Annotated in this window: 56 protein-coding genes (2 of these 56 cut by a window edge); 22 read left to right on the top strand and 34 right to left on the bottom strand. The window is 68.3% G+C overall.

The features are described from left to right. The 7 genes from BLU38_RS20435 to BLU38_RS20405 all read left to right on the top strand — a co-directional run. Positions 1-26, top strand: partial view of a hypothetical protein gene (locus BLU38_RS20435; RefSeq protein ID WP_091527269.1) — the 3' portion only. 1960 nt of this gene lie to the left of the window's left edge; only the last 26 of its 1986 coding nucleotides appear in the window; the start codon falls outside the window, past its left edge; the stop codon is at positions 24-26. A 55-nt stretch (positions 27-81) separates the two neighbouring features. Next, positions 82-1335 carry an exo-beta-N-acetylmuramidase NamZ family protein gene (locus BLU38_RS20430; protein WP_197679795.1) on the top strand — a complete coding sequence of 418 codons (1254 nt, stop codon included), beginning with the start codon at positions 82-84 and terminating at the stop codon, positions 1333-1335. Positions 1336-1473: 138 nt separating this feature from the next. Then, positions 1474-2430: a GNAT family N-acetyltransferase gene (locus tag BLU38_RS20425; RefSeq protein ID WP_091527268.1), complete on the top strand. Its 957-nt coding sequence runs from the start codon at positions 1474-1476 to the stop codon at positions 2428-2430. A 41-nt stretch (positions 2431-2471) separates the two neighbouring features. Next, on the top strand, positions 2472-3716 hold the full coding sequence (locus tag BLU38_RS20420) for an ABC transporter substrate-binding protein (RefSeq protein WP_231919955.1): 1245 nt from the start codon (positions 2472-2474) through the stop codon (positions 3714-3716). Between the two features lie 10 nt (positions 3717-3726). Continuing rightward, the gene (locus BLU38_RS20415) at positions 3727-4674 is read left to right on the top strand and encodes a carbohydrate ABC transporter permease (RefSeq protein WP_091527267.1); all 948 of its coding nucleotides are present in this window, start codon (positions 3727-3729) and stop codon (positions 4672-4674) included. Then, a complete protein-coding gene (locus BLU38_RS20410; protein WP_231919954.1) occupies positions 4671-5561 on the top strand; it encodes a carbohydrate ABC transporter permease in 891 nt (296 codons plus the stop codon). Before BLU38_RS20415 ends, BLU38_RS20410 begins: the two co-directional genes overlap by 4 nt. A 63-nt stretch (positions 5562-5624) precedes the next feature. After that, positions 5625-6329 carry a PIG-L deacetylase family protein gene (locus BLU38_RS20405; protein ID WP_091527266.1) on the top strand — a complete coding sequence of 235 codons (705 nt, stop codon included), beginning with the start codon at positions 5625-5627 and terminating at the stop codon, positions 6327-6329. A gap of 81 nt (positions 6330-6410) precedes the next feature. On the opposite strand, the gene BLU38_RS20400 is transcribed toward BLU38_RS20405, so the two are convergent. The 4 genes from BLU38_RS20400 to BLU38_RS20385 are packed head-to-tail and all read right to left on the bottom strand — an operon-like array spanning position 6411 to position 10214. Beyond that, positions 6411-7400, bottom strand: coding sequence for a small ribosomal subunit Rsm22 family protein (locus BLU38_RS20400; protein WP_091527265.1), 990 nt, complete (start codon positions 7398-7400; stop codon positions 6411-6413). Continuing rightward, positions 7397-8239 (bottom strand): phosphotransferase, encoded by an 843-nt coding sequence (locus BLU38_RS20395; protein ID WP_197679794.1) that lies wholly within the window; start codon positions 8237-8239, stop codon positions 7397-7399. Before BLU38_RS20395 ends, BLU38_RS20400 begins: the two co-directional genes overlap by 4 nt. 10 nt (positions 8240-8249) lie before the next feature. Beyond that, positions 8250-9689 carry an adenosylhomocysteinase gene (gene ahcY / locus BLU38_RS20390; protein ID WP_091527263.1) on the bottom strand — a complete coding sequence of 480 codons (1440 nt, stop codon included), beginning with the start codon at positions 9687-9689 and terminating at the stop codon, positions 8250-8252. A 51-nt stretch (positions 9690-9740) separates the two neighbouring features. Continuing rightward, on the bottom strand, positions 9741-10214 hold the full coding sequence (locus BLU38_RS20385) for a hypothetical protein (RefSeq protein WP_091527262.1): 474 nt from the start codon (positions 10212-10214) through the stop codon (positions 9741-9743). A gap of 118 nt (positions 10215-10332) precedes the next feature. Here BLU38_RS20385 and BLU38_RS20380 point away from each other — a divergent pair, with 118 nt between their 5' ends. Together BLU38_RS20380 and BLU38_RS20375 are read left to right on the top strand one after the other, a co-directional pair. Then, positions 10333-11325, top strand: a complete 993-nt coding sequence (locus BLU38_RS20380) for an aldo/keto reductase (RefSeq protein WP_091527261.1) — start codon at positions 10333-10335, stop codon at positions 11323-11325. Between the two features lie 233 nt (positions 11326-11558). Then, positions 11559-12392, top strand: a complete 834-nt coding sequence (locus BLU38_RS20375) for a methyltransferase domain-containing protein (protein ID WP_172836191.1) — start codon at positions 11559-11561, stop codon at positions 12390-12392. A 12-nt stretch (positions 12393-12404) separates the two neighbouring features. Here the strand turns inward: BLU38_RS20375 and BLU38_RS20370 are convergent, their stop codons facing one another. Both BLU38_RS20370 and BLU38_RS20365 read right to left on the bottom strand, forming a co-directional pair. Beyond that, entirely contained in the window at positions 12405-13277 is an 873-nt protein-coding gene (locus BLU38_RS20370) for a LysR family transcriptional regulator (protein WP_091527259.1), read from the bottom strand. Positions 13278-13286: 9 nt separating this feature from the next. Next, positions 13287-14237, bottom strand: a complete 951-nt coding sequence (locus BLU38_RS20365; protein WP_197679793.1) for a fructosamine kinase family protein — start codon at positions 14235-14237, stop codon at positions 13287-13289. Between the two features lie 106 nt (positions 14238-14343). Between BLU38_RS20365 and BLU38_RS20360 the strand changes: the two genes are divergently transcribed. Further along, positions 14344-14631 carry a putative quinol monooxygenase gene (locus tag BLU38_RS20360; RefSeq protein WP_091532842.1) on the top strand — a complete coding sequence of 96 codons (288 nt, stop codon included), beginning with the start codon at positions 14344-14346 and terminating at the stop codon, positions 14629-14631. 181 nt (positions 14632-14812) lie between these two features. Next, complete coding sequence (locus tag BLU38_RS20355; protein ID WP_091527258.1) at positions 14813-16147, top strand: DUF2786 domain-containing protein; 1335 nt, start codon at positions 14813-14815, stop codon at positions 16145-16147. 119 nt (positions 16148-16266) lie between these two features. Here BLU38_RS20355 and aroQ read toward each other — a convergent pair whose 3' ends face one another. From aroQ to BLU38_RS31430, 6 genes are all read right to left on the bottom strand, one after another. After that, on the bottom strand, positions 16267-16716 hold the full coding sequence (gene aroQ, locus BLU38_RS20350) for a type II 3-dehydroquinate dehydratase (RefSeq protein ID WP_091527257.1): 450 nt from the start codon (positions 16714-16716) through the stop codon (positions 16267-16269). 103 nt (positions 16717-16819) lie between these two features. Further along, the gene (locus BLU38_RS20345; protein WP_091532840.1) at positions 16820-17842 is read right to left on the bottom strand and encodes a cation diffusion facilitator family transporter; all 1023 of its coding nucleotides are present in this window, start codon (positions 17840-17842) and stop codon (positions 16820-16822) included. A 27-nt stretch (positions 17843-17869) separates the two neighbouring features. Next, positions 17870-18892, bottom strand: coding sequence for an SIS domain-containing protein (locus tag BLU38_RS20340; RefSeq protein WP_231919953.1), 1023 nt, complete (start codon positions 18890-18892; stop codon positions 17870-17872). A 2-nt stretch (positions 18893-18894) separates the two neighbouring features. Next, positions 18895-19089 carry a Trm112 family protein gene (locus tag BLU38_RS20335; protein WP_091527256.1) on the bottom strand — a complete coding sequence of 65 codons (195 nt, stop codon included), beginning with the start codon at positions 19087-19089 and terminating at the stop codon, positions 18895-18897. A gap of 53 nt (positions 19090-19142) precedes the next feature. Continuing rightward, positions 19143-20516, bottom strand: coding sequence for a phosphohexomutase domain-containing protein (gene manB, locus BLU38_RS20330; RefSeq protein ID WP_091527255.1), 1374 nt, complete (start codon positions 20514-20516; stop codon positions 19143-19145). Between the two features lie 221 nt (positions 20517-20737). Beyond that, positions 20738-21106: a DUF3499 domain-containing protein gene (locus tag BLU38_RS31430; RefSeq protein ID WP_197679792.1), complete on the bottom strand. Its 369-nt coding sequence runs from the start codon at positions 21104-21106 to the stop codon at positions 20738-20740. Between the two features lie 78 nt (positions 21107-21184). Here BLU38_RS31430 and BLU38_RS31425 point away from each other — a divergent pair, with 78 nt between their 5' ends. Further along, positions 21185-21625, top strand: a complete 441-nt coding sequence (locus tag BLU38_RS31425) for a metallopeptidase family protein (protein ID WP_091527253.1) — start codon at positions 21185-21187, stop codon at positions 21623-21625. Between the two features lie 259 nt (positions 21626-21884). On the opposite strand, the gene BLU38_RS20315 is transcribed toward BLU38_RS31425, so the two are convergent. From BLU38_RS20315 to BLU38_RS20300, 4 genes are all read right to left on the bottom strand, one after another. Further along, positions 21885-23354, bottom strand: coding sequence for a DUF5719 family protein (locus tag BLU38_RS20315; protein ID WP_091527252.1), 1470 nt, complete (start codon positions 23352-23354; stop codon positions 21885-21887). Then, the gene (locus tag BLU38_RS20310; protein WP_091527251.1) at positions 23351-27031 is read right to left on the bottom strand and encodes a glycosyltransferase; all 3681 of its coding nucleotides are present in this window, start codon (positions 27029-27031) and stop codon (positions 23351-23353) included. The genes BLU38_RS20315 and BLU38_RS20310 overlap by 4 nt, the downstream gene beginning before the upstream one ends. A 407-nt stretch (positions 27032-27438) precedes the next feature. Next, positions 27439-27699: a WhiB family transcriptional regulator gene (locus BLU38_RS20305; RefSeq protein ID WP_456238086.1), complete on the bottom strand. Its 261-nt coding sequence runs from the start codon at positions 27697-27699 to the stop codon at positions 27439-27441. A gap of 212 nt (positions 27700-27911) precedes the next feature. Beyond that, positions 27912-28682, bottom strand: coding sequence for a hypothetical protein (locus tag BLU38_RS20300; protein ID WP_091527249.1), 771 nt, complete (start codon positions 28680-28682; stop codon positions 27912-27914). A gap of 148 nt (positions 28683-28830) precedes the next feature. Between BLU38_RS20300 and cofD the strand changes: the two genes are divergently transcribed. Next, positions 28831-29844 carry a 2-phospho-L-lactate transferase gene (gene cofD, locus BLU38_RS20295; RefSeq protein ID WP_091527248.1) on the top strand — a complete coding sequence of 338 codons (1014 nt, stop codon included), beginning with the start codon at positions 28831-28833 and terminating at the stop codon, positions 29842-29844. After that, positions 29841-30755, top strand: a complete 915-nt coding sequence (gene cofE / locus BLU38_RS20290) for a coenzyme F420-0:L-glutamate ligase (protein WP_091527247.1) — start codon at positions 29841-29843, stop codon at positions 30753-30755. The genes cofD and cofE overlap by 4 nt, the downstream gene beginning before the upstream one ends. Positions 30756-30770: 15 nt before the next feature. Here the strand turns inward: cofE and BLU38_RS20285 are convergent, their stop codons facing one another. Beyond that, a complete protein-coding gene (locus BLU38_RS20285; protein ID WP_091527246.1) occupies positions 30771-31850 on the bottom strand; it encodes a mannose-1-phosphate guanylyltransferase in 1080 nt (359 codons plus the stop codon). Between the two features lie 56 nt (positions 31851-31906). Between BLU38_RS20285 and BLU38_RS20280 the strand changes: the two genes are divergently transcribed. Further along, positions 31907-32620 carry a TIGR03089 family protein gene (locus tag BLU38_RS20280; RefSeq protein ID WP_157683587.1) on the top strand — a complete coding sequence of 238 codons (714 nt, stop codon included), beginning with the start codon at positions 31907-31909 and terminating at the stop codon, positions 32618-32620. 16 nt (positions 32621-32636) lie between these two features. Here BLU38_RS20280 and BLU38_RS20275 read toward each other — a convergent pair whose 3' ends face one another. Continuing rightward, the gene (locus tag BLU38_RS20275; RefSeq protein ID WP_091532836.1) at positions 32637-32996 is read right to left on the bottom strand and encodes an MmcQ/YjbR family DNA-binding protein; all 360 of its coding nucleotides are present in this window, start codon (positions 32994-32996) and stop codon (positions 32637-32639) included. Between the two features lie 7 nt (positions 32997-33003). On the opposite strand from BLU38_RS20275, the gene BLU38_RS20270 reads away from it, so the two are divergent. Next, positions 33004-33618 carry a nitroreductase/quinone reductase family protein gene (locus tag BLU38_RS20270; RefSeq protein WP_197679791.1) on the top strand — a complete coding sequence of 205 codons (615 nt, stop codon included), beginning with the start codon at positions 33004-33006 and terminating at the stop codon, positions 33616-33618. A gap of 3 nt (positions 33619-33621) precedes the next feature. Here BLU38_RS20270 and BLU38_RS20265 read toward each other — a convergent pair whose 3' ends face one another. The 7 genes from BLU38_RS20265 to iolC are packed head-to-tail and all read right to left on the bottom strand — an operon-like array spanning position 33622 to position 41781. Then, positions 33622-35118 (bottom strand): CoA-acylating methylmalonate-semialdehyde dehydrogenase, encoded by a 1497-nt coding sequence (locus tag BLU38_RS20265; RefSeq protein ID WP_091527244.1) that lies wholly within the window; start codon positions 35116-35118, stop codon positions 33622-33624. 5 nt (positions 35119-35123) lie between these two features. After that, the gene (locus BLU38_RS20260) at positions 35124-36164 is read right to left on the bottom strand and encodes a Gfo/Idh/MocA family protein (protein ID WP_231919951.1); all 1041 of its coding nucleotides are present in this window, start codon (positions 36162-36164) and stop codon (positions 35124-35126) included. Continuing rightward, a complete protein-coding gene (locus BLU38_RS20255) occupies positions 36161-37072 on the bottom strand; it encodes a sugar phosphate isomerase/epimerase family protein (protein ID WP_091527243.1) in 912 nt (303 codons plus the stop codon). Before BLU38_RS20255 ends, BLU38_RS20260 begins: the two co-directional genes overlap by 4 nt. Further along, positions 37072-39006: a 3D-(3,5/4)-trihydroxycyclohexane-1,2-dione acylhydrolase (decyclizing) gene (iolD, locus tag BLU38_RS20250; protein ID WP_197679790.1), complete on the bottom strand. Its 1935-nt coding sequence runs from the start codon at positions 39004-39006 to the stop codon at positions 37072-37074. The genes BLU38_RS20255 and iolD overlap by 1 nt, the downstream gene beginning before the upstream one ends. A gap of 23 nt (positions 39007-39029) precedes the next feature. After that, on the bottom strand, positions 39030-39878 hold the full coding sequence (gene iolB / locus BLU38_RS20245; RefSeq protein WP_091527241.1) for a 5-deoxy-glucuronate isomerase: 849 nt from the start codon (positions 39876-39878) through the stop codon (positions 39030-39032). Then, entirely contained in the window at positions 39875-40777 is a 903-nt protein-coding gene (locus BLU38_RS20240; RefSeq protein WP_091527240.1) for a class I fructose-bisphosphate aldolase, read from the bottom strand. Before BLU38_RS20240 ends, iolB begins: the two co-directional genes overlap by 4 nt. Continuing rightward, a complete protein-coding gene (gene iolC / locus BLU38_RS20235; protein WP_091527239.1) occupies positions 40774-41781 on the bottom strand; it encodes a 5-dehydro-2-deoxygluconokinase in 1008 nt (335 codons plus the stop codon). Before iolC ends, BLU38_RS20240 begins: the two co-directional genes overlap by 4 nt. 88 nt (positions 41782-41869) lie before the next feature. Here iolC and BLU38_RS20230 point away from each other — a divergent pair, with 88 nt between their 5' ends. Next, on the top strand, positions 41870-42640 hold the full coding sequence (locus BLU38_RS20230) for a GntR family transcriptional regulator (RefSeq protein WP_091527238.1): 771 nt from the start codon (positions 41870-41872) through the stop codon (positions 42638-42640). 3 nt (positions 42641-42643) lie between these two features. Here the strand turns inward: BLU38_RS20230 and BLU38_RS20225 are convergent, their stop codons facing one another. The 4 genes from BLU38_RS20225 to BLU38_RS20210 all read right to left on the bottom strand — a co-directional run bounded on the left by BLU38_RS20225 (position 42644) and on the right by BLU38_RS20210 (position 46672). Further along, on the bottom strand, positions 42644-43087 hold the full coding sequence (locus BLU38_RS20225; RefSeq protein ID WP_091527237.1) for a hypothetical protein: 444 nt from the start codon (positions 43085-43087) through the stop codon (positions 42644-42646). Then, entirely contained in the window at positions 43084-44034 is a 951-nt protein-coding gene (locus BLU38_RS20220) for an intradiol ring-cleavage dioxygenase (RefSeq protein ID WP_231919950.1), read from the bottom strand. Before BLU38_RS20220 ends, BLU38_RS20225 begins: the two co-directional genes overlap by 4 nt. A 76-nt stretch (positions 44035-44110) precedes the next feature. Then, positions 44111-45103, bottom strand: coding sequence for a glycosyltransferase family 2 protein (locus BLU38_RS20215; RefSeq protein ID WP_231920421.1), 993 nt, complete (start codon positions 45101-45103; stop codon positions 44111-44113). 69 nt (positions 45104-45172) lie between these two features. Continuing rightward, positions 45173-46672: an LCP family protein gene (locus tag BLU38_RS20210; protein WP_091527234.1), complete on the bottom strand. Its 1500-nt coding sequence runs from the start codon at positions 46670-46672 to the stop codon at positions 45173-45175. Between the two features lie 416 nt (positions 46673-47088). On the opposite strand from BLU38_RS20210, the gene BLU38_RS20205 reads away from it, so the two are divergent. Further along, positions 47089-48342 (top strand): LCP family protein, encoded by a 1254-nt coding sequence (locus tag BLU38_RS20205; protein WP_091527233.1) that lies wholly within the window; start codon positions 47089-47091, stop codon positions 48340-48342. Here the strand turns inward: BLU38_RS20205 and BLU38_RS20200 are convergent. Together BLU38_RS20200 and BLU38_RS20195 are read right to left on the bottom strand one after the other, a co-directional pair. Beyond that, entirely contained in the window at positions 48323-49276 is a 954-nt protein-coding gene (locus tag BLU38_RS20200; RefSeq protein WP_091527232.1) for a diacylglycerol/lipid kinase family protein, read from the bottom strand. The two genes, BLU38_RS20205 and BLU38_RS20200, sit on opposite strands and share 20 nt — an antisense overlap. Before the next feature lie 87 nt (positions 49277-49363). After that, entirely contained in the window at positions 49364-49756 is a 393-nt protein-coding gene (locus BLU38_RS20195) for an MmcQ/YjbR family DNA-binding protein (protein ID WP_091527231.1), read from the bottom strand. 54 nt (positions 49757-49810) lie between these two features. On the opposite strand from BLU38_RS20195, the gene BLU38_RS20190 reads away from it, so the two are divergent. The 3 genes from BLU38_RS20190 to BLU38_RS20180 all read left to right on the top strand — a co-directional run bounded on the left by BLU38_RS20190 (position 49811) and on the right by BLU38_RS20180 (position 53888). After that, on the top strand, positions 49811-51223 hold the full coding sequence (locus BLU38_RS20190) for a dihydrolipoyl dehydrogenase family protein (RefSeq protein ID WP_231919949.1): 1413 nt from the start codon (positions 49811-49813) through the stop codon (positions 51221-51223). Positions 51224-51280: 57 nt separating this feature from the next. Further along, positions 51281-52924: a 13E12 repeat family protein gene (locus BLU38_RS20185; RefSeq protein WP_157683585.1), complete on the top strand. Its 1644-nt coding sequence runs from the start codon at positions 51281-51283 to the stop codon at positions 52922-52924. Positions 52925-53273: 349 nt separating this feature from the next. Further along, entirely contained in the window at positions 53274-53888 is a 615-nt protein-coding gene (locus BLU38_RS20180; protein ID WP_091527229.1) for a hypothetical protein, read from the top strand. A gap of 6 nt (positions 53889-53894) precedes the next feature. Here BLU38_RS20180 and BLU38_RS20175 read toward each other — a convergent pair whose 3' ends face one another. The 3 genes from BLU38_RS20175 to BLU38_RS20165 form a co-directional block, all read right to left on the bottom strand. Continuing rightward, positions 53895-54743: a sugar phosphate isomerase/epimerase family protein gene (locus tag BLU38_RS20175; protein ID WP_091527228.1), complete on the bottom strand. Its 849-nt coding sequence runs from the start codon at positions 54741-54743 to the stop codon at positions 53895-53897. A gap of 184 nt (positions 54744-54927) precedes the next feature. Next, complete coding sequence (folE, locus tag BLU38_RS20170; RefSeq protein ID WP_091527227.1) at positions 54928-55545, bottom strand: GTP cyclohydrolase I; 618 nt, start codon at positions 55543-55545, stop codon at positions 54928-54930. Continuing rightward, a complete protein-coding gene (locus BLU38_RS20165; RefSeq protein ID WP_091527226.1) occupies positions 55542-56024 on the bottom strand; it encodes a DoxX family membrane protein in 483 nt (160 codons plus the stop codon). The genes folE and BLU38_RS20165 overlap by 4 nt, the downstream gene beginning before the upstream one ends. A 94-nt stretch (positions 56025-56118) precedes the next feature. On the opposite strand from BLU38_RS20165, the gene BLU38_RS20160 reads away from it, so the two are divergent. After that, positions 56119-56766 carry the 5' portion of a helix-turn-helix domain-containing protein gene (locus BLU38_RS20160; RefSeq protein WP_231919948.1) on the top strand. Its footprint extends 18 nt past the window's final position, so 648 of the gene's 666 nt are visible here — the first part of the coding sequence; its start codon is at positions 56119-56121; its stop codon lies beyond the right edge, outside the window.

The raw sequence follows: 56766 nt of genomic DNA, 5'->3' as shown, positions 1-56766 counted from the left end.
GCGACAAGATCCTGTGGAGGCAGTGACGGCGGGCCAACCCTCCGGGCGGCCGACTTCGAACTGCCGGTAGGTTGTCCGGTCATGATCGAGCCGACCATGATCAACAACTCCGTCGAGGCCGATGCCCGGGTACGTACCGGAGCGGACCGGGTGGCGAGCGATCCGGCCCTGCTCGGCGATCCGGGACGCCGCTATGGGCTGCTCACCAACTACACCGGCGTGCTGTCCGATCTGACACCGACCGGGGTCGGCCTGCTCCGCGCCGGGGTCCGGCTGACCGCGCTGTTCGGTCCCGAGCACGGCCTCCGCGGCTCCGCGCAGGCCGGCTTCAGCGAAGATCAGGACCTCGATCCCGACACCGGACTTCCGGTCTTCGACAGCTATCTGCGCACCGGGCCGCAACTCACCGAACTGCTCGACGCCTCCGAGGTCGAGGCCGTGATCATCGACCTGCAGGACATCGGCGCCCGGTTCTACACCTACCTGTGGAGCCTGTACGACCTGATGATCGCTGCCGCGACGACCGAGCGTCCGGTGATCATCCTGGACCGGCCGAATCCGATCGGCGGGGTCCGCGCCGGCGGTGCCAGCCTGGACCGCGGCTACGCCAGCTTCGTCGGCCGGGTGCCGATCCCGATCCGGCACGGACTCACGCTGGCCGAACTCGCCCGGCACCTCAATGATCAGGAGATCGCTGCAGTGGCCGGCCGACCGGCCCGGCTCTCGACCGTGCCGATGACCGGCTGGCGACGCTCCGATCATTTCGATCGGACCGGGCTGGTGTGGGTGCCGCCGTCGCCGAACATCCCGACCCTGCAGACCGCGATCAGCTACGTCGGAAGCTGCCTGTTCGAAGGAACCAACCTCAGCGAGGGCCGCGGGACCACGACCCCGTTCGAGACATTCGGCGCGCCGTGGATCGACGGTCGGCTCACCGCGGCGCTCCGGGAACGGCGGCTGCCCGGCGTGCTCTGGCGGGACGTGTCGTTCGTCCCCACCTTCTCCAAGTATGCCGGCACCGGCTGCCGCGGGGTCGGACTGCATGTCATCGACCGGGACAGCTACCGGCCGATCGAGACGACCTTGATCATGATGGAGATCCTCGGCTCGCTGTACCCCGAGTTCGGGCTGCGCGAGCCCGGCGCCGGCGTCGACAACCCCGGCGAGTCGCACGCCCTGGACCGGCTGTGGGGCAGCGCCGAGCTTCGACAGCGGATCGCCGACCGGCGTCCTCTCCTCGGGTTGCTCGACGGCCAGCCGGCTTCGCCCCTCGACTGGGCCGACCGTGGCGTCCTGCTGTACGACGAGGACCCTGGCCCCGTCGAAGGCTCCTGAGCCCGTGGAAGGCTCCTGAGCCTGTCGAAGGCCCCTGAGCTCTCAGGGCACTGCCGACCCGAGGTAAATATTCACCACTTGTCTCGGACGGCGGGATACTTCTTGCCCGAGCGGAGTGGCATCAATACAGTCCCCGGAATGATCATCCGTTCGTTCCGCGCCGGAGACGGTCCAGACCTCGCCTCCTGCTGGACCAGGTCGGCGCCGCAGGACCCGATCGGGTATCGCCGCTTCCGCGACATGTTCCTGCTCGACCGCAGCTTCGACCCCGCCGGTCTCAAGATCGCCGAGGTCGACGGCACCGTGGTCGGCGCTGCGTACGCGGTCCGTCGGCTGATCCCGGAGAGCGGTGACGATCTGCAGCCGGACGCGGGCTGGATCCCCTTCTTCTTCGTGCATCCCGATCATCGGGGCCACGGCGTCGGCCGGCAGTTGCTGCAGTCGGCACTGGACTGGCTGGCCGATCTCGGCCGCAGCACGACCTACTTCAGCTCCTACACGCCGAACTACTTCCTGCCCGGCCTGGACGCCGACCGCTACCCAGCAGCCGACCGGCTGCTGCGTGCCCTCGGCTTCGAGACCCAGTACCGCTGCGTTGCGATGGATGCCTCGCTGCAGGACTATCGGATCCCCGACGACGTCGTCGCCCTGATCGATCGGCAGCGTGGGTCCGGATACCGGTTCGGCCCGCCGACCGATGACGAACTGGTCGGCCTGATCGACATCGCCGGTGCGGAGTTCAACGCCGACTGGGCCCGCGGCATCCGGGAGGCCGTGCTGGACGGGATGCCGCTGGACCGGATCATGATGGCCTGGGATCCGGACGGCAACCCGCTCGGCTGGGCGATGTTCGGCACCTACGAGCACGTCATCGAACGCTTCGGGCCGTTCGGTGTCCTGCCGGCCAGCCGCGGACTCGGGCTGGGCAAGGTGCTGCTGCACCTGACCCTGGAGCAAATGCGGGCCGCCGGAGCGCACAGTGCCTGGTTCCTGTGGACCGAACCGACCTCGGCCGCCGGCCGGCTCTACCTGAAGTCCGGCTTCGACATCACTCGGACCTTCACCGTGATGCGGCGGACCGCACCGAGCTCATGATCACGTCTGGCCGCCGTGGTCGGGGTGTGATGATCATCGCGATGATCATGATCGTCGCGATGACCGGCTGCACCGTCGGACGGACCGACGACGGCGACGGACCGGTGACGCTGACGATCCTCAGTCACTACGGCAGCGATCCGTCCAAGACCGAGCTGCAGAAGATGGTCGATCGGTGGAACGCCGCCCACGACGACATCAAGGTCCGCAACGAGTACGTCAACTTCACCGATCTGCTGACAACGCTCAACGTCCGTCAGACCGGTGGCCGCGGAGCAGACATCCTCAGTGCGTACGGGCTGTGGGGCGGCAACCTTGCCGCATCCGGTGTGCTGGCCCGGCCGCCGGCAGCTGTCGCCGACGACATCCAGCAGAACTACAACACCGCAGCCCGTGGCGCCGTGACCGGCACCGATGGACGGATCTACGGTTATCCGACCGAGCTGAACACCTATGTGTTGTTCTACAACAAGAAGATCTTCGCCGAGAACGGGATCAGCCGGCCACCGCGGACCTGGGACGAGCTGAAACAGGTCGCCAAGAAGGTCAGCCGGAAGGACCGCGCCGGCAACGTCACGACCGAGGGCATCTCGCTGATCCAGGACGGCGACAACGAGAGCGTGCATCCCTATCTGTCGCTGCTGGATTCGGCCGGAGGCCAGTTCCTGGACGACAACGGCCGGGCCGCATTCGACAACGAGACCGGTCGGTCGGCGCTGCAGCTGGAAAATGATCTTGTCGCAGCCGGCGTCAGTCACCCGGAGATCTCGCCGGGCCAGCAGTTCCCCACCGGCCGGGTCGCGATGGCCATCCAGGCCGGCTGGTGGCTAGGCAGCCTGAAGGCCCAGATGGGCGAGGACTACGCCGACGTCGGCACCGCGCCGATCCCGGGACCACGTGCCGGGCAGCACGGATCGCTGGCCTACGGCTTCTTCCTCGGCGTCAACGCACGGAGCAAGCACCAAGCCGCCAGCTGGGAGTTCCTGCAGTGGTTGAACTCCCATCGGACGGCGAAGGGCATCACCGGGATGGACGCGATGATGACCGGGATGGGCGAGCTGCCGACCCGCACCGACGACGCGCAGCAGCTCGCCGGTTCGCTGGACGATCCCAACCTGAAGCCCGTCTACGAGGCGATCGACTACGCGATGGCCGAGCCCAGCGTCACCGGCGCCTACCAGTCCAAGACCGACCTGCACACCCAGCTGATGACGACGCTGGTGCAGCAGACCCCACCGGCGCAGACGTTGGGCACGGCGGCCGACCAGATCGATGTCCGGGAGTGAGCAGCAGACCATGGTTGCCCTGACCGGTGCCCGAGCCGGCACCGAGACCACCCAGCGGTCGCGCGGCCTGCCGATCGCGCTGCGCCGGGAACGCCGGGCCGCCTGGGCGTTCCTGACGCCGGCACTGGCCTTCTTCGCCGTGTTCCTGGTGCTGCCGTTCGGCTTCGCCGCCGTACTGGCGTTCTCCACTTGGACCGGCTTCGACCTGTCCCGGATCGACTTCACCGGGCTGCACAACTTCGCCGAGATCCTCAGCCCGCGGAGCACCTTCGTCGCGCCGATCCTGGTCAACACGCTGCTGTTCGCGATCGGCGCGGTGGCGATGGCGACCGTCGGTGCGATCATCGTCGCCGGCTGTATCGACCGGCTGCGGTTCCAGGGATTCTGGCGGGCCGTCTACTTCCTGCCGGTGGTCGCCACCGTGGTCGCGATCGGCAACGTCTGGAAGATGATGTATCAGCCGGCCGGGTTGATCAACGGACTGTTGAACCGCCTCGGCGTCAATTCGATCGGCTTTCTCAGCGATCCCGACATCGCCCTGCCGTCGGTGGCCGTGGTCCAAGCCTGGGCTTCGATCGGCACCGCGGTCCTGATCCTGACCGCCGGCCTGAAGGGCATCGACCAGACCTACTACGAGGCCGCGGCACTGGACGGCGCCGGGACCTTCAGCACCTTCCTGCAGATCACCCTGCCGCTGCTACGGCCGTCGCTGCTGTTCGTGCTGATCACCCAGTTCATCGGCGGTCTGCAGTCCTTCGCGCTGATCATCGTGATGACCACCGACGGCGGACCGATCAACTCCACCAACGTCGCCGCCTTCGAGATGTATCAGCAGGCGTTCAAATTCGGCGCCTGGGGAACGGCCAGCGCGATGGCGATGGTGCTGTTCGTGATCATCTTCGTGATCACCCTGATCCAGCTCTGGATCGCCCGGCTCGGCGGGGAGGAGACGTCGTGAGCAGGTTTGCGGGCAGTCGCCGGTTGCGGCTGGGCTGGCTGGCCTATCTGGTGGTGATCGCCGGCGGTGTCACCATGGTGCTGCCCTTCCTGGACATGGTGATGAGTTCGTTCAAGGGACCCGACGAGTACGGGCTGTTGCCCTATCACCTGCTGCCGAAGAATTTCGATCTGGAGAACTATCGACTCGCCTTCTCCCAACTCGATCTTGGCCGGCTGTTCGCCAACAGTGTGATCGTCACCGTCTCGGTCACCCTGTTGGTGTTGATCACCTCCAGCATGGCCGGCTACGCACTGGCCAAGCTCCGCTTCCGCGGTCGTTCGGTGCTGTTCCGGTTCATCCTGGCCACCATGATGCTGCCGCCGTTCCTGCTGCTGATCCCGGACTTCATGATCATGCTGAACTGGCCGCTGGTCGGCGGCAACAACCTCCTCGGCCGGGGCGGCGACGGTGGCATGACCACCAGCATCGTGTCGCTGATCCTGCCGTTCGCGGTGAACGGGTTCGGCATCTTCCTGGTCCGGCAGTTCATGATCGGCATCCCCGACGAGCTGCTCGAGGCGGCCCGGATCGACGGCGCCGGCGAGTTCCAACTCTGGCTGCGGATCATCCTGCCGCAGATCCGGCCGGTGGCCACCACGCTCGCGCTGATCACCTTCGTCGGGCAGTGGAACGAATACATCTGGACCCTGCTGATCTCCTCGGCCAACCCTGACCTGATGACCCTGCCGGTCGGCGTCCAACTCCTGCAAGGATTCCTGGACCCCAACCGCACGATGCCGATCGTGATGGCCGGCCTGGTGATCAGCACCATCCCGGTGCTGGTGGTGTTCCTGGCCTTCCAGCGCTATTACGTCCGCGGCATCGTGATGTCGGGCATGAAATGATCTTGAGCCCGAAAATGATCTTGACCCGAGATACCACCAACACCCAACAGAAGGACGACTTCGATGAGTAGCACGGTGCTCGCCGTCGGCGGACACATCGGCGACATGGATCTGACCGCCGGACCGACCCTGGCCAAGACCGTCCTGGACGGCGGCCGGGCGATCATCGTCGCCCTCACCTACGGCGAACGCGGGCATCCCAGGATGACTCCGGACGACTACCGGGTGCAGAAGGTCGACGAAGGCAAGGCGTTCGCCGACGCGATCGGTGCCGAGTTCCACGTCTTCGACATCAGTGACGGTTTCCTGGAGGTCACCGACGAGGTCGCCGGTCGGCTGGCCGCGCTGATCCGCGAGACCACTCCGGACGTGTTGATCGCCCATTGGAACCGGAGCATTCATCGTGATCATGAACACGCCGCCCAGCTCGCCGAACGGGCCCGCTTCCTGGCCTCGCTGCCGACCGACGACGGGACGCTGCCGACGGATGCTCCGCGCCACGGGATCGGCCGCTTCCTGCATGCGGAGAACTGGGAGGATGCCGACGGATTCGTCCCCGACACGTACGTGCCGATCCCCGACGAGCCGTTCGAGGTGTGGCGGGCAGCGATCCAGGGCCAGGCCTTCGCCCGGGGTGAGACCTACGGTTTCCGCTACATCGACTACTACACGGCGTTGCTGACGATGCGCGGCTGCCTGGCCGGCCACAGCCGGGCGGCAGCGTTCAAGCAGGCCGGCTCGGCGTCCCAGACGCTGGCCGGCCCCTGACCCGCCCCCTTGCCGCGCACTTTTGATGGCCTCGCGGAGAGTAGGACGTGCGCGGGGACAGCAAAAGTGCGCGGGAACGGGTCAGGTGGGGGGCCAGGGATCGCCCCAGTCGGTACGTCGGGCGGCCTTGTAGTCACCAGCGTCGCGTTTGGCGACGGTGAGGTCGGAGATGTCGCCGGCGGATCGGCAGACCTCCAGCAGCACTCGCCCCTTCGGCTGCCGCGGGTGCCGCAGCACCCGGCCGGCGGCAGGGCGGAGCGGTGACGCGGCCGGCACCGCCACCAGATAGCTGAACTTCTCGTCCTCGTAGCCGAGCTCGGCACCCTTGGCGCGTCGATGGGTTGCGCTGCGATTCACCCGGGCAGCGAAGTGACACCAGTCCCGATCCTGACCGCTCCACGGACAGCGGTGATCATGCGGGCAGGGGGCGATGATCCGCATCCCGGCGGCGATCAGCTGATCCCGGGCGGCGATGATCCGTCGATAGCCGTTCTTGGTGCCGGGCTCGACGATGATCAACAGCTGTCCGGCTGCGGCGGCAGCGGCGGCCACCACCTGCTGCTGCAGGACCGGCTCGATCTCGCTGAGCAGGTAGCCGACGGTGATCACGTCCGCCGTCGGCAGGGTCGTCGCGCCGGTCAGCACCGTCGGCTGCCAGCGCGCTCCCCGGACCGAACGCTGGTCGGCGGCCGCCGCCAACCGCTGCCCCAGCGCGATCGCAGCCGGTGCCTGCTCCAGCACGGTCTGGGTGTGCAGCCGTGGCCACCGGTCGGCAACCGCCCACAACGCCGCCCCGGTGCCGCCCGCGACATCCAGATGGCTGCCGATCTCGCCGGCGTCCGGAAGTTGATCAAGGACGGCGGCGATGGCCGCGTAGGTCGCCGGCATCCGGTAGGCGGCGTAGGCGCGGGCCTCGAGGTCGCCGGCCATGATCGGTTCCCCCGGCCGGGCCGGCCGGTCGGCCTGATAGCGGTCGATCAACCGTCCGGTGGTGCTGCCGAGTTGATCATGGTTACTGCGCCGGGTCTCGCGGACCAGCGCCTGCGCGAGATCGCCGGGCAGCTCTGTCATCGACCCTCGACCAACGCGGCGGTCAGCCGCTCACCGTGCTCCTCGAGCCAGCTGCCGCGACGCCGGATCTGGTCTCCGATGCCGTCGTCCCACATCCGCGCCCAGCCACCGCCGAGCCGCTCGGCCCGATCGCGCATCAGATGCCAGGACCGTTCGGTGCCGTAGCGCAGGTCCTCGACCAGATCGGCGCGATCATGATCATCAAGCCCGTACGCGTCGACGAAGGTGCGCGCCCGGGCGAACACGTCCACGTCCTGCAGCAGCCGATCACGATCGGCCGGGTCGGCGATCGGCGCCCAGTAGACCAGCGCCCCCTGGACCTCCTGCATCCGGGTCGACGGCCGGGCCAGGTCGAAATCGATCAGACCGACGGCGCGGCCGTCGCGGAAGACGACGTTCTCCGGTGTCACGTCGCGATGCCCGATGAACGTCGCGGGATAGCTGCGGGGCGGTGGGATCCCGGGCGGGTCGGGATTGATCTCGCCGGTGATGTCGGGCAATCCGAAGTCGATCATGGCGTCGTCGAAGGATCGCAGCAGCCGGGCGACCGACTGCAGGCGATCCTGATCGGCGATCCAGTCCGGCCGGGGACGGCCCGCGACCTCACCGTCGAGGTAGCTCAGCACGAGTCGATCGGCGTCGTCGACGCCGAGGAAGCGCGGCGCACCGGCGAAGCCGACCGCTTCCAGATGATCAAGCACGGCGATCACCAGTGGCGAGTTGTCGACCGGTGGACGGCGGACGGTGTCACCGACCCGGACCAGCCCCTCGGTGACGTCACCGCCGAGCAACGGAATCTCAGCACCGTTGCCCGGCGGTTCGACGTACTTCTTCACCACAGTTGGGAGATCAGTAGCGGTACAGCTCCGGCTTGTACGGGCCCTCGACCGGAACGCCGAGGTAGTCGGCCTGGGTCTTGGTCAGCTCGGTGAGCTTGACGCCGAGCGCATCCAGGTGCAGTCGGGCGACCTTCTCGTCCAGCGCCTTGGGCAACGTGTAGACCTCGGTCGGGTATTCGTCGGGCTTGGTGAACAGCTCGATCTGGGCCAGCACCTGGTTGGTGAAGGAGTTGCTCATCACGAAGCTCGGGTGACCGGTGGCGTTGCCCAGGTTGAGCAGCCGGCCCTCGCTCAGCACGATGATCGAGTGCGCCTTGTCGGTGCCGGCCTCGAAGGTCCACTCGTGCACCTGCGGCTTGATCTCGACCCGCTCGACGCCCGCGATCTTGGCCAGCCCGGCCATGTCGATCTCGTTGTCGAAGTGGCCGATGTTGCCGACGATGGCCTGATGCTTCATCCGGCTCATCTGGTCGGCGGTGATCACACCGAGGCAACCGGTGGTGGTGATGAAGATGTCGCCGTACGGCAGCGCCTCCTCCAGGGTGGTCACCTGGTAGCCGTCCATCGCCGCCTGCAGCGCGCAGATCGGGTCGATCTCGGTGACGATCACCCGGGCGCCCTGGCCGCGCAGCGACTCCGCGCTGCCCTTGCCGACGTCGCCGTACCCACAGACCACCGCGACCTTGCCGCCGATCAGCACGTCGGTGGCCCGGTTGATGCCGTCGACCAGCGAGTGCCGGCAGCCGTACTTGTTGTCGAACTTGGACTTGGTGACCGAGTCGTTGACGCTGATCGCCGGGAACAGCAGCGACCCCTCGCGGGCCATCTCATACAGCCGGTGGACGCCGGTGGTGGTCTCCTCGGTGACGCCCTGGATGGCCGAGCCGATCTCCACCCAGCGGGACTTGCCGGAGCCGATCGACTTCTTCAGCAGCGCCAGGATGACGCCGAGCTCCTCCGGGTCGTCGGCGCCGGGCTCGGGAACCGTGCCGGACTTCTCGTACTCGACACCCTTGTGCACCAGCAGCGTTGCGTCGCCGCCGTCGTCCAGGATCATGTTGGGGACGGCGTCACCCCAGTTGAAGATCTGCTCGGTGCACTCCCAGTACTCCTCCAGCGACTCGCCCTTCCAGGCGAACACCGGAACGCCCTTCGGATCCTGGGGCGTGCCGTCCTTGCCGACGACGACGGCGGCGGCCGCGTGGTCCTGGGTGGAGAAGATGTTGCAGCTGGCCCAGCGCACCTCGGCACCGAGCGCGGTCAGGGTCTCGATCAGCACCGCGGTCTGCACCGTCATGTGGATCGATCCGGCGATCCGAGCGCCGGTCAGCGGCTTGCTGTCCCCGAACTCGGCCCGCATGGCCATCAGGCCGGGCATCTCGTGCTCGGCGAGGGTGATCTCCTTGCGGCCGTAGTCGGCCAGGCTCAGATCTGCGACGCGATAATCCATGGGTGTCACCCTAAGCCGCGCGCGCGTATATCGGAACTCGGAACATCCGGTTCAGCCGGGTTCGCCGTTCCGCAGCCGGTCGGCAGGTGTCGTCCGCAATTCTTCCCGCGGCACCAGCCAGACGTCGATGGTGAACGGCGACCAGCCGCAGTTGACGCCTTCGAGCTTGCGCGGCACATAGACCTCGAACCAGACCGCGGTCCGATCGGTGTCCATCCAGACCCGGCTGCGCTGCATGCATTTGCCGTAGCCGCCGAGCACCAGGAAGCCGCTGTCCAGGTCGGCCGCCTCGACCGCGGACCGGTCCAACTCGTCGGGCAACCGGTCCAGAAATCGCTGCCGGTCCGCATCGTCGGCCAGCACCACCGTGCCGTCGATCGACACCGTGGTGATCCGCTGGTCGTCGGCCTGTGACCACGAGGTGAGCAGCCGACCGACCTCGGACCTGCCGTCGACCAGCGCACAGCCTGCCGTCATCGCCAGCAGCAGCAGGACCGCGGTCAGACGCGGCAACGGAGGTCGCATCCCTCCAGGGTGCCCGGTCCGCGGTCCAGGTGCGGCCGTCCGGTGATCGATACGGGTTCTGAATTCCAGCACTTTTCACTGTTGGACTAATCGATCGGGCTGCGGAAGGCTGCTCGTCATGGAGTACACGCATCTGGGCCGTACCGGCCTCTCCGTCTCGCGACTCTGCCTGGGCACGATGAATTTCGGTCCGCAGACGTCGGAGTCCGACTCGCACAAGATCATGGACACCGCGCACGGTGTCGGCATCAACTTCTTCGATACCGCCAACGTCTACGGCCGGCAGGTCAGCGTCGGCAAGACCGAGGAGATCCTCGGCAGCTGGTTCGCCCAGGGTGGCGGCCGGCGGGAGCGCACCGTGCTGGCCACCAAGCTCTACGGCGACATGCCGTACGAGGGTGCCCCGGAAGCCGGCTGGCCGAACTCGGGCAGGCTGTCCGCGCTGAACATCCGCCGGGCCATCGACGAGAGCCTGAAGCGGCTGCAGACCGACCACATCGACCTGATCCAGTTCCACCACGTCGATCGGGAAACCCCGTGGGAGGAGATCTGGCAGGCCTGCGAGGTCGCCGTCGGTCAGGGCAAGATCCTCTACGTCGGCTCGTCGAACTTCTCCGGTTGGCACATCGCCCAGGCCCAGGCCGCCGCCGAGAAGCGCAACTTCGTCGGCCTGGTCAGCGAGCAGTCCTTCTACAACCTGATCGTCCGCGACATCGAACGCGAGGTGATCCCGGCGGCGCAGCACTACGGCCTCGGCGTGATCCCGTGGTCGCCGCTGAACGGTGGCCTGCTCGGTGGCGTGCTGAAGAAGGAACGCGACGGCGTACGGCGCTACGAGGGTCGCGCCAAGGATGCGCTGGAGAGCCATCGTGACGCACTGACCGAATACGAGAACCTGGCCGCCGACCTCGGTGTCGAGCCGGGCGACCTCGGCCTGGCCTGGCTGCTGCACCGGCCGGGCATCACCGGCCCGATCATCGGACCGCGGACCGCCGATCAGCTGGACAGCGCCGTACGAGCGGTCGATCTCAAGCTGGAGCAGTCCACGCTGGACCGACTGGATCAGATCTTCCCGGGCCACAAGACCGCCCCGGAGGACTACGCCTGGTGAGCTGACTCACCACCACGGTCATCCCGCCCCCGGATCTCGACGCACCACCGGGCTCACCATCGCGTCGAGGCCCGAGGGCGGGATTTTGCCTTTCCGTGTCCGGCTCTCGCCGTTGCGTGCCACAAACCTGCGTTGTCGGTGCTCCCGCGGCAGATTCGGTACTAGTACGGATGCGACAGCCGGATCGCGGCGGCAGGGTGAACACCGAGCCGTCGGACCGTGGGGAGGACGCGATGACCGATACCGAGCCGGTCCTGCACCAGGTGTCGTTCGAGCGCGCCGAACCCGAGGTCGCGTCCGATACCGACCTGCTGGAGCACATCCTCGGCACCCAGGATCGGATGCCGGGCGTCCGACGGATCCGGGACTGGGCCCGCGCCGAGCTGTCGATACGGCCCGGTCAGACGGTGGTCGATGTCGGCTGCGGATTGGGCACCGAGCTGCTGGAGCTGGCCGATCTGGTCGGCGCACACGGGATGGCGTACGGAATCGAGCCGCATCCCGGGCTGCGCGGCCACGCACTGCGCCGGGCTGCCGGACGGGAGCAGGTCCGGATCATCGACGGCGACGCCGGCGCGTTGCCGCTCGCCGCGGGATCGGTGGACGCGGTGACCTGCGAACGGGTCTTCCAACACCTGCACGATCCGCAGGCTGCGGCCGACGAGTTCGCTCGCATCCTCACACCGGGTGGCCGCGTCGTGCTGATCGACACCGACTGGGAGACCTTCGTGGTGTCGGTCGGCCGCCCCGGCGTGGTGGCCCGCGCGATCGCCGCCTTCCGCCGCCGGCTGCCCAATCCCCGGGCCGGTCGGCTGCTGCGCTGTCAACTGGCCCGGGCCGGTCTGCTGGTCGATCCGGACGTCGTCGGCACCCTGATCGTCTGGTCCGACGAGGCGCTGCGCGCCATGGAACTGCTGCGCGTCCAGTTGGAGATGGCGATCGCCGACGGCACCCTGACCCGCGACGAGGCCGACGACTTCGAGAGCGAACTGATCCGCGCCGTCGACGCCGGGGAGGCCTTCTGCTCGGTGACGATGTACGGCGTCCTGGCTCGCAAGCCCGGTTGACGGGCTGGTCGGTCAGACCGCCTGCAGGATCTGGTCCAGCAGGACCCGACCGGCCGGGCCCGGCTGCTCGGGGACCGCGATGGCGACGTTCCACTCCAGCTCGTCGCCCTTGATCGGCACCGTCCGCAGGGTCTGCGGCCGCTTGTGCCGGAAATGTTCGGGGACGACGGCAACGCCGAGCCCGTGCCCGACCAGGTCGAGCAGGGTGTGCACGTCGTTGACCTCCATCGTCACCCGGCTCGGCAGACCGGCTGCGGCGAAGGCACGTTCGGCGAGCACCCGGGCACCCCAGCCGGGCAGGAAGCCGACCTGTGGCTCGGCGGCGATCTCGTCCAGCGTGACGCCCTTCAGCTCGGCGAACCGATGCTCGGGATGGCACAGGATGGCGAACGACTCGGTGGACAGCCGGACGGTGCGGACGCCGGCAGGAGCCTCACCGCACTCGGCGACCATCGCCAGGTCCATCTGTCCGGCGGCGACCCGGTCGACCAACTCGGCCGACCCCTCGAAACCGAGCCGGACCTCGACGCCGGGATGATCCTTGCGGAAGCGGGCCAGCTCGCGGCCGAGGTCGACCACGCCGAGACACTGCTCGGTGCCGATGCTCAGCGTGCCACCCAGCACACCCCGTACGGCGTCCACCGCGCTCCGCGCTGCGGCGGCGCTGGCGACCGTCCGGCGGGCCTCCTCCAGGAAGGCCTGGCCGGCCTGGGTGAGCACGACCCGGCGGGTGCTGCGGGTGAACAACGGGGTGCCGAGCTCGTGTTCGAGGGCACGGACCGAGGCCGACAGGCCGGACTGGGAGATCACCAACGCCTCGGCGGCCCGGGTGAAGTGTTGTTCCGAGGCCACCGCGATGAAGTGCTCCAGCTGTCGCAGTTCCACGGCTCGATCCTAGACGGATCGGACGGTAGCGGCCAGGTTGCTCAGCGCCCGCCGCGCGTAGTCGCCGGCATCGACGGCAATGCAGGCCAGGTCGACGAAGATCCGCCAGATCCCGCGGCGGCGTACGAAGTCGGGGTCGATCGGCGCGAACTCCCGGTAGCCGTCGAAGACGTCGGCCGGCACCGGCTGGAAGTAGTCCAGCAGCGCCAGGTCGATCTCCGGGTGCCCGAAGTACGGTGCGGCATCCACCAGCACCGCGCCGGCATCGGAGCTGACGAAATTGTGCTGCTGGGCGTCGCCGTGCAGCAACGTCGGGGCCGGCTCGGGGCCGCACAGCGACGGCAGCCGATCGAGCAGCCGACCCAGCTCAGCGGCCGGCTCGCGCGGCAGGCGGCCGGTGTCGACCACCGTCCTGAGCAGCGGCAGCACCCGACGTTCGCGGTAGAAGTCGATCCAGCTGCCGGACGCGACCGGTGTGTTGTCCTGCGGCAGCGCACCGAAGAACCCGTTGAAGTCGGTGAGCCCGAACTGCTCGCCGTGCACCTGATGCACGGTGGCCAGGGCGTGGCCGATCGCCCGCCAGTCGTCGGGCGTCCGTTCCTGGGGTGGACGCTCGGCCAATGCCTCGGTGAGCAGCACGATGCCGTCGTCCACGGCGAGCAGGCCGCTGCCGATCGGCGTCGGGACGGCGATCCCGGCCCGGTCCTGCAGCAGGGTCAGGCCGTCGCGTTCGGCGCGGACCTTCTGCTCGGCCGTGATCCTGTCCTCGGCGCCGCGCGCTCGGTCCAGCTTGGCGAACACCGAGAGCTGCTCGCCGTGCAGCACACCGCAGTCGTGGGACGCGCGATCGTTCAGGTCGGTGAACCGCACGGTGACCCACCGGCGTCCGAGATGGTGCGAGACCGCGTCCTCGATGGCGCTCCTGACCGTCGACGTCAGCAGCGGGTGTGCGGCGGCCACCCGCGCAGCCTACTGACCGCATACAGACTACGGACGACCCCGATGAGTTTCGTCGATCGGAATGGTCTGCACCTGCAAGAGCCGATTCAACAGACGGGACTGCAGGATGTGGATCATCGCCGGACACGCGAGGGTGGCGGCCGAACGCCGAGACGACTACGTCGCAGCCCATGTCGACCTGGTTCGACGGGCACGAGAGGCACCCGGCTGCCTGGACGTGGCGATCACGGCCGACCCGGCCGATCAAGGCCGGGTGAACGTCTTCGAGCGTTGGGACTCCTGGGACTCGCTCGAGGCCTGGCGCACCGTGGCCCATGCTCCCGAGACCGGCATCGCGCTCGACGAAGTCGCCGTCAAGGCGTACGAGGTCAGCAACGAGCGTGAGCCGTTCTAGAGTCGCGCGGTCGGTGGGTCTGAAGGGAGCCGCGAACGCTTTGTCGTAAGAGCGGCACCGTCACGGCCGAGAGGCCGGTGTGCGGCCCACTGGTACGACATCCTGATCGCGGTCGGGTGCAAATGGCCGGACGGTCGTCGGATCGACAGTGTCGGCGGTCCGGTCTAGCGTCTGGCCCATCATGAATGCTCAACGGGGACACCGAAGCAGCAATGGCGCCGACGCGTTCGTCCGACCGGATCTGACGGACGCCTGGCGGCGTACGGCGGAGCTGAAGGCGATGCAGCTCCGGGATGCGATCGACGACGGGATCCGCTCTGTGATGTCGACGCTGCCCACGGCCTACGCCGAGCCGTCGCTACTGCACCTCCAACAGCTGAGTGATGCCGCCGCCGAGGATTGGCTGGATCCGCGGTATGTGGTCGGCGAGGAGGTGCTGACCATGATCAGCAACCGCTGGGAGGCCGGGTGGCAACCAGCCGACCTGCTGCACTACCTGCGCCGTGCGACGCCACGGGTGGACCAGCTGGGCGCAACGGCGATCCACCGGCAGCTGCAGCGGTCCGGCCTGTTGGACAAGGCTCCGCCCGAATGGCGACAACAGCTGGCCGCCGTCGGTGACCTCACCCGCAGCGGGGCCGGGCGCGGACGCGGCTGGCTGTTTCCCGCCGATCTCGATCCGCCGCGAGCCTGGCGGCAGGCGCTGATCCTGATGGCGCGGCTGCGGCAGATGCATCGGCTGGCACCGCTCGGACCACCGCCATCGCAGTGGCGCGCCACGACCTCGTCGCCCCGCGACGGCATCCGTGGAGCAGCCGAAGCCGGTCCACGTCCGGCTCCGTCGGTCCTCGACAAGGTCCGCGGACTGCTGGCCAAGGCCGAGTCGACGACGTTCACCGCCGAGGCCGAGGCGTTGACGGCGAAGGCCCAGGAGTTGATGACCCGGCACGCGATCGACGAGGCCCTGCTGCAGACCGACCGAGCCGCCGACGACATCGACGTCAGCGCCCGTCGACTGCACATCGACAACCCGTACGCCTCCACCAAGGCGACCCTGGTGCACTGCGTCGCCGAGGCCAACCGGGTCCGCGCGGTCTGGGACGACCGGCTGGGCGCCTGCACGATCATCGGGCAACCGACCGATCTGGAGACCGTCGACCTGCTCTTCACCTCGTTGTTGGTGCAGGCCGCCCGGGCGATGAACGATCACGGCCGGGACAGCCGGTCGGGAAGTGCGGATCGATCGCGGAGCTTTCGCCGCTCGTTCCTGCTGGCCTACGCCAACCGGATCGGTGAACGGCTGGCCGAGACCTCCCACGACGTGGCCACCGAGTACGGCGCCGAACTCGTCCCGGTGCTGGCGCGCCGCCAGGAAGCCGTCGACGAGGAGTTCCGGCGGATGTTCCCCTCGGTCAGCCACGGCCGGACCCGATCGGTCGACCGTCGCGGCTGGGCTGCCGGGACCGCGGCCGCCGACCAGGCGGTGTTACCGAGAGGACGGCTCGGACGGCGCTGACGGCCGTCATCCGCGTCGTGCACTGGCCTGCGGAGCGTTCGAGGTCGACCATCGCGATCCGTTCGATCGGACCAGGGATCAGGCGTTCGGGCCGTTCGAGGTCGAGACGATCTGGTAGGTCACGCTCGGCCGGCGGCGGCGATCTTGCGCAGCGCCAGTTCGTAGCCGTCGATCCCCAGACCGGCGATCACACCGGTGGCGTAGGCCGAGATCACCGAATGATGCCGGAACTCCTCGCGGGTGTGGATGTTGGAGATGTGCACCTCGATCAGATCGGCGGTGCGTTGGGCGACGGCATCGGCGACCGCGATCGAGTAGTGGCTCCAGCCGGCCGGATTGAGCACCACCGGGATCGACGAATCGGCCGCCTCGTGCAGCCAGCCGATCATCTCGGCCTCGGCATCGGTCTGCCGGACCTCGACCTCCAGGTCGAGCTCGGCGCCGACCGCAACACACCGGTCGGCGAGGTCGGCGAAGGTGGCCGACCCGTACGTGTCCGGCTCCCGCTTGCCCAACCGGCCGAGATTCGGTCCGTTCAACACCAGCACCCTGGTCCGGCTCTGCCCCATCGCCCTGCCTCCTCCGTTCCCGCGCACTTTTGGTGTGGCCGCGCGGGTTAGAACCTCCGCGGCAACATCGAACCTGCGCGGGAAGCGTAGCGGAGTGGCGGAGTCAGTGGGCGGGGGCGGCCGGTGGTTCCGGACGCTCCTGGGGTTGGTAGTTCTCGAGGTAGATGTCGGGCTCGAGGTAGAGCGAGGTGACCATCGGCTCGGCCTCCCGGATCGCCGCCTCGGCGTTGTTGATCAACTCCGCGACGTCCGCGGCGCTGTCCCGTGGGCTGACCGCGATCTTGGCCGCGACCAGGATCTCCTCCGGGCCCAGGTGCAGGGTCTTCATGTGGATCACCCGATCCACCCCGTCGGTGGCATCCAGGGCCGCCCGTACCTTGGCGATCGCCTGCGGGGACGCGGCCTCACCGAGCAACAGGCTCTTGGTCTCGACCGCCATCACGATCGCGACCGCAATCAGCAGCAGCCCGATCAGCGCGGTGCCGATCACGTCGAAGAGGCCGTTGCCTGTCACCTTGGTCAGCACCACACCGAACAGGGCGAAGATCAGCCCCAGTACGGCCGCCGAATCCTCCAACAGCACCACCGGCAGCTCAGGAGCTTTGGCCGACCGGATGAAACGGGAGAGCCGCTGCTTCCCACGAGCCTTGTCGGACTCCCGCAGGGCGGTCCGCAACGACAGCGATTCGGCGATGATCGCGCCGACCAGGATCACCATCGGCACCCACCACCAACGGCCCATGTCCTCGTGGTGACCCTCGAGGACCGACTCCAGCTTGTGGTAGGCCTCGTAGAGCGCGAACACCCCGCCGATGCTGAACATCACGATCGCGACCATGAACGCGAAGACGTAGCGTTCCCGGCCGTAGCCGAACGGATGCTCCGCCGTCGCTTCCTTCTTGGCCCGCTTGCCGCCGATCAACAGCAGGAACTGGTTACCCGTGTCGGCGACGGAGTGGATCGCCTCGGCCAGCATCGACGAGACCCCGGTCAGCGCCCAACCGGCGAATTTCAGGATGGCGATGAAGGTATTGGCGGCCAGCGCGGCGATGATCGCCTTGTTGCTGCCGTGGCCACCCCCGGAGTGGGCGTCGTCGGTGGTCGCGACGGCGGATTCTGAGGTCACGTCGGCCAATCCTGCCAGACGACGCGCTCAGATCACGCGCCCGAGCCCGATCGACAGATAGATCGCGCCGTACAGGCCGGTCTGCAGCAGTGCCGCGTAACGATCAAGATCAGCACCGACGGTCTGCTGCACCAGGCAGACCCGGATGTCGGCGGCGTCGGCGACCTCGCGCAGTCGATTCTGCTCGGCCGAGGTGAGCTGATCGGCGGTGCCGTCGTCCAGCACCACCAGGGCCGGCCGACGCTCGTCCGGCGGCGGATCCTCGAACGGGTCGTCGAAGAGATCCTTGCGGGTCACCGACGCCAGCACCGGGGCCAGTTCTCCGGCGTCGGCGGACAGCGCAGCCCGGCCGCTGGCCGCCCGCAACGCCTCGGCCACCCGGCGGCTCGCGCGGCTGGCCAGCACCGAGCCACCCCAGACCAGCGGCTGCGCCTCGGCCAGGCCGAGCGCCAGGTCCTTGGCCGGGTTCTCCGAGACGTCGACGTACGGTGAACAGTCCTCGGCGACCCGGTCGAAGCTGTCGGCGACTGCGTCCGGATTGACCTCGGGGCCGAGCTGCATCCGATGCAACGCGGCCAGTACGACGACCGCCGCGGCCAGCCGGTCGCCGGTCCGGGTCGGCAACATGACGGTGTCCCGGCCGACGGCGTGTTCGGCGATCGCCGACGGCTGCGGGCAGGCGATGATCAACTGACTCCCCCGCCGGACCGCCTCCCGTGCGGTCGCGATCAGGTTGGCGTCGGCGCCGTCGGTGGCCAGCACGACGACCAGGTCCAGCGCACCGACCCAGCCGGGCAGCCCGTGCCGCGGCCAGGCCAGGAACGGGACCGGGCAGGTCGGCTCCAGCATCGCCCGGATCAGCCGGGCCTCCGAACCGGCGGCGATCACCGCCCGCGGTCGCGGCAGGTCGGCGACACTGGACAGCCCGTCGACGGCCTGATCGGACTCGGTACGGATCCGGGCACCGGCCTGCGCCAGCCGGCGCAGCATCTCATCGGCCCGGCCCAGCGCCGCCCGGTCCTCGAGCAGCGAGTCGTCGAAGAACGGCACCGCTACTCGCTCTTCTGCTTCGGCGGACGAGCCTCGTCGATCAACAGCACCGGAATGCCGCCCTGCACCGGGTAGGCCAGCTGGCAGTCCGGCGAGGTGCAGACCAACTCGTCGCGATCATGATCAACAGCCAACCCGCCGTGGCAGTTGGGGCACGCCAGGATCTCCAGCAACTCACTCGCCAGCTCAACCGCCACAGCAGCCCCACTCCCCCTCGAAGTTGTCGATGCGTCGTCGGGCTACAGCCGCACTAGCTTCTGACAACTTTGAGTACGTCGTCTCGGATCTTGTCGGTTAGTGATTGTGTCACCGACTCGGCGTTGAAGCGCAACAGCGGTTCGGTATTGCTGGCGCGGAGGTTGAACCACCAGTCCTTCGTGCTCACCGTCAGCCCGTCGGAGCGGTCGATCTCACCGCCGTCGGCGAGCACCTGGTCGGCGTACAGCTTTTCGATCCGGTCCAGCATCGCCGACGCATCCGCGACGGTGGAGTTGATCTCGCCGGAGGCGGCGTACCGGGAGAATTCCTTGGCCAGTTGGGAAAGCGGCTGGTCTGACCGGCCGACCAGGGCCAGCACGTGCAGCCCGGCGAGCATCCCGGTGTCGGCACCCCAGAAGTCGCGGAAGTAATAGTGCGCGGAGTGTTCGCCGCCGAAGATCGCGCCGGTCTCGGCCATCGCTGCCTTGACGAAGGTGTGCCCGACCCGGGTGGTGACACAGGTCCCGCCCTGTTCGGCGACCACCTCCGGCACCGTACGGGAGGTGATGATGTTACGGACGATCGTCGCGCCCGGTTCGCGGCCGAGTTCCTGCACCGCGATCATCGCGGTCACCGTCGACGGGCTGACCACCTCGCCCTGCTCGTCGATGATGAAGCAGCGGTCGGCGTCGCCGTCGAAGACCAGCGCCAGGTCGGCATCGTGCTCACGGACCGCGGCCTGGGCGTCCAGCAGATTCTCCGGCTCCAGCGGATTCGGGGCGTGGTTGGGGAAGCTGCCGTCCGGATCGGTGTACAACCCGATCACCTCGAACGCGTCGCCGCCGAGCACCGCCGGCAGCGTGTGCCCGGCCATCCCGTTGCCCGCGTCGGCGACGACCCGCAGCCGGCGCAGCCCGCTGGTGTCGACCAGCGCATGCAGATGCTCGGCGTAGTCGGCCAACAGATCGCGGCTCTCCAACGTGCCCGGCGTGGACACCGGGTCGGCCGGCCCGGCGGCGTCGGCGGCCAGCGCACGGTCCTTGATCGCGGCCAGGATGGTCGAGTCGACCGGCAACGCACCCGGCCGGCAGAACTTGACCCCGTTGTACTGGCCGGGATTGTGACTGGCGGTGAACATCACGCCGTGCAGGTCCAGCCGCCCGGAGCAGAACCACAGCTGATCGGTGCTGCTCAGGCCGACGTCGATCACGTTCACCCCGCGGTCGCGGACGCCGCGGGCGAACGCCGCGCTGTATTCGGGTGAGCTGGTCCGCATGTCTCGGCCGAGCACGATCGTCCGGCCGGCCAGCGAGAGCACCTCGGCGGTCGCGGCACCGATCGCGTACGCACCGTCGGCGTCCCATTGGCCACCCGGGCCGGTGATGCCGCGGATGTCGTTGGCCTTGAAGATTTCCGGATCGATCATCGGCTCATCACGGCGCGAGTCTAGTAGCTTGTCGTCGTTCAAGGTGGTGTTCGGCGGCGGCCGGGTGCGTGCATCGCAAAGCCGGCGAAGGAAGGGCTACCCGGGCGTAACGCGACTGAGCCGGGTGCCGCGAGGTGTGTGTGGCCGGGCGTCGCGAAACGCCGCGTTTCAGCGTGGATCCAGGTTTAGTGGCGACACGCTACGAGAGGGGATGGGGTGGGTCAGGCGTCCGGATCGGCGAGAACGGTGAGATGGCCGCGGCGGGCGACCTCCACCATCGAGGAACCCTGACCCGGTCGGTCGGGCTCCTCGCCGCCGTAGTTCAGCCCGACCTCCCGGACGGCGTCGGCCAACGCCAGCAGGTCGTCGTCGGTCGGTTCGGGATCGGTGAACTCGTCGGCCAGCCGGATCACTTCCCAGCCACGTGGGGCGGAGAGGTTGGTCGAATGCCGGCGGCACAGGTCGTAGCCGTGCGGCTCGACATGGCTGGCCAGCGGTCCGATCACCGCGGTGGACTCGTTGTAGACGTAGGTCAGCGTCGCCACCGCGCGCTCATCGCATGCGCTGCGGGAGCAACTTCTCGACGTCACCTGACCGACGGTATCGCTGCGCACCGACCGAGCCCGGTAGGGACACGACCGAGCGGCCGTCCTTGTACGCTGAATCTCATGTCCACCAGGCGTCGGGACCGGCACGGCCGCGGGCTCCGCGGCCCGCTGGCGGTCCGCAATCCGTTGACCGGGACGACCCTGGATCCGGTCCGTCCGCCGGCTCGCGCATCGTTCTTCGACGAGGCGGTCCAGAACTCGATCGAGCGGGTGCACGCGCATGCTCCCGATGTGCTGACCGGCATCACCGTCGGCATCGAGGAGGTCCCCTTCCTGCAGACCGCCTGGTCCGGCGAACGGGTCCCGCTGGCGGCGGCGGTCGCCGCCACCCCGGAGGCGTTCGGCCGGGTGGTGCTCTATCGCCGGCCACTGGAACATCGGGCGGCCAGTCGGCAGGGGCTGCAGATCCTGGTGCACCGCACCCTGGTCGAGCAGCTGGCGGCGCTCACCGGGCGCAGTGTCGATGACATCGACCCCGACGCCCTCGACGACGAGGACTGACCGAGCCGATTCCTCGGCCCGTTCAGCGCGCGGTGCAGCCGCCCTCGATCGGCAACGAACCACCGCTACCCCAAGGCGATATCGCACCACGTACTGCCATCTGCCCCCGGCCAGCCCAACCCCCAGGCGATATCGCACCACGTACTGCCATCTGCCCCCGGCCAGCCCAACCCCCAGGGCGATATCGCACCACGTACTGCCATCCGGCCAGGTGCCCACGGCTCCCCTTCGACAGGCTCAGGGCCCGACGGTGAGTGCCCTACTGGGCAACGCGGGGGTCGGCGTCCGAGGTACGGGCGGTGCCGGCCAGGCCGGGGGTGATCAGGGAGGCCGAGGTCAGCCCGTAGACGTCGCCGGACTGCTGCCGGAGCGTGACGCCGCCGTACACCTGGGCACCGTCTGCGGCCTTGACGACGAGGTAGGCCGGTCCGGCCTGGGTGACCCGTCGTTCGATGGAACCGCCGCCGACGACCGGGATCTTCTCGTCGTACAGGCTGACGCCCTGCAGGTTGTACAGCGCCACCTCGACGGTGGTCGGATCCTTGCTGCCGTTGCTGACCGCCACCTCGGTCTCGGCTCCGTCGACGACGGCTGCCGGTGCGACACCGGTGGCGTTGATGGCCGGCTGCGAGGTCTCGATCGCGAAGTCGTTCGGCTTGGTCTGCCCGGACCGTTCCGACCGCATCGCGGTGAGCACCGGCTGATCGCTGGTGACCCGTACGGTGCCGATCTGTTCGGCCAGCCCCTTGGCCACATCGACGGTGGTCGAGGAGTGCGCCTCGACCGAGGCCTGATTGGTGCCGACCGGGGTGAACGGACCCTGCGGACCGAGGATCTCGATCTTGGCGGTTGCCCGACGATCACCCGGATTGCTGATCACCAGTTGCCGCTTGCCCGGACCACCCGGAACCGCCGGGATCACCTGACCGGTGGCCGGTGCCACCGAGGCCGGATGCCAGTCCACGCCGGCCGGTTTGTCCCCGTCACTGCGCAGGTCGCGGGCGATCGCCGACACCCGACCGATACTGGCGTGCACGTGCACGGTGATGTCCCCGTCGGTGTTGCCGAGCAGATCGGGCAGCGACAGCGTCCGGCTGCGACCGGCCGGGATCAGCAGACCCGAACCGCCGGGAACGGTCAGCGGGCCGTCCGGGGAGGAGAAGTTCAGGTCGATCTCGGCCTGCTTGTCGTCGGGATTGCTGATCACCAACTGGCTGCGCAACGCATCGGTCGCGCCGAGCCCGGTGAACCACTGATCGACCGCGGGGTTGGTGCACGGCGCAAGGGACAGGCCACGGTCCTCGCCGTTCTCGGCGGCACCGTAGACCATGCCGGCCGATGAACCGGCCATGATGCCGTCGGCGGTCAGCTCGATCGGCTTCTTCGGTGCGGAGACGATCTTTCCCTGGCCCTGGGTGTTCACCGACAGCGGCGGCGTACCGGCACCGCTGTCGCCCAGTTCGCGGCCGATCAGCGAGCCGGAACCCGCAGCCGCCGAGGTTTTGGCCGCCACCCCGTACACCTGTGATTCGGTGCTGTCGGTGGTGTCGGCGGAGTTCAGGGTGCCGGTGGTGCAGACCGAGGTGGTCCGGCCGACCAGCGGCTGACCTGCCTTGGCGGCGGGCTGCTGTTGGACCGGCAGGAACTGGCCGCCGAGTCCGATCACGGCCGCAACGAGGGCGGCGACGGCGACCGCGACCCAGCCACGGATGGCGTTCAACGCGTTCACTTCTCGCCCTCCACGATCACATGGGTCTGCTCGGCGGTGTCATCGTCGTCGAAGTCATCGCTCCCGTTGTCGACCTGCCCGGCACCGGCCTGCTGCTGGGCCGCAGCCCCGACCCGAGTCTGATCCGAGACCCGGGACGTGTCGAAGGTTCGTCCGACAACGGGCAGGTCACCCGAACCGGTGTCCTTGCCGACCGAGGTGGTCATCCCGTCGGAGACGGTGAACAGCCCGGTCGCGCTGGTCAGTTCGGACAGGTCCTCCGCACTCGGCCCGCGTTGCAGCGGGATCCGACCGCCGGCTCCGGCGGTCGCGACGCGGCGGGCGTCCCGCATCGGGTCGCGCACCTCGGGACGGCGTACGGCGGGGGCGGCCAGCACCATCGTCACCAGCAGCGCGATGCCCTGCCCGATCGGCAGCCACGGGATCGGGCTGGCCAGTTCGACCTTCAGCGTGCCGCCGGTCTCGGGCATCACGAAGCTCTGTTGCCAGTTGTCGTCCTGGGCGGGCGTCAGCCGCTGGCCGTTCAGGGTGGCGATCCACCGCGCGTCGTCGGGGACACCGAGCCGCAGCGTCCGTTTCAGGCTGCTGGCCGGCACCTGCACCCCGTCGGCGCTGGATTGCGGATCGTTCAGCCGGGTCACCTGTTCGCCGGACACCAGCCGGGCGCGGGAGGTCGGCTGGGTCAGCTGCCAGACCGAGCCGCCCTTGCTGCCACTGGCCGCGGCCAGCCCCGGTGTGTTGGTGATCCGGGTACGGACGTCGTCGTCGGCGCCGGCGACCCAGACGTAGTTGACGCCGAGGTCGGCCAGGTCGGTTGCCAGGTCGGCGTCGCCGGAGCCGGACACCAGCCGGCTGACGACCCCGGCCACTTCATCCTTGGCAGCTCGTGAACCGCCGAAGGCGAAGCCGCGTTCGGCGTCACCGAGCCGGTTCTGGTCGTCCTCGACCACCGAATAGTCGGCACGCCCACCGGCCAGGTCGATGGCCAGCGTCCGGACCTTGTACGGCCCGTTCTGCGCGTCGGTGATGTACGGCGGGATGGCGTCCAGTGCGGTGCGATGCACCGGGCCGGTGGCGCCGGCGGCGACCCACCAGCCGGCACCGAGCAGACAGATCAGTCCGGCCACCACGCCGGCCAGCACCGAGGCCGGTTGAGCGAAGGAGAAGCTCTGTCGACCCAACTCGGAGGTGTAGCCGTCCAGACCGATGCCGGCGGCCAGCACCAGCGCGCCGAACGCGATCAGCAGATAGATGCCGACATCGGGACGGGTGCTGGTCTGCAGTGGTGGGACGGTGACCAGGACATGGGAGAGGACGACCGCGATCGCCAGCGCGGCCAGGCCGACCAGCCAGCCGGTCAGCACGGCACGCCGGCGGTTGCCGCGCAACAGTCCGACCAGGGCGAGAACCCAGATCGCGCCGAAGACGATGGCGCCGACCCAGATCGGCGGCAGCCCCACCTCGCCGGTGTGCCCGATCAGGAAGAACAGTCCGGAGGTCCGCTCCGCGGTCCCCTCCAGGGCAGGGTCGGGTCCGGTCAGCAGCCGGCCCCAGGTCCGGATCACCGTCGGCCACCAGGGGCTCAGGATGATCACCGGCACGGCGATCGCGATCACCAGCCGGCCGACCTTCCGCTTGCCGCGGGCGACGGTGAAGGCGGCGGGGATCGCCAGCAACAGGGCCAGCACGATCAGGGACGGGGCGAAGGCGCCGAGCACGGTCAGCACCAGACCGGCACCCCAGCCGCCACGCCAGGCCTCCGGGTTGCCGGGGCGTCGCAACACCAGGGCGCGGCCGGCGATGACCAGCAGCGGCAGCATGATCGCTGCGACGCTGAGCAGCAGTCGGCCCTGGTTGGTGCCGCCGAGCAGCACCGGCAGCAGGGCGTAGCTGACGGCCACCCAGAGCCGGACCCGGCGCTCGTCGATGGCCCGTCGGATCAGCGGATAGACACTGAGCAGACCGAGCGGGACGGTGCCGATCAGCAGCACCGTGATCAGCCATTCGGGATGTCCCACGAAGAGCGTGCCGGCGGCCGCGATGATGCCGGTCCACGGCGCGGTGGTGGTCGCCGAGGCTCCCGGTACGGCCTCGACGAAGCCTCGCCACAGCCCACCGAGATCGGTGCTGACCGGCAGCAGGTACGGGCTGGTCAGCGATCCCAGACCGATCAGTTTGCGGGCCGCGACCAGCGAGGCGACGATGCTGACCAGCACCGTGATGACGATCGGCGAGACCCAGGGGTTGGTCTTCTTCTCCTCCGGGGCACTCGGCAGCTCGTCACTGGTCAGTTCGTCCAGGCTGGTGCCGCTGTAGTCGGAGCCGGCGATCTCGGTGTAGCGGGTGCCGATCGCCGCGGTGATCACGTCGATCACGGCCCGGACGCCGGAGAACCGGCCGGGACGAAGCTTGGCGACGGTGGCCTCGGAGCGTTCGTCGATGCTCAGTTCGGCCAGCCGATGTCGCATCCGATGGATCCGCCGCGGATGGGTTAGGAACGACCAGCCGGCCATCAGTTCCTCGACGGAACGATGCGGCACCTTGCCGATCAGGTAGCCGAATGCGCGCACCAGGCAGCCGAGCAGCAGACCGAGCCAGACCAACGGCAATGCCGCCTGCGAGGCGTGGGCGGCGATCAGCGCCATCCCGTACTCGCGGTCGGCCTTGTCCGGATGCCGTCCGCCGACACCGCTGGGCCGCAGACCGGCCCGGCCGACCTGCCGGTGCACCATCGAGGCGGCCGGCGTGGTGACCACCTTGTGGCCGGACAGCTGGGCCCGCCAGCCGAATTCGACGCCGTCACGGAAGCCCGGCACCGCGGGGTCGAAGCCACCGAGCGAATCCCAGACCGTACGCCGCAGCAACATGCCGCAGCTGGAGACCGAGAGTCGGCGGGCCGGCTGGTCCCGCTGCCCCTGGTCGATCTCGCCGGCATCCAGGCCGAGGTCGCGGCGACCGGAGTTCGCGATCGAGACGCCGATCTCGCTGATCTGATGGGGTTGCCGGCGGCGGCGCGGACGCAACAGCTTGGGGCCGGTGATGTCGATCGTCGGATCGGTCACCACATGACCGAGCAACTGGGCCAACGCATCCGGCGCCGGCGTGACGTCGTCGTGCAACAGCCACAACCAGTCGTTGTCGCCGGCCCCACCCTGCTGGACGCGGTCCGGTTCGGCACCGGCGTCCTGGGCCAACGCGGAACGGATCGCGTCGCCGTAGCCGAAACCGTGCCGGCCGAGGTAGACCGCGTCCACCTCACGCCGTTGGATCGCATCGTCCAGCAGGTCCAGGGTGCGATCGGTGCTCTCGTTGTCGATCGCGATCACCCGGTTCGGCCGGCGGCTCAGCCCGGCCAATGCGGTCAGCGTCTCGGGCAGCCAGCGGGCGGCGTTCTGGGTCACCAGCACCGCAGTCACGCGACAGTGGGAGATGTCGACGACGTCGGGAGATTCCTCGATCGACGCCCAGGCCCACGGATCGTCGGCGTCGAGCAGCAGATCGGAGCCGGCTCCGCCGGAGTCCTGCCGATCCGACCCCTGCTGGTCCGACCCGTGCCGATCGGAATCGGGTCTTGACCGATCGGTCCGCAGCGGGGCGTCGATCCGCGGGAGATAGGTGGTCTCGCCGGGGTCGGCCGGCTGCTCCGGGCCGGACCCGGACGCCACGTTCTCATCCATCACGATTGCCTGAACTACCCCTACGAGATCTCGCGTGTGAATACCCACCGCGACGGCGGGCGGCCACTACTGTATGCGAGCCCGTGACCGATGACCATTTCGCAGACTCAGCCTCGATGGATCGAGGCTCAGCCTGAATCCACCGATGTGCCGCGTAGCGAGCGGCACCAGACGGGTGCATCGGCAAGGCGCCGGTGTGAGGGCGGTCTGGTTGACCGTCGAGCGACGGCAACGCCGCCGATGTGCCCGTCTGGGGCCGCGCAGTAGCGGCACATCGGTGGATTGAGGCTTAGCACGGCTGGAAGCTGCGCGGGAGGGCAGACCTGCGCGAGATCAGCTGTGCACCGGGCGTCGTGATCACCAGTCCGCGGCGAGGGACTCCGCGGACTCCGGGATGACCGAACCGTTCAGACGGCTCGTTTCTTCAACTTGCGCCGCTCACGCTCGCTCAGTCCACCCCAAATGCCGAACCGCTCGTCATTGGACAGCGCGTAGTCCAAGCATTCGGAACGGACATCGCACGAGAGGCAGACCTTCTTCGCCTCCCGGGTCGATCCACCCTTTTCGGGGAAGAACGCCTCGGGGTCGGTCTGTGCGCACAAGGCCCGCTCCTGCCAGCCCAGTGCACCCTCGTCGTCGAATTCCGGATCGTATCCGAACTCCTCCATCATGTGCCCTCCTCGACCCTGGTCCGCCGCCGTCCGCCCAGGGACGCTGCTCGCGGCGCAGCGCCGAGACGAACGACACATGTGAAATTACATGCCTGTCAATACCCATAAGTCAAGTGCGGAGGTGGTAGAGACGGTCCGATATCACATCTGGGGGCCACCGAGCCACCCGCGATCTGAGCACCGATCCAGGCCATCATCGGCCCTGTCGGCTAACCTTGCCGGTTCTGATTCTCGGGGTACGGATCGCCGCTGCGGGGACCGTCCGGACGGTTGTGCGGCCCGACCGGCGCGCGGTCCGGCGACGGCTCCAGCCGCCGCGGGCCGGGCTGGTCCACCGGCTGCCATTGATCCGATTCACCGGAGGTCGGTGGCCGTGATTGTGGTTGCGGGCCCCAATGAGCCTTATATCGGCCCGCCGAATTCGAATGCGGTTGACCGAATTGATCCGCCTGTGATCGAAAACTCGGACGATCCGAGGAAACACCCGGTCGAATATTCGGCGCAGGGCCCGAGGGAAATTGTCCGGCAAACGGAGGCTGCGGCACGTGGGGCTGTTGCGGCGGGCGCATCGTCGGCGACCCGGCGCGGATCCGGGTCAGCACCACCACGGCCAGTCCGGGGACCAGCAACTCCAGCAGCACGGTGACCATCGCGAACACGTTGCCGCTCCCGAACATCCCGACGACGGCCAGCACCAGCGCCAGCCCGCCGTGCGCGCCGAACAGCACGATCCCGGCCAGCGCGATCCCGCGAGCGTGCGGCGTCGGCGGCCCCCAGAGCGCGCAGCCGACGACCACGATCGCCGCCAGCAGCACCAGCGTCCGGGACAGCTGCTGAGCGGCGATGTACCCGGGACCGCTGGGTCCGGCCATCACCGTGTAGTAACCGACCGCCACCAACGCGAGAACGATCTGCAGGCCGACCGCGGCCAGCAGCAGGTAGGCCGCGGGCTCGCGGAATCGCATCAATCGCTCCAGCACACGCCTGCCCTCCTTCGGGTAGGTGGCCTGCTCGGGTTCTGCGGTGACCTTACTGTGTCCGGCCGCTGGGGCCGGTCCGCTGCCTCCGGAGCCGGCAAACCTCGGGGTCCGCGACCTCCGGGGTCGGCGACGGTGCCACACTGTTGCGGTGCAGATCGCGATACTGGCCGGTGGCGTCGGTGGTTCGAGATTCGTCCGGGGCGTCCGGCACGGTTATCCCGACGCCGAGCTGACCGTTGTGGTGAACACCGCCGACGACATCATGTTGCACGGACTGCACATCTCCCCCGACCTGGACACGATGATGTACAGCCTCGGCGGCGGCATCGACGCCGAACGCGGTTGGGGGCGATCGGAGGAGACCTGGCGCACCTCGGCCGAGCTCGCGGCCTACGGGGTGGAACCGTCCTGGTTCGGTCTCGGCGATCTCGACCTGGCGACCCACCTGGTCCGCACCCAGATGCTGGACGCGGGCTACCCGCTGTCCGCGGTCACCCAGGCGCTGTGCACCCGCTGGCTGCACGACAGTGATCACCTCCGGCTGCTGCCGATGACCGACGATCGGGTCGAGACCCACATCGTGATCGACGACCCCGCAACGTCAGCGGAGTCGGGCGGTCCGCCGAGCGATGCGGCCGAGCGGCGACAACGGGCGGTGCACTTCCAGGAGTACTGGGTGAAGCTGCATGCCGAACCGGAGGCCCGCCAGGTGCTGCTGGTCGGGATCGACACGGCGCGTCCGGCACCGGGCGTGATCGAGGCGATCAACGCCGCCGACCTGGTGCTGATCGCGCCGAGCAACCCGGTGGTGTCGATCGGGCCGGTGCTGGCAGTGCCCGGGATCGGCGCAGCCGTCCGCGGCACCCGGGCCCCGGTGATCGGCTTCTCCGGAATCATCGGCGGCGCGCCGGTGCTGGGGATGGCGCACCGGTTGTTGCCGGCGATCGGCGTGCAGACCGACGCCGAGTCGGTCGGCAGGCACTACGGGTCGCGCCGCGACGGCGGCGTGCTGGACGCCTGGATCGTGGACAACGCCGACGCCGCCGCAGTGCCCCGGCTGACCGAGGCCGGACTAGCGGCCGGCAGCACCGATCTGATCATGAGCGAACCGGCCGCCACCGCTGAGTTCATCCAGCACGGCGTCAAGCTGGCCTGCGAATGATCACGATCTTCGCCCCGGAGTCGATCGGCGAGATCCGCCCCGGTGATGATCTTGCTGCGATCATCGTCGACGCACTGACCGCCGATCATCAACAGCTGCTGGACGGCGACATCCTGGTCGTCACGTCCAAGATCGTCAGCAAGGCCGAGGATCGGTACGCCGACGCCGACGACCGGCAGGCGGTGATCGACTCCGAGACCGTACGGACCGTCGCCCGCCGCCAGTCGATGGGCATCGTGGAGACCCATCACGGGCTGACTCAGGCCGGCGCGGGCGTGGACAACTCCAACGTCGATGCCGGCCGGATCCTCTTGCTGCCCGTCGATTCCGACGCCAGCGCCGAACGGCTGCGGACCGCGATCGGTGATCATTTCGGCGTCCGGATCGGGGTGGTGATCTCCGACACCGCGGGCCGGGTCTGGCGGCTCGGACAGACCGATCACGCGATCGGCTCCGCCGGCGTCCGCGTGCTGGACGGCTATGCCGGACGCACCGACTCCTACGGCAACCAGCTGCACGTGACCAGCATCGCGGTCGTCGACGAACTGGCCGCCGCGGCCGACCTGATCAAGTCCAAGCTGACCGGCCGGCCGGTCGCGGTCGTCCGCGGCGTCGCCGATCAGGTGATCGACCCGACGTCCGCCGACGGCGCAGAATCACGACCCGCGCGAGCTCGCGATCTGCTGCGGACCGGGGAGGAGGACCTGTTCTGGCGCGGCGCACGGGAGTCCGTGATCGGCGCCCTGCTGGCCGCCACCGGCCACCCGGAACGGTACGAGGACGTGGTCCGGCTCTGGGACCGGGACGCGCTCTACGCCGCGATCACCGCGAACACCGACCTGACCGAACCCGAGCAAGCGCTGATCGCGAAGATGATCACCGCAGCCCAACCGCTCTGGCCGACCCCCTGAAACCTCCAGAGAGCGTCAGGCGTAGGAGGTGCCGAGTCGGCCGGTGACCTCGTTGACCAGTTCCTTGATCCGTTCGGCTTCGGAGATCGGGCAGACCAGCGTGATCTCCGGGGTCTGCACGATCACTGTTCCGGACAGCCCGACGACGGCGACCACCCGGCCGTCCTCGTCGCTGTTGATCACTACGTTGTCGGAGCTGTCGACGAGCACGCTCTGCCCGGTGGTCGCGTTGCCGTCGGCATCCCGTGGCAGCTGCAGACCGAGCGCCTCGAAGCCGCCGACGTCGTGCCAGGTGATCGGCAGCCGGACCGCCAGCACCTGGGCGGTGGCCTCGCCGCGTGACACCGGCTCCATCACCGCGTAGTCGACGCTGATCTTGGGCAGTTGCGGGTACAGCTCGTCGACCCGGGACCGGTCCGCGGTCAGCGCGCTCAGCAGCTGGTACGCCTCCGGCCGCAGCTGCCGGAGTTGATCAAGGAAGGTGGCGCAGCGCCAGACGAACATGCCCGAGTTCCACCAGTACTGACCGGAGGCCAGGTACTTCTCGGCGGTCGCCCGGTCCGGCTTCTCGGTGAAGCTGGCGACCCGGCAGACGTCGCTGTGGCCGGCGATCGCCGACCCGCGTTCGAGGTAGCCGAAGCCGGTGTGCGGGCTGGTCGGTACGACACCGAAGGTGACCAACGCGTCGGCATGGGACTCCGCGACACCGAAGGCGGTCTCCAGGGCCGCCCGCAGTGTCGAGACCGGATTCATGATCTGGTCGGACGTGACCGAGGCCATCACCGCATCGGGATCGCGGGCAGCCAGCACGGCTGCCGGGTAGGCGACGGCGTTCAGGGTGTCCCGACCTACCGGTTCGCCCAGGATGTTCTCCTCGGAGATCTCGGGGATCTCGGCATGCATGGCGTCCCGGAAGTCCGACCTGGTGCAGACCAGGATCCGATCGTCGGGCACCAGGCCCCGGATCCGCTCGTACGCGATCCGCAGCAGCGTCTTGCCGTCCACCAGGTTGAGCAGCTGCTTCGGCGTCCCCTGCCGGGACAACGGCCACAGCCGGGTGCCGGAGCCGCCGGCGACAATCACCACATAACGCATGCCGGCAAGCGTAGAGGCCTTCCGGGCGACGCGGGCCGTCTGACACCATCACGTGGGTGAACCGACTCTTCAACCAACGGCTGGCCGACCGCCAGCGCTCTGCCGGCGCCCGGCCGTTGATCACCTACTACGACGAACGCAGCCACGTCCGGACCGAACTGTCAGCGAGTTCGTTCGGCAACTGGGTGGACAAGACCGCCGGGCTGCTCACCGACGAGATCCTGATCGAACCAGGGCAACCCGTCCGGCTCGATCTGGCCCGGACCGCTCCCGGGCACTGGGTCAGCTCGGTCTGGGCTGCCGCGATCTGGCGGGTCGGCTGTCCGATCACCGTGACCGGTGAGGCCGCCGTCGATGTGGTCGGTCCGGAGTTGGCCGAACAGCCGTCGACCGACGGCGAACGCGTCGCCTGCAGTCTGCATCCGCTCGGCCTCGGCTTCGGCACCACCCTGCCGGCCGGAACCACCGACTACGGCACCGAGGTGCGCGCCCAGCCGGACAGCTTCGGCGGACCGTGGCCCGCGGCCGAGGACCGGGCCTGGGACGATCAGGGCACCGGACGCACCCAGGCCGACCTGCTGCTCGCCGTCGACGGGTCGGCCACCGAACAGCGACGGTTGATCATCCCGTCCCCCGGGAACGATCCCTGGACGACTCTGGTCGACACCTTGCTGACGCCGGTACTGACCGGCGGCTCGGTGGTGGTCGTCGTCGGCGCCGACCCCGACCGACGCGATCAGATCGCGGCAACCGAGCAGGTCGACAGCTGATCCCCGATTCGGACCGTCAGCCCGGCCCGTCGGGATGCTCGGCGTCATAGGCCCGGGCGAGCTTCTGCGGCACACACATCCGCCACGCGTCGAGCACGAATTCGCGGGCCTCCGTCGGCTCCAGCCGGACCAGTCGGGAGCCGACCCAGTTGAACCGCATCTCGGATGCGGCAGGCAGCAGGAAGGTGTCCGGGTCACCGTCGACGAGCGCATCCCGCTCGGTCTTCGGAAACGCGAACCCCATGATCGTCTCGTCGGCGGAGAAGGCGACATAGACGATGCTGCCGATCCGGAATTTCCGCCGGCCACGGACGAACACCTCGTAGGAGCGTTCCAGCCCGATTGCCAGCGGGCGGACATCCGCGACGGTCGCCATGAGCAGCATGATGACACGATCACGCCGACGTTCGATTGGTCGATGGGTGGAGTTCGCCCTGGCCCGAAACCTGACGATCGACGCCCGGTCGGTAACGTTGTCGGGGCTGGCACTGGCAGCCGTTTCCCGACACCGACACGTCCCCCGCACCGCAGGATCCGCCACCGCCGCTTCGGGTCTGCGGGCAGTCCTGACCGGAAGGAGCAGCATCATCGACCAGGAATGGCAGCGCATCCGCCGGCTGCAGAAGTATCTGATCAATCCACCGTTCACGGTGTTGGCCCACCTGGGCGTCCCCGGCTACCACGCGATCATCGAGACGACCGGACGGCGTACCGGCCGCCGGCGCCGGACGGTTGTCGGCGTCCACCGGGAGGGTGACACGGTATGGATCGTGGCCGAGCACGGCCGGCGGGCCGGCTATGTCTGCAACATCGGTGCCGACCCGCGGGTGCGGCTCCGGCTCGGCCGGCGCTGGCTCACCGGCCGAGCCGAACTGCTGCCCGAGGACGACGCGCAGGCACGGTTGGACGGATTCGGCCTGCCCGGGCATGCGCAGGCCGTCCGCCGCTTCGCCACCGCACCGCTGACCCTCCGGGTACAGCTGGACGGTGACCGCTGATCATCAGTCGTTCTGTGGGAAGCCCAGATTGATCCCGCCGTGGCTGGGGTCGAGCCAACGACTGGTGATCACCTTGCCGCGGGTGAAGAAGTGCACACCTTCGGTGCCGTGAGCGTGGGTGTCCCCGAACAGCGAGGATTTCCAACCACCGAAGGAGTAGTAGGACATCGGCACCGGGATCGGCACGTTGATGCCGATCATGCCCACCTGCACCTCGTTGGAGAACCGACGCGCGGCGCCGCCGTCGTTGGTGAAGATCGCGGTGCCGTTGCCGTACGGGTTGGCGTTGATCAACTCGATCGCCTGCTGATAGCTGTCGACCCGGATCACCGACAACACCGGCCCGAAGATCTCCGCGGTGTAGATCGACATCTCGGTGCCGACGTGATCGAACAGCGTCGGCCCGACGAAGAAGCCGCCGGACCCGTCGGCGTCGGGCGACACGGTCCGGCCGTCGACCACCAGGGTCGCACCGGCCTGCTCACCTTCGGCGATGAAACCGGTGACCCGTTCCTTGGCCTGCGCGGTGACCAGCGGGCCCATGTCGGAGCCGCGGCGACCGTCGCCGGTCTTCAGCGCCTCGGTCCGGGTCTTGATCTTGTCGACCAATTCGTCGGCGATGTCGCCGACCGCGACCACGGCGGAGATCGCCATGCAGCGCTCCCCCGCCGATCCGTAGCCGGCGTTCACCGCCTGGTCGGCGGCAAGATCGAGATCGGCATCCGGCAGCACCACCATGTGGTTCTTCGCACCACCCAGCGCCTGCACCCGCTTGCCGTTGGCGGTCGCCGTCTCGTAGACGTACTGGGCGATCGGGGTCGACCCGACGAACGAGATCGACGCCACCCGCTGGTCGGTGAGCAGGGCGTCCACCGCCGTCTTGTCGCCGTTCAGCACGTTGAAGACGCCGTCCGGCAGCCCGGCCTGCTGCCACAGCTCGGCCATCCAGAGCGCCGCACTGGGATCCTTCTCGCTCGGCTTCAGCACGACCGTGTTGCCGGCGGCGATCGCGACCGGGGTGAACCAGAGCGGGACCATGATCGGGAAGTTGAACGGCGAGATGATGCCGACCACACCGAGCGGCTGCCGGACCGAGTGCACGTCGACCCCGGTCGAGGCCTGTTCGGTGAAGCCACCCTTCAGCAGATGCGGCATCCCGCAGGCGAACTCGACGACCTCGAGGCCACGGGTGACCTCGCCGGTCGCGTCGGAGAGCACCTTGCCGTGTTCGGCGGTGATCAACTGCGCGACCTCGTCCTTGCGCTCGTTCAGCAGCTCCCGGAAGCGGAACATGATCTGGGTCCGCTTGGTCAGCGAGGTGTCCCGCCAGCCGGGGAAGGCCTCGGCGGCGGCCGTGATCACCTGATCCGCGTCGGCGGTGGAGGCGAACGGCACCTGAACGGTCACCGCGCCGGTCGCCGGATCGGTGACATCACCGAACTTTCCGCTGGTGCCCGTGAACTCCTTGCCACCTGCCCAATGGTGCAGCGTGCTTGCCATGATCTCTACCTCTCCTGAACTGTGGATGACGGTCGCGGGCCGAGATCGACTGCGACCACGCCGCCGGTGCGGACGGCCTCGACACCGGCCTCACAGACGGCGACCGCGGCGTAGCCGTCCCAGGCATCCGGACCGTCGATGGTGCCGCGCCGGGCCGCGTCGACCCAGCGCTGGAGCTCGATCGTGTACGCGTTCTCGAAGCGCTCGATGAAACCCTCCGGCACCACACCGCCCCAGCGACCGCCGCCGGTGCTGACGGTCTTGGTGATGCCGTGTTGATCAAGGCCGAACAGGGTGCTGCCGGTCTCGCCGACCACCTCGGTCCGGACCTCGTAGCCGATCCCGGTCCGGACGAAGATCTCCACCGTCACCAGCCGACCCGACTCGGTGCTGAAGATCACGATCATCGGATCGGAGACGCCCTCGGGAGCCGCCGCGGTCGCCGTCGGCCGGTGCACCTGGACCGAGGCGATCTCCTCGTCCAACAGATACCGGGCGACGTCGACCTCGTGGACGACGGAGTCCCGGATCATCATCCCGGAGTCGAAATGATCACCGTTGTTCTTGTTCCGGTGGATGCAGTGCAGCAGCAACGGCCGACCGATGGCGCCGGAGTCGATCAACTCCTTGGCTGCAACGTATTCGGGGTCGAAGCGACGCATGAAGCCGAGCTGGATCAGCTTCCGGCCGCTGCGCGCTTCGGCCTCGACCACGGCGCGGGCGGTCGCGACGTCGATGGTCAGCGGTTTCTCACACAGCACCGGGACGCCCCGTTCGAGACAGGCCAGGACCTGCTTCTCGTGCGCAGGTCCGGGGCTGGCGATCACCACCGCGTCGACGTCGTCGGCGGCGATGGCGGCGAACGGATCCGCTGCGACCCGGGCCCCGACGGTGTCGGCGATCGCGGCCGCCCGGTCGGCGTCGAAGTCGTTGATCACCGTGACCCGCGCACCGTGGATCCGGCTGCTCAGCAGCTCGGTGTGGAAGCCACCCATCTTGCCGACGCCGAGGACGGCGATCCGCAGCGGTTCAGTTGTGGTCGTCACGATTGCGGTCCTTCGACCGGCTCAGGACCCTTGATGCAGCTCCGGAGATAGGTGAAGGTGCGTTCGGCGATCGGCAACGGCACCTCGGGCGCGCAGGGATACAGGTCCTGCTCGACGATGCCGTAGATCGGCCGGTCGAATCCGCCGACGGCGTCCAGGATCGGCTCCAGCGCCGGCTCGCCGGCCGGCGGCTCGATCATCACGCCGAGTTTGACCGCTTCGGGGAAGGACAGGTCCTCGGCCAGCACCTTGTCCCGGATCGCCGGATCGACCTGCTTGAGGTGCAGGTAGCCGATCCGTTCGGGGTAACGGGTGATCAGGTCGAGGTTGTCGCCGCCGTAGTAGGAGACGTGTCCGGTGTCCAGGCAGAGGTTCACGTATGCCGGGTCGGTGGCGTCCAGGAAGCGTTCGATGTCGGACTGGTAGCCGACGTGGCTGTCGGCGTGGCTGTGGAACTGGACCTTCAGGCCGTACTCGTCGAGGATGCGTCGACCGAGTTCGTTCATCCCGTCGGTCATCCGCTTCCACTGCTCGGTGGTCAGCTCCCGCGGCTCCTTCGGCTCACCGGTCTTGTGATCACGCCAGACGTCGGGGATGACGACGATGTGTTCGCCGCCGACCGCCTGGGTCAGCGCACCGACGGCACCGACCTGACCCCAGACGTCGTCCCAGGAATCCTCCTGATGCAGGTGTTCGAAGACCGTACCGGCCGACACCTTCAACCCGTGCGCGTCGAGTTTGTCCTGCAGCACCTGGGGTTCGGTCGGCAGGTAGCCGACCGGTCCGAGCTCGATCCAGGTGTAGCCCGCCGCCGCCACCTCGTCGAGGAAGCGGTCCGGGCCGACCTGCGCCGGATCGTCGGCGAACCAGACACCCCAGGAGTCCGGGGCGGAGCCGATAGTGATCACTACTGTCCCTTCGGGTTGATCGGATCGAGATGGATCCGCTGATCGGGTTTGTGTTCGGAGTAGGTCTTACGGGCCTGCCGGGTCGAGTCCAGCGTCGACACCTCGCTGACCGGGACATCCCACCAGGAACGGGAATCGGGCGCGTCGATGAACGGATCGGTCTCGACGTGGATCACGACGCTGTGCTCGGCGGCCTTGGCAGCGCCGATCGCGGCGACGAACTCCTCGGTGGTCCTGGTCTTGATCACCTCGGCGCCGAGGCTGGCGGCATTGGCGGCCAGATCGACGGGCAGGAAGTCTCCGTCCAATTGCCCGGAGCCGGTCCGCCGTCGGTAGCGGGTGCCGAACCGTTGCGAGCCGAGCGACTCGCTGAGCGCGCCGATCGAGGCGAACCCGTGGTTCTGCACCAGCACGCAGATGATCTTGACGCCCTCCTGGACCGCGGTGACCAGTTCGCTGGCCAGCATCAGGTACGAGCCGTCGCCGACCATCACGAACACGTCCCTGCTCTCATCGGCGAGTCGGATCCCAAGTCCGCCGGCGATCTCGTAGCCCATGCAGGAGTAGCCGTATTCGACGTGGTAGCCGCCCTTGTCCCGGGTCCGCCACAGCTTGTGCAGGTCGCCGGGCATCGATCCGGCGGCGCAGACCACGACATCACGCGGACCGGAATGGGTGTTGACCATCCCGATCACCTCGTTCTGGCTGAGTCGGCCGCCTTCGCCGGTGACCGGGGTCGCCGGATGGCAGACCTCGTCGACGATGGCGTCCCATTCGGCCTTCAGGTCGGCGATCTCGGCTGTGTAGTCGGCTGCCACCCGGTGGCCCTTCAGCAGCGCGGCCAACGCCAGCAGGGAATCCCGGGCGTCGCCGAGCACCGGCAGCCCGGCCTGCTTGATCGAGTCCAGGCCGGCGACGTTGAGATTGACGAACCGGACGTCGGGATGGCCGAAGGCCGTCCGGCTGGCGGTGGTGAAGTCGGAGTAGCGGGTGCCGATGCCGATCACCAGATCGGCGTTGCGGGCGATGGCGTTGGATGCGGTGCTGCCGGTGGAGCCGATCGCACCGAGGCACTGCGGATGATCATCGACGAGATCGCCCTTGCCGGCCTGGGTCAGCCCGACCGGGATGCCGGTCTGCTCGGCGAAGGCCTGCAGTGCCTCCTCGGCCTGGCTGTAGTGCACGCCGCCGCCGGCGACGATCAACGGACGGTCGGCGGCCTTGATCAACTCGGCTGCCTGGGCCAGCAGGCCCGGTTCGGCCTGCGGCCTGGCCAGATGCCAGACCCGCTTGGCGAACAGTGCTTCCGGCCAGTCATAGGCCTGAGCCTGGACGTCCTGGGGGAAGCACACCGTCACCGCGCCGGTCTCGGCGACATCGGTCAGCACCCGCATCGCCTGCAGCAGGGCCGACGGCAACTGTTCCGGCCGCTGCACCCGGTCGAAGTAGCGCGACACCGGCCGGAACGCGTCGTTGACCGAGATGTCGCCGGCCTCCGGGCGCTCCAGCTCCTGCAGCAGCGGTGCGGCCGCCCGGTCGGCGAAGCCGTCGGCCGGCAGCAACAGCACCGGGATCCGATTCACGGTGGCCAACGCGGCACCGGTCACCATGTTGGTCGCGCCCGGTCCGATGCTGGTGGTGACGGCGTAGGTCTGGGTGCGATTCCTGGCCCGGGCGAACGCGACGGCGGTGTGCACCGCACCCTGTTCGTTGCGGGACAGGATGTACGGCATCGCGTCAGGATCGTCGGCTGTCGGATGCTCCACCTCGGTCTGCAACAGCGCCTGGCCCAACCCGGCGACATTGCCGTGACCGAAGATGCCGAGCGTGCCGGGAAACAGCCGCTGCTCGACGCCGTCGCGTTCGGTGTACTGGGCGGCCAGGAATCGAATGGTCGCTTGGGCAACCGTCAGCCGCACATGCTGGTCGGACATCGGTGTCGCTCTCCTCTGGTCGGTCATGCGGAAGTCGCTCCCGGTCGGTCGACACGCTGGGTGAGTCTGGGGTCGATCTGCTGGTCGGCCCAGGTCGCCCGGACGAAGGCGTGATCGGGATGGTCGGAGATCAGCCAGGCCCGTTCGTCGGCCGGGCCGGCCATCACGTTCAGGTAGTACATCTCGAAGCCCGGCGCGGCGACGCAGGGGCCGTGCCAGCCGTACGGGACGAGCACGACGTCGCGGTCCCGGACCTCCTGCAGTACGTCGATCGGACGATCGTCGGAAGCGGTGGTCCGCATGTAGCCGAAGCCCGGTTCGCCGCCCGGTCCGGCGTCGATCTCGAAGTAGTAGATCTCCTCCAGTTCGGACTCCTGCGGACCGGCCTGATCGTGCTTGTGCGCCGGATAGGAGGACCAGTTGCCGTCCGGAGTGATCACCTCGCAGGCGATCAGTTTGCCGGTCTCGAAGACGCCGACGGTGCCGAAATTACGGACCATCCGGCTGGACTGTCCGGCGCCCCGCAACTCCACCGGTACGTCGGTCGCCGCACCGTAACGGAACGGCAGCCGGACGTCGGTCCGCGCCCCGCAGAGCGCGAAGCGGCCACCCCGCTCGGAGACCACCTCGGCGGTCGAATCGACAGGCAGGTAGCCGAAGTCGCTGGGCCCGGCGAAGACCGATTCCCGACCGGCGAGCTGGAAGGTCTCGGCACCGGAGGTCACCGAGGCCGAACCGGCCAGCGGAATCAGGATCATCTCCTCCGCACCGGTCCGCAGCTCCCGGCGGCCGCCCGGGTCGAGGGCGAAGGTGCGCAGGCTGGAGAACCCCCAGCCGGCCGATTCCGGAGTGATCTCCACGTCGTAGCTCATGCCGGAATCCCCTTCTGTGCAACGGATGTCAGCTGATGCACCATCGACGCCGCGGTGTCCACCGCGGCGGTCACATCGTCGTCCCGCGGATACAGCAGGCTGCGTCCGACGACCAGGCCGCGGATCGACGGCAGCGCCAGTGCGTCCCGCCATTGGGCGTAGGTCTGCTCGGCATCCCCGACCGGGTCGCCGCCCAGCAGCAGGGTCGGCAGTGTGGTTGCCGCGGCCACCTCGGCCATCCGGTCGACCACCGGCAGTTTGAGCCAGGTGTAGGCACTGGAGGCGCCGAGCCCCTGGGCGATCGCGACCGATCGGATCACTGCCTCCGGGGTCAGATCGTTGGTCAACTTCTGATCCGTGCGCCGGGTCAGGAACGGTTCGAGGACCGCGATCCGACGGCTGCGGTTGAGCTCGGTCACGGCCTCGGCGCAGGACTGCAGGGTGGACACCGTACCGGGGTCGTCGAGCACGATCCGGAGCAGCATCTTGCCGCCGTCCAGGCCGGCCTCCAGCACTCCGCGGACGTCGTAGCCGGTCATCCGGTCGTCGGCTTCGAAGCTGGCACCGGCCAGTCCACCCCGGTTCATCGAGCCGAAGATGATCTTGTCATCCAGGGCGCCGAGCAGCAGCAGGTCCTCGATGATGTCGGACGTGGCCAGTAGGCCGTCGACTCCGGGCCGGGACAGCGCGGTGACCAGCCGGTCCAGCAGGTCACCGCGATCGGCCATCGCGGTCGGACGCCCGAGAGCCGACAGCGATCCGCGCGCCGGATGGTCACAGGCGATGATCATCAGCCGGCCGTCGGCCGGCAGGCCGGGGCTGGTCCGCGCGGCCAGCAGGCGGCCGATCCTGCCGGGGTCGGAGATCCGCAGCTCGGTCAGCGCGGTGGTGTCGATCATGATCGACTCTGTACGGGAGTCTGCACTGCCGGGTCGTTGCGGCCCTCGTTCGGGTTGCCACCACCGAGCAGGGTGTCGATCTCGGTCGCGGTCGGCATCGCGGTCGAGCATTCCAGCCGGGAGGCGACGATCGCGCCGGCGGCGTTGGCCCGTTCGAGGACCTTGGCCAGCGGCCAGCCGGCCAGCAGTCCGTGGGCCAGCGAGCCACCGAAGCCGTCGCCGGCCCCGAGTCCGTTGACCGGTTTGATCATGATCGGCGGCGACACCACCCGTTCGGTCCGGGTCTTGGCCAGCACGCCCTTCGGTCCCTGTTTGACGATCGCCAACTCGACCCCGGCGTCCAGCAGCGCGTCCGCGGCCTTCTCCGGGTCGGTCTCGCCGACCGCGACCTCACACTCCTCCCGGTTGCCGACGGCCACCGTGACCTGCGGCAGCACCGCGGCGATCTGCTCCCGGGCCGCCTCGGGCGTGTCCCAGAACATCGGGCGATAGTCCAGATCGATCACCGTGAAGCTCTTGCGGGCCCGGGCCTGGAGTACCGCGAAGTGCGATGCCCGGCTGGGCTCCTCGCTGAGTCCGGTGACCGACATCCACATCAGATTGGTGGCCCGGACGGCGTCGAAGTCGATGTCGTCGGGTCGGACCTGCAGGTCGGGGGCGGTCGGCTTGCGGTAGAACCACAGCGGAAAGTCGTCGGGCGGGAAGATCTCACAGAAGGTGACCGGCGTCGCGTACTCGTGGTTGGTGACGATGTGTCGGTCGCTGACCCCGAGTCGACCGAACTCGCGCCGTACGTAGCGCCCGAACGGGTCGTCGCCGACTCCGGTGATGATCGCTGACCGGCTACCCAGCCGAGCAGCAGCCACCGCGACGTTGGCTGTGGTGCCACCGAGATACTTCCCGAACGAGGTGACGTCCTCCAGTCCGACACCGATCTGGTCGGGGTAGATGTCCACCCCCGCGCGGCCGAAGGTGAGCACGTCCAGCGGCGGCTGCGATTCCATGACCGACAGCCAATCAGCCCACCGGAGGGTTGGTCAAGCTTTGTCCAGACAAATAGTCAAAGCGCCTCGGCGACGTTAGGGTGACGGCATGGTCGACTCCGCCGACGCTGCACCCAAGCAGCTCGAGATCGCCTTGGACCGGTCCAGCCCGGTGCCGTTGTATCACCAGCTCGCGCAGACGATCGAGGCCGCCATCCTGTCCGGCGAACTGCTGCCCGGTGACCGGCTGGAGAACGAGTTGGCGATGACGACCCGGCTCGGGTTGGCGCGGCCGACCGCCCGGCAGGCGATCGGCGAGCTGGCCCGCAAAGGGCTGGTGGTCCGCAAACGCGGGGTCGGCACCCAGGTGCTCAGTGCCCGGATCAACCGGGAGACCCGATTGTCCAGCCTGTACGACGATCTGGAACGATCCGGCCGCCGACCGCAGACCCGGCTGTTGAGCTTCGAGGTCGGCCCGGCCGACGACGAGATCCTGACTCCCCTGCTGGAGTCATCCGGCGAGCTCGACGAGTCCGCCGAATACCTCCGGGTCCGGCGGCTGCGGATAGCCGACGGCGTACCGCTGGCGATCCTGACCAATCATCTGCCGGCCACCATCGGCCTCACCGAGGCCGATCTACGGACCACCGGCCTGTACGCCGCGCTGCGGTCCCGCGGGATCAACCTGAAGGTCGCCCACCAGACCGTCGGCGCCCGATTGATGACGCCCGACGAGGCCGACCTGCTCGACGAACCGCAGCCGGCCGCTTGCCTGACCGCACTGCGGGTGGTCTACGACGACACCGGCCGGCTGGTCGAGATCGGTCAACACGTCTACCGCGCCTCGCACTACTCACTCGAGGTTTCGCTGGCTCCATGATCATCAGATCCGACCTGCGACCCAGCTGATCAGTCGCCGCAGATACCGCTTCAGGACCGAGGCATCGGTATAGGGCGCGAGATTCTCGGCCAGCTGCAGGCCGAGCACACCGCCGAGAGCGAGCATCAGGCCGACCACGCCGATCAGGACGACCACGAACACCGACCGGCGTACGTGCTGGGCCGGCGCGTGCTGGACCGGGAACCGTCCGGATGCCTGCCCGGACGATCCTTGCGATGCACGGCCCGGCGTCGTACGCCGGATCGAGCTGGTGAAGATCGCGCCGAGGACGGCGGTGGCGGCACTGACCAGCGCCGCACCCACGACGGTGCCGCTCACCCCGAGCCGGGTACCGAGGGCGGCGGCCACCATGGCGGCAAGAGCGCCGCCGACCGTCTGACTGATCGACAGCCCGAACGGCCGGTGCTGTGTCTCCGGCGGGGTCAACGGGTCGCGTCGGCAGTCGGCGCGCCGCTCGGGGCAGCGCCGCTCGGCGGTTGTCCAGCACCGCCGGGTGCGTCGCCGCCGGTCGGTTCGGTGCTGGTGTCCACCGGTACGTCGAGGGTGACCTTCAGCCCCTTCTTGATACTGCCGGTGACCTTGCCGAGTTGATGCTGACCGCCGTCGTCACCGAACACGTTGTCGTTGTCCAGCGAGACCTGCTTCAGGTTGGTCACCGACTGTTCGTAGCCGGCTTCGGCGTAGACCCGATCGCAGGCCTTCTGCGGCAGCGCGACCTGGGAAGTTGCGATCGCCTTGCCGGCGTCGGTGATGCTGTCGGCGTCCGGGTAGACCTCGAAGTGGATGTGCGGCCAGCGACCCGAATAGCAGGCCGGGAAGATGCTGGTGAAGGTCACCCTGCCGTCGGCGTCGGCGAGCTGGACGCCGCGCAGATAGTTCTCCTCGGTGAGGTTGTCGGCATACATCGAATACTGGCCGTCCCGATCGCAGTGCCAGACGTAGACCGCGACCCCCTCGAACGGGGCGTCCTGTGACGTCATGTCGAGGATGGTCAACTGCAGCGTCATCGGCACGCCCTCGGCGGTGGCACTACCGGTCCCGAAGCTGGAGCGGATGTCACTGCGGACGATGCCGCTCTCCTCCAGCACGTCCGGCCCGTTGGAGCCGTCACCGGGATACGGCCCGGCGGTCTCGTCCGGGATCTCGGTCATCGTCGACGATCCGTTGGTGGCGGCGTCGGCGACCGCTCCGTCGGAGGCACCGCAGGCGGCCAAACCGGCGACGGCGGCGCCGGTGCCGAAGAGCGCCAGCACACGGCGCCGGTTGAGCAGGGTGCCGACGTCGAAGCTCAGCCCCTGGTCGACGAGTTCCTCGTCCTGGCGCGGCAGTCGTCTGCCCTGATAGCTGCGTTCCGTACGATCCGGGATCGGCATGATCATCTCCTTCGGTTGCCTGGCGATGGACACCGAAGGTAGGCAGCGCTGCTGTCCGCCTGCTGTGCGGAACGTGTCAGGACGTCATGTCCGGGCCGCCGCGACTCGAGGCCGGACGATGATCCAACCCGAGCAGGAATCCCGTTCCCCAGGTCAGATGCATCACGGCCAACACCAGCGGCAACCGCAACCTGGCCTGCGGGCTGAGATCGCGCGCGGCCAGCGTCCCGACCATGATCAACAACGCGTACCCGAGCGGCGCCAGCCAGCCGAGCTTCAAGATCAACTTATCGGTCAGCAGCCCGACCACGCCACCGGCCGTTCCGACGCCGATACCGAGCACGGTGAGCGGCGGTGCGAGATAGCGCAGCCCGGCGGTGTCCGGGTGCCGGCGGACCACCTCGCGGCGCCACCGGCCGGTCTGCAGATACTGTGCGGCCAGCGCGCGGTAACTGGACCGGGGCCGATAGGTGACCTTCAGGTCGGGCGAGAACCAGATCAACTCGCCGGCTTTGCGGAGCTGATAGTTCAGCTCCCAGTCCTGGGCCCGGTGCATGCTCTCGTCGAAGCCGCCGACGGCCAGCAGCGCCTGCTTGCGGAACACACCGAGATAGACCGTGTCGGCCGGTCCGGCCGGCGAGTCCTCCAGATGGAACTTCGAGCCACCGAGCCCCAGTCGCGAGGTGTAGGCGTAGGCGACCGCCTCCTCCAGCGGGGTCCGGCCCTGGGCATCCATCACGCCGCCGACATTGGCCGCTCCGGTCTCGTCGAGCAGTTCGACGGCCCGCTTGATGTAGCCGGCGGTCAGCTCGCCGTGCCCGTCCACCCGGACCACGATGTCGTGCTCGGCGGCGGCGATCGCCAGGTTGAGCCCGCTGGGCGTCCGGCCCGTCGGGTTGCGGACCACCTGCAAGCGATCATCGGCCGCCGCCAGCTCCGCGGCGATCGCCTCGGTCCGATCATGGCTCGGCCCGACCGCCATGATCACCTGCAGGTCACCGGAGTATTCCTGATCAAGGATGCGGCGGACGGCGGCGGCGAGATGACGTTCCTCGTTCAGGATCGGCATCACGACCGAGACACCCGGATAGTCGATGAGCACGGGCGCCATTGTGTCAGGCGTCCGGGATCACGATCATCAGGCCGAGCAGACCGAGTCCAGTTCCGCCCCTGCTTCCTTCTTGGGCGCGTCCTTCTTGGACGCCGGCGAGCTCGCACCGCTGTCGGTGGGCTGCGCGTCGGTGGACTTCGGAGCGTCAGTCGTGTCGGTGCCCGAGGAATCGCCCTTCTGCTGTTGCCCCTCTTGCTGTTGTCCCTCTTGCCCTTGTTGCTTGGCCCGCTCCTTGGCTTCCTGCGCTGCCTTCTTCTTGGCTTGCTTCTCGGCCTTGGCCTTCGCCGCGCCCTCATCGGTCGCCTTGTCGACCGACTCAGCGGTGATCCGGTGCATCGCCGCGAAATCCGGGCTGCCCGGATAGACCAGCGGGGGTACGAAGGAGACGCTGGCGATCTTGGTCTTCTTGGCCTGCTGCGCCAGCTCGATCAGTCGGTTGATCTCCGACGGCGGCACATCGGTCTCCATCACCTGCTTGCCCGCCTTGGCGATGTTGTTGAACTTGGTCAACACCGTCACCGGATCGAGCTGGTTGAGCATTGCGTTCATCACGCACTTCTGGCGGGCCATCCGGGCGTAGTCGGAGTCGGCGTGCCGGGACCGGGCGTACCACAGCGCGTGGTAGCCGTCCATGTGCTGCTTGCCCGGTTCGATGTAGTGCTTGACCTTCTCCCCCGGCGTCTGGCCGCCGATCGGCAGCCGCGAGTTGACGGTCAGCGTCACGCCGCCGACGGCGTCGATCAACTTCTGGAAGCCCTTCAGGTCGACCATCGCGTAGTAGTTGATCTTCAGTCCGGTCGCACCTTCGGCGGCTTCCTTGGTGGCCTGGGCGCCCGGATTGCGCACTCCGGGATAGAGGTCCTTGTGCTGCATGGCGTAGGTGTAGACCGCGTTCAGCATGCAGGTGTGATCGGCACAGCCGTAGCCGTCGGGGAATTTCTTGTGCAACGGCGAGGAATCCGGGAACGGAACGTCCTCCATGTTCCGCGGCAGGCTGAACAGCACCGTGCGACCGGACTCGACGTCGATGCTGGCGACCGTCATGCTGTCCGGCCGCAGCCCGACCCGGTCCTTGCCGGCGTCGCCGCCGAGCAACAAGACGTTGATGCGACCGGCCTTGACCGCACTGTCGCCGCCGCCGGCGAACACCGAGGCCATGAAGTCGCGTTGGGACGACACGATCGACGCGCTGGCGAACATCGCGCCGGTGACCAGGAAGACCAGTGCCGTACTGAGCATCGCGAATCCGAGCCGGTGGTTGCGGGCCAACTCGGGCGGCCGACTGATCCGCCAGGCGTCGATCATCAGCAACGCCCAACAGATCCCGACCAGCACCAGCACGCCCTGCAGCATCCGCAGCGGCACCGAACTGGAGAACAGGGTGATGAACGCGCCCCGCCAGATCAGCGCCAACAGGGCCGACACCAGCACCAGTCCGACCAGCACCGCCCAGGTGCGCAGCGCGATCCGGCCGACCCGTTTGTTGCCGGCGGCCATCTGGGCGGACCCGGGCAGCACCAGCGTCATGAACAGAAAGGTCAGGCCCCGTCTCAGCTTGATCGTCTCGCTGCGCCGCTGTACCGAAACCGCTGGCGAACGTTCAGGGTCGGTGGTCGAGGGGTCTCGGCGGGGCGGCAGCGTGGCTGAGGTCACCGGCGGGCCTTTCGTATCGGACGCCCGGAGTCGGCGAACAGCACCGACCGGCAGCGGAGGCTGCGCAGCTGGGTGGATGTTCGAGTTGTCCGGCGCCGTGTTCTGGGGAAGGTATCCGTACGCAGACCCGCTCGGTCGGCCTGCATCCGGATGGCTCCCAGTATCGCGACCGGAGGCGTACTCGGCGCGTCCGCCACGCCGGACAACACCGATTGGTCGCCGATGATCATCGGCGACGCGCTTATCGGGCCATCACGCTCTGTTCAGGATCCGCCGGTACGTTGGGGCTCATGGCACCCGGTCACGACGACGACCTCGACTGGCTCTATCAGCGCGACAAGAAGCCTGGATCCGAGCCGGAGCCGGAGCCTACCCGGGTGCTGCCGGCCAGCGACGTCCCGCCTGCGGGCGGCCGGCCCGACCGTCCACAGCAGCCGCCGCGGCAGAGCTGGGCGGACCAGCAGGGCGCTCCCGACCAGCGGCGCCGATCGGATCAACCGGATTGGGGCGACCAGCAGGGTGGCTCCGGACAGCCGCCGCAGTCACCGCCGGCGGCAGCGCGCCCGGTCAAGCCGCGGCCACCCAAGCGGCCGGGCCGCAAGGTGCTCGCGGTCGTCGGCATCCTGGTGCTGGCCCTCATCGTCTGGCTGATCGCGGTGCCGATCTATGCCTGGAGCCACGTCGACCGGGTCGCCTACGAGCCGAGCGGCGACCGGCCGGACGACCAGCCCGGGACGACCTACCTGCTGGTCGGCAGCGACTCCCGGTCCGGGCTGACCAAGGCTGAGAAGAAGAAGCTCGGCACCGGGTCGTCGGCGGGCGGGCGGACCGACACGATGATGATCCTGTATGTCCCGCCGGGCGGCGAGCCGGCATTGATCTCGCTCCCCCGGGACTCGTTCCTGGAGATCCCCGGGCACGGATCGAACAAGCTGAACGCCGCCTACTCCTTCGGCGGCCCGAAGCTGCTGACCAAGACCGTGGAGCAGAACACCGGGCTGCGGATCGACGAGTACGTCGAGGTCGGCTTCGCCGGGTTCGTCAATGTGATCGACGCGATCGGCGGCGTCGAGGTCTGCCTGAAGAAGCCGATCAAGGACAAGGACAGCCACATCAACCTGAAGGCCGGCTGCCAGAACCTCGAGGGCAAGAACGCGCTCGGCTACGTCCGGATGCGCAAGGCCGACGCCGAGGGCGACCTGGGCCGGGTGAAGCGGCAGCGTCAGATGGTCAGCGCGATGGCGAGCAAGGCGGCATCGCCGGCCAGCGTGCTGAATCCGGTCCGCTACTGGAAGCTGGCCAACGCCGGCACCGATTCGCTGGCGGTCGGCGAGAACACGTCGATGTTCGCGATGCTGCGGATGGGCCTGGCGATGGGCAAGGTGTCCAGCAGCGGCGGCCTGACCCTGACGGTGCCGATCTCGAACCCGGACGCGTCCACCTCTGCCGGGTCGTCGGTGCTGTGGGACGACAAGGAGGCCAAGGACATGTTCGGCCAGATCGCCCGCGGCGACACCAGCGGTCTCAAGCAGTACCTGAAGTAGTCGTCCCACTGGGCTCCGGGACCCGGATCATCAGGGCTCCCGGCTCGATCTCGGCCACCAGGCGACGGCAGGACCCGATGGTGTCGCCGTCCAACTGGTATTCGTCGGGCTCGGTCAGTTCGACGACCACTCGGCGACCGGTCAGCTGATCGATGCGGTCCTCGGCCCGCTGCTTGCCGGTGATCAATCTGCTGGCCAGCGCGATCCAGTGCCGGATCCGTTTCGGACTGGCCACCAGGACGTCCAGCAGACCGTCGTCCGGTTCGGCACCGGAGATCAGCTCGACGTCGCCTTGGATGGCACCGACGTTGCCGACCAGGCAGATCTTCGCTTTCCGTTCCAGCGCCGGGTGATCATCGACCGTCACCCGCATCTGGCGCGGCCGCCGTTGGAGCTGTTGGGTGGCCGCGACGACGTAGGCCAGCGAGCCGACCTTGTCCTTCAGGTTGCTGTCGGTGTTGCTCATGATCGCCGCATCCAGGCCGATGCCGGCCATCACGGCGAACCTGTCGGTCTCGGGTGCGTCGTCGGTGGTGATCGCGACGACGTCGAGGCTGCGTTCGGTGCCCTCGAAGGCGACCTCGATCGCGGCCTGTTCCTGCAGCGGAATGCCGAGGTTACGAGCCAGCAGATTGCCGGTTCCCTCGGGTACGACGCCGAGCGGGATCCCGGAATCGGCCAGTCCACCGACCGCAGCCCGGACCGTGCCGTCGCCGCCGGCCGCGATGACCAGGTCGACGTCGGCAGCCCTGGCATCGGCTGCCATCCGGCGGCCCGGGTCGTCCTCGGTGGTCTCCAGCCAGAGCGGTTCGGCCCAGCCGCTGTCGGCGGCCCGGGTGTTGATCATCTCCCGCAGTCCGTCGCCGATCTTGATCGGGTTGTAGATCACCGCGACGCGACGCTGTGTGCCGTCACCGGAGGTTGGCTCGGTCATGGCTGATCCCCTTCTCGACGTGTCGACGAGGTCCTGGCCGAGTCATGGCCGCGGACGACAGCGGGTCTCAGCGTGTCACACCTTCGCTCAACTCTCGCGTTGTTCGAGGAATGCCGCCGCCACCCGTTTCGGGGCACGATCCAACCAGGCGTCGGTGATGACCTCGGTCGACTCCTCGGCCCCGATCGTCGACAACCGCAGCAGCACCGCGGGATAGCCGTCGAAGTGCGGAATGGTGAAGAACTTGTCCGGCTCGCTCTGCAGCAGGGCCTCCTTCTCGCCGTCGTCGGCGACCCGGACGCCGAGGATCTCACCGTCCGGCGCCGCGGCCCCGAGTGCCTCGCGGTCGCGCTTGCCCAGGGGGCGTTCCCAGACGAAGCCGCGGTCCTTCACCCGCCACATCACCGAACCCCAGGAGACCTTCTCGCTGGTCTCCGGCAGGCTCATCGCGATCCTCCGCACATCCTCGAGCGTTGCCATAGCCGCAGCCTACGGCGGTTGGCTACCGTGGTCGAACATTCGGCGGACCGGAGGATGATCATGGTACGACGCGACCCCGATGAGGTGGATCTGCTGGTGGTCGGCGGTGGCAAGGCGGGCAAGTCGCTGGCCATGGACCGCGCCGCAGCGGGCTGGTCGGTGGCCATGGTCGAACGGGACAAGATCGGCGGCACCTGCATCAATGTCGCCTGCATCCCGACGAAGTCCTTGGTCGGGTCGGCCCGGACGCTGACCGACGCGCGGCACGCCGACCTGATGGGGATCGAGCTCGGCGGCGAACCACGGGTGGTGTTGGCCGCGCTGCGCCGACACAAGGAGTCGGTGGTCGGCGGCATGGTGCAGGCTCATCGGCAGCTGTTCGCCGACTCCGGGATGGATTTCATCCTGGGCACGGCCCGGTTCGTCGGTCCGCGGACCGTCGAGGTGGCTGCCGAGGACGGATCCACCCGCCGCATCCGGGGGCGCGACGTGGTGATCAACACCGGCACGACACCGGCCCTGCCGCCGCTGCCGGGCATCGAGGACACCGAGATCTGGACCTCGGAGAGCATCCTGCGGTTGGAGCGGCTGCCGGAGCGGCTGCTGATCCTCGGCGGCGGCTACATCGGGTGCGAGTTCGCGTCGATGTTCGCCCTCTTCGGTTCCCGGGTGACGTTGGTCCAGGGCCCCGATCAGCTGCTGCCCCAGGAGGATCCCGACATCGCTGCCGAGATCACCGAGATCCTCACCCGCCAAGGTGTCGAGGTGCGGACCGCTGCCCGCGCAACGTCGGTCCGACGCGAGTCCGATCATGGTTCGGTCCTCCTCACTCTTGTCGACGGCTCGGTGCTGGACGGCGATGAACTCCTGGTCGCCACCGGTCGGGTGCCGGTGACCACGGAGCTCGAGCTGGACGCCACCGGAGTCACCGTGACCGATCGCGGCTTCGTGTCGGTCGATGATCATCTACGCACCACGGCCGAGCATGTCTGGGCGGCCGGTGACGTGGCCGGTGGGCCGCAATTCACTCATGCGTCCTGGAACGACTTCCGGATCCTGCGCGCCAATCTGACCGGTCAAGACGTCTCCACTGAAGGCCGACTGATCCCGTACACGGTGTTCATCACGCCGGAGTTGGCTCGGGTCGGCCTGACCGAGACGCAAGCCCGTGCGGCCGGCCGCAACTTCAGAGTCGCGAAGATCGGAGTAGCGGCGATTCCGCGAGCCAAAACACTGCACGACAAGACCGGCACCTGGAAGGCCGTGGTGGATGCCGACACCGACGAGATCCTCGGCGCTTCGCTGCTCGGTCACGACGCGGGCGAGGTGATCGGCACGGTGCAGTTGGCAATGATCGGCAGGTTGCCCTATCAGACGATCCGGGACGCGGCACTCAGCCATCCGACGATGAGCGAGGGCCTCAACCTGTTGTTCGACACCTTGGGTTCGGAGCCACATCGACCATGATCAACGCTCGTGGTCGGTCGCTGGACGGCCGGCCTCCTGAGTCTCGGATCACCAACTGTGGAAGGGCTTTTCGGGCAAGCAGGATTGTCAGAGGTCACGTCTAGGGTCGTAGACATGATCGATGGCAGCGGGCTGATGCGGCACAGCCTGACGTCGGACGGGCTCGACCCGTCGACGTTGGGTGACGCCGAGCTGCTGGATCAAGTGAATTCGTTCCGTTGGTTGGAGCGCGCCGGGATCAACAGCAATCTGATCTTGGCCGCGATCTGGGCCGACCGCTGCCCCGCCGACAGCATCGATCCCTATCAGCTTGGGGTTCCCGGTGGTGATCGCCCGATCCGGCCCGGTGGCGACGGCACTCCGGAGATCGCACGGTTCGCCGTCACCGAGTTCGCCGCCTCCGTGGGCAAGTCGACCGGCAGTGGTGAGCTGATGATCGCCGACGGCCTGGACCTGCGCTACAGACTTCCCCGCCTCTGGGCACGGCTGACCCGTTACGAGGTCGACGGCCGCGACTGTCAGACCGTCGCCCGGCAGACCCGCCATCTGACTCCCGAACAGGCGCTCGCGGTGGACGCGTCGATCGCTGACCTGATCGGACGCTGGTCCTTCGGCCGGTGGATGAAGCATCTCGAGGCCAAGATCATCGAGGTCGACGCCGACAATTACAAGCGTCTCGCCGAAGAAGCCAAGAAGGAGATCGGCCTCTACCTCGGGCAGAGCAACGATCACGGCATCAAGACTCTCTACGGACGACTTCCTGCACCGGTAGCGATCCGGCTGTATGCGCAGGCCGACCGGGTCGCCGACATCCTTGCCCGGCGCGGGCATACCGGTTCCAAGGGCGAGCGGCATGCCGAGGCCCTCGACATCATGACCCGCCCGTTGGAACATCTCCGGCTGCTCGCCGAGGACACCGCACCAACCCTGTTCGATCCCGACCTCGATACCGACGACGACTCACTGCTGCCGAAGCCGTCGACCGCCGCTGGCGCCGGGACCGATGTCGCCCAGGACGAGCCGGAGCCGGAGCCCGACGACTTCGACGACACCGGCGATGAGGTTCCGGTCGGCCCGTCCAGATTCCCGCGCATTGATCAGGATCGTCGTCTTGCCGAGTTGGCGATCAAGGCGATCGGTCAGATCGACCCGGTGAAGCTCCGGCCGAAGGCGACGCTGTACGTGCACATCGCACGGGAGACGTTGGAGAACGGTCTCGGCGTCGCGCGGGTCGAAGACGTCGGCCCGATGGTGTCCAGCCTTGTCGCCGACTGGCTGCGGTGTTGCGACGTCACGGTCAAGCCCGTGATCGACCTCGCGGCCGATCTGGCGCCGGTCGACTCGCACGAGATCCCCAAGGCCATGCGCGAGCGGATGTATCTGAAGTATCCCGGCAGCGTCTTCCCGTTCTCCGGCTCCGTCGGACGCCGTGTTGATCTTGATCACAGCATCCCCTTCACACCAGGGATCCCTGCCCAGACAGCAGAATCCAAACTCGGCCCGGCCGGACGACGGGAACACAACGTGATCACCCACGGACTGTGGCGACGCCGACAACCAACGCCCGGAACATTCGTGTTTCGGGCGCCGCACGGCAGAGTCTTCCTCGTCAACCACACCGGTACCTACGACCTCGGTCGTGGATCATTCGCCCAAACGATCTGGCATGCCGCCGCGCCCCCATCACAGACCGCCGACTGATTGCTACAGCAGTACGCACACGCGCCTTCAGCGCGCCCGCCGGCCGCCGGTCGATTGAGCCGGCGATCAGAATGACGACCGGCTCGACCTGGGGTCGATTTCCGACCCGGAGGAGCGAGCCGGGCGTGAAAGTCGTCGTGTGAGCTTGGGGATGGATTGGCTTCCCAGCGAGTGCTGCGGGTCGGGGAATTCTCATCGACTGCACACCGGGGCGCCACAGCAGCTGGACAGATTCGGCCGATAGCCTGCACAGTCACTGGATCGCAATACAGTCACTCCAGGAACTGGATGTGGATGGCTTTGATGGCGAGCCATTCCAGCAGAGGGGCATGAGAGAAGAGAACCGAACATGATCTTCCTATTCCGTCGCAGAAGCCGGAAGCACCTAGGTCTCCGAGGAGTCGCGATCGCGGCCGTGCTGGCATTGGCTGCCGTTCCCTATGCAGTCGCCGGCCCGACCGATGCGCCCAGCGGTGACGCCGCGGACAAACTTGCGGCAGTCCCCCAGGGCAAGTCTGCGCCACCCGGCGAATACGGGTCGGATACCTACTACTCCTCCGACGCAGAGGAGGCCGCCCTCCACGCCATCGCGGATGTTGCCGAGTCGGTCGACGCTGTCGGCTCGGCGCGAACGGGTGTGGATTCGATGCTCGTCCGCGTCCCTGCTGGCGCCCGAGTGCCCTCTGACATGATCGTCGGAGCGTTCACGGTGCATTTTGAGGCAAGTCGGTTCACCGTGGAGTCTCTCTACTCGCTGCGGAGTGCAGTCGGTGCAGCCGGCGACCGGGCTGCGGCTACCGGTGAGAAGTCCAACTTCGGATTCGGCTACGACGCGCAGCAGGATCTGCTCGTCGCGTCTGGAACAGTGCCGCCCTCGGTGACGGACCTGGCGCAGTCTCGGCCCGCAAGTGGTCTGTCGATACACCAAACTTCCTCAACCGATGACGGACGCGTCTCGTCGTGAGGCGCATCATGTCCCGATGCAGTCGTCGTCCCCGGACATCGCGCGAGAGATCCAGGCGAGACTGGACCTGATCCGGTCGACATCCGGCGAGTCGTCCGGACGCAGGGCCTGCGCTTCGAGCGTCACCCGGCCTGCGTAGCCGCGAGACCGCAACCCGGCAAGGAATCCCTGCAGATCGAGCTTGCCCTCATCGGGATGCAGATACTGCTGGCCCTGTCCCCACGGCAGATGGGGATCGACGAGATCCTTGAGGTGGACGTGATCCACGCCGCCGGTCGTCCAGAGTCGCTGATCGGCGACCACCTGCTCGAGTTGATCATGCATCGCCAGGAACGCCGTGTCAGCAGTGATTCCGACCCGTGGGTCGGCAGCGACGCATCGGGCGACAACGTCCACCGGTGTCTGCTCGCGGCAGAGCAGCGTCTCGATCGAGAGCTGCACGCCATGATCATCTGCGATGTCGGCCAGTCGGGGCAGCACGGCAAGTTGCTGATCGATCCGGGCGTCCGAATCGGGCAGTCCCCACAGATGCAGCACCACCAACTCGGCGCCGATCGCGTGCGCGAAGCGACAGTTCAGGTCGAACAGCTCGGACGCCCGCCACCGTTCGTCGGCCGACTCGGTGACCAACGCCGGGCCGATCGACTTCGCCGCATGAAGGACCGGCATCCGTGCCCCGGTCGCGATCAAGGTCCGGAGTACCTCGTCGGCGCGTTCGGACCAGCCGTTGTAGAACATCACCTCGAAGCTCGTCCCGGGCAGCGCGCGCATCCCGTCGGCCACCAGGTCTGCCGACGATGATCCGGACCGCGGGAAGAACGCACCGGTGGAACACAACGGCTCCCAGCTCTGCACGGCGCCAGTGTGGCACGGCGGTCGGTCGACGACGCACGCCCGGTGGTCGTGTTCTCTCGGATCTCCGAATGCCTGGCGGCGTTCATTGTGCAGCAGCAGTGGCCCCGTCCCCCCGGGAAATGGGCCGGGTCGGGCCCAGTGCTGCGACGTTCTTCGCGCGGTAGGAGTCGTCGAGCACCGCCTGCTACGCCGCCATCACGCCGGACAGCGACAGGAACTCCTGCCGGGAGCGCGGGTCGGTGCGCAGTCGTCCGAGCAGGGTGGAGGTGACGGTCTGAGCGCCGATCGCCTGCACTCCGCGCAGCGTCATGCAGGAGTGTTCGGCCGACATCACCACACCGACCGCCCGGGGGCGGAGTTGTTCCTGCAACCAGTCGGCGACCTGCTTGGTCAGGCGTTCCTGGGTCTGCGGTCGGCAACCGAAGTGCTCCACCACCCGCGCCAGCTTGGACAGTCCGAGGATCCGCTCGCCGGGAAGATAAGCCACGCACGCGCGGCCGACGAACGGCAGCAGGTGGTGTTCGCAGACCGATCGCAGCGGGATGTCGCGAGCCAGCACCAACTCGTCGTACCCCTCGTCGTTAGGAAAGGTGGTCAGGTCGAACGGCCGTGGCGTCAGCATCTCCGCCCACGCCCGCGCCATCCTGCCCGGTGTCGCCCGCAGACTCTCCGAATCCAGCGACAGCCCCAGCGCCCGGAGGAAATCGGCCGCGGCGTCCTCGGCGCCGGGCAGGTCCAGCCGGTCGGCCGGCTCTGCCACATGCAGTGCCGGCGCCGGTTGCTCATCGGTCCCGGCGCTCATCGGGCCCCGACAGAGGTGCCCGATCGACCGGACCGACGCAACGGTCTGTCGTAGCTGCGCGCCAGTTGGCCGAGCGCCAGCGCGGCGACCATCAGCCCGACATCACGCAGCGCGACATCGAAGTAGCCCGGGAACGTCAGGTAGTTCACGATGATGCCGGCCAGCCACAGCGCGACGACGTAGGCGGCGTACCGCGGCTTGATGGCGACCATCACACCGGCGAACATCTCGATCCCGCCGACGACGTGCATCGCGATCTGGGCGGAGAACGGGAGCACTCCGACGATCCACGGAGCGAAGTAGGCCGGCCAGTCGGTCAACAGGTTGAAGAACTTGTCCAGCCCCATCAGGAACGGGAGTGCGGCGAACCCGACCCGAAGGATCCAGAACGCCCCGAAGGCCGGTTCCTGACGCAGCCTCCCCCACAACCCCGTATGCAGGCCGGCATCGACCGGCGGGTGAACAGATGCCGAAGTCATCTCGAGCTCCTTCTAACAACAACGCCAATGTTATTTAGAGTTTCGCTCCACCCTTCGAGGTTTGTCAACAGGCGTTGGTGATAGAGTTCGGGCCGTGGCCGACGATGGGACCGCGGGCGATGACTGGGCGGGGCTGAACGCGCTCAGCGACCCGGTTCGGCGCCGGCTCTACGAGTATGTGGCCGCACACGACACACCCGTCCGCCGAGAAGAGGCGGCCGCGTCGGTCGGCATCAGCCGCACCCTGGCCGCCTACCATCTGGACCGGCTCGCCGATGCCGGGCTGCTGGCCACCAGCTATGCCCGACCCGCCGGTCGGGGCGGACCCGGCGCCGGCCGTCCGGCCAAACACTACGAACGGACCCAGGACGAGGTCGCGGTCACGGTGCCGCCGCGGACCTACGGGCTGCTCGCCCAGCTCCTCGCCGCCGCGGTCGCCCAGGACCGGACCGGCGAGGTCACCTCCGCGTTGATGGAAGCCGCTGCCGAAGAGGGCCGCGCCGCGGGTGCCGAGGGCACCGACCTGCTGACAAGCCTGCGCGTACGGGGCTACGAACCGGTCGTCGGCACCGACGGCGACATCGACCTGCGGAACTGCCCGTTCCACCAGTTGGCCCAGCAGCAGACCGAGTTGGTCTGCCAGCTCAACCACGCGCTGCTGCGCGGCTGCCTCGCCGGACGCGACGAGGATCCTCGGCGCGCCGATCTGCACCCGCGCCCCGGGCGGTGCTGCGTGGTCATC

The sequence above is a fragment of the Microlunatus soli genome (assembly GCF_900105385.1).
Taxonomy (GTDB): Bacteria; Actinomycetota; Actinomycetes; order Propionibacteriales; family Propionibacteriaceae; genus Microlunatus; species Microlunatus soli.
Note: the sequence above shows the minus strand (reverse complement) of the source record. Positions and strands in the feature narration are given on the sequence as shown.

What these genes read in the sequence shown, in the direction of transcription:
- BLU38_RS20310 (WP_091527251.1), bottom strand. Translation starts at nt 27,031, where the DNA reads ATGGATGAGAACGTGGCGTCCGGGTCCGGCCCGGAGCAGCCGGCCGAC.
- BLU38_RS20190 (WP_231919949.1), top strand. Translation starts at nt 49,811, where the DNA reads ATGATCATGGTACGACGCGACCCCGATGAGGTGGATCTGCTGGTGGTC.
- BLU38_RS20380 (WP_091527261.1), top strand. Translation starts at nt 10,333, where the DNA reads ATGGAGTACACGCATCTGGGCCGTACCGGCCTCTCCGTCTCGCGACTC.
- aroQ (WP_091527257.1), bottom strand. Translation starts at nt 16,716, where the DNA reads ATGGGGCAGAGCCGGACCAGGGTGCTGGTGTTGAACGGACCGAATCTC.
- BLU38_RS20285 (WP_091527246.1), bottom strand. Translation starts at nt 31,850, where the DNA reads ATGCGTTATGTGGTGATTGTCGCCGGCGGCTCCGGCACCCGGCTGTGG.
- BLU38_RS20385 (WP_091527262.1), bottom strand. Translation starts at nt 10,214, where the DNA reads ATGCGACCTCCGTTGCCGCGTCTGACCGCGGTCCTGCTGCTGCTGGCG.
- BLU38_RS20230 (WP_091527238.1), top strand. Translation starts at nt 41,870, where the DNA reads ATGGTCGACTCCGCCGACGCTGCACCCAAGCAGCTCGAGATCGCCTTG.
- cofE (WP_091527247.1), top strand. Translation starts at nt 29,841, where the DNA reads ATGATCACGATCTTCGCCCCGGAGTCGATCGGCGAGATCCGCCCCGGT.
- BLU38_RS20360 (WP_091532842.1), top strand. Translation starts at nt 14,344, where the DNA reads ATGTGGATCATCGCCGGACACGCGAGGGTGGCGGCCGAACGCCGAGAC.
- BLU38_RS20265 (WP_091527244.1), bottom strand. Translation starts at nt 35,118, where the DNA reads ATGGCAAGCACGCTGCACCATTGGGCAGGTGGCAAGGAGTTCACGGGC.
- BLU38_RS20375 (WP_172836191.1), top strand. Translation starts at nt 11,559, where the DNA reads ATGACCGATACCGAGCCGGTCCTGCACCAGGTGTCGTTCGAGCGCGCC.
- BLU38_RS20400 (WP_091527265.1), bottom strand. Translation starts at nt 7,400, where the DNA reads ATGACAGAGCTGCCCGGCGATCTCGCGCAGGCGCTGGTCCGCGAGACC.
- BLU38_RS20425 (WP_091527268.1), top strand. Translation starts at nt 1,474, where the DNA reads ATGATCATCCGTTCGTTCCGCGCCGGAGACGGTCCAGACCTCGCCTCC.
- BLU38_RS20430 (WP_197679795.1), top strand. Translation starts at nt 82, where the DNA reads ATGATCGAGCCGACCATGATCAACAACTCCGTCGAGGCCGATGCCCGG.
- BLU38_RS20220 (WP_231919950.1), bottom strand. Translation starts at nt 44,034, where the DNA reads ATGCCGATCCCGGATCGTACGGAACGCAGCTATCAGGGCAGACGACTG.
- BLU38_RS20200 (WP_091527232.1), bottom strand. Translation starts at nt 49,276, where the DNA reads ATGACCGAGCCAACCTCCGGTGACGGCACACAGCGTCGCGTCGCGGTG.
- BLU38_RS20205 (WP_091527233.1), top strand. Translation starts at nt 47,089, where the DNA reads ATGGCACCCGGTCACGACGACGACCTCGACTGGCTCTATCAGCGCGAC.
- iolB (WP_091527241.1), bottom strand. Translation starts at nt 39,878, where the DNA reads ATGAGCTACGACGTGGAGATCACTCCGGAATCGGCCGGCTGGGGGTTC.
- iolD (WP_197679790.1), bottom strand. Translation starts at nt 39,006, where the DNA reads ATGTCCGACCAGCATGTGCGGCTGACGGTTGCCCAAGCGACCATTCGA.
- BLU38_RS20415 (WP_091527267.1), top strand. Translation starts at nt 3,727, where the DNA reads ATGGTTGCCCTGACCGGTGCCCGAGCCGGCACCGAGACCACCCAGCGG.
- BLU38_RS20215 (WP_231920421.1), bottom strand. Translation starts at nt 45,103, where the DNA reads ATGCCGATCCTGAACGAGGAACGTCATCTCGCCGCCGCCGTCCGCCGC.
- BLU38_RS20270 (WP_197679791.1), top strand. Translation starts at nt 33,004, where the DNA reads ATGATGACACGATCACGCCGACGTTCGATTGGTCGATGGGTGGAGTTC.
- BLU38_RS20210 (WP_091527234.1), bottom strand. Translation starts at nt 46,672, where the DNA reads ATGACGCTGGTGCTGCCCGGGTCCGCCCAGATGGCCGCCGGCAACAAA.
- manB (WP_091527255.1), bottom strand. Translation starts at nt 20,516, where the DNA reads ATGATCGATCCGGAAATCTTCAAGGCCAACGACATCCGCGGCATCACC.
- ahcY (WP_091527263.1), bottom strand. Translation starts at nt 9,689, where the DNA reads ATGGATTATCGCGTCGCAGATCTGAGCCTGGCCGACTACGGCCGCAAG.
- BLU38_RS31425 (WP_091527253.1), top strand. Translation starts at nt 21,185, where the DNA reads ATGTCCACCAGGCGTCGGGACCGGCACGGCCGCGGGCTCCGCGGCCCG.
- BLU38_RS20405 (WP_091527266.1), top strand. Translation starts at nt 5,625, where the DNA reads ATGAGTAGCACGGTGCTCGCCGTCGGCGGACACATCGGCGACATGGAT.
- BLU38_RS20180 (WP_091527229.1), top strand. Translation starts at nt 53,274, where the DNA reads ATGATCTTCCTATTCCGTCGCAGAAGCCGGAAGCACCTAGGTCTCCGA.
- BLU38_RS20195 (WP_091527231.1), bottom strand. Translation starts at nt 49,756, where the DNA reads ATGGCAACGCTCGAGGATGTGCGGAGGATCGCGATGAGCCTGCCGGAG.
- BLU38_RS20275 (WP_091532836.1), bottom strand. Translation starts at nt 32,996, where the DNA reads ATGGCGACCGTCGCGGATGTCCGCCCGCTGGCAATCGGGCTGGAACGC.
- BLU38_RS20165 (WP_091527226.1), bottom strand. Translation starts at nt 56,024, where the DNA reads ATGACTTCGGCATCTGTTCACCCGCCGGTCGATGCCGGCCTGCATACG.
- BLU38_RS20305 (WP_456238086.1), bottom strand. Translation starts at nt 27,699, where the DNA reads ATGGAGGAGTTCGGATACGATCCGGAATTCGACGACGAGGGTGCACTG.
- BLU38_RS20355 (WP_091527258.1), top strand. Translation starts at nt 14,813, where the DNA reads ATGAATGCTCAACGGGGACACCGAAGCAGCAATGGCGCCGACGCGTTC.
- folE (WP_091527227.1), bottom strand. Translation starts at nt 55,545, where the DNA reads ATGAGCGCCGGGACCGATGAGCAACCGGCGCCGGCACTGCATGTGGCA.
- BLU38_RS20240 (WP_091527240.1), bottom strand. Translation starts at nt 40,777, where the DNA reads ATGATCGACACCACCGCGCTGACCGAGCTGCGGATCTCCGACCCCGGC.
- BLU38_RS20420 (WP_231919955.1), top strand. Translation starts at nt 2,472, where the DNA reads ATGATCATGATCGTCGCGATGACCGGCTGCACCGTCGGACGGACCGAC.
- iolC (WP_091527239.1), bottom strand. Translation starts at nt 41,781, where the DNA reads ATGGAATCGCAGCCGCCGCTGGACGTGCTCACCTTCGGCCGCGCGGGG.